Origin of the sequence: Streptomyces glaucus (assembly GCF_039533365.1) — a bacterium.
Lineage (GTDB): Bacteria > Actinomycetota > Actinomycetes > Streptomycetales > Streptomycetaceae > Streptomyces > Streptomyces glaucus.
The window spans coordinates 114,209-171,495 of sequence record NZ_BAAATK010000006.1 but is presented as its reverse complement, the minus strand read 5'-3'; the positions used below and the strand labels follow the sequence as shown (position 1 = coordinate 171,495).

General features: G+C 69.5%; 52 protein-coding genes (1 of these 52 cut by a window edge). 25 read left to right on the top strand and 27 right to left on the bottom strand.

Translation table 11 applies throughout. From position 1 onward, the window contains the following. Positions 1–956: the 5' portion of a cytochrome ubiquinol oxidase subunit I gene (locus ABD363_RS07045; RefSeq protein WP_344600722.1), read on the bottom strand. Its footprint begins 550 nt before the window's first position; 956 of the gene's 1,506 nt are visible here — the first part of the coding sequence; the start codon lies at positions 954–956; the stop codon falls past the left edge of the window. A 715-nt stretch (positions 957–1,671) separates the two neighbouring features. Continuing rightward, positions 1,672–2,751, bottom strand: a complete 1,080-nt coding sequence (gene hisC, locus ABD363_RS07040; protein WP_344600721.1) for a histidinol-phosphate transaminase — start codon at positions 2,749–2,751, stop codon at positions 1,672–1,674. Positions 2,752–3,151: 400 nt separating this feature from the next. Between hisC and ABD363_RS07035 the strand changes: the two genes are divergently transcribed. Beyond that, positions 3,152–4,264, top strand: a complete 1,113-nt coding sequence (locus tag ABD363_RS07035) for a LacI family DNA-binding transcriptional regulator (RefSeq protein ID WP_344600719.1) — start codon at positions 3,152–3,154, stop codon at positions 4,262–4,264. Positions 4,265–4,515: 251 nt separating this feature from the next. Beyond that, a complete protein-coding gene (locus tag ABD363_RS07030; RefSeq protein WP_344600717.1) occupies positions 4,516–5,649 on the top strand; it encodes a metallophosphoesterase in 1,134 nt (377 codons plus the stop codon). A gap of 325 nt (positions 5,650–5,974) precedes the next feature. On the opposite strand, the gene thiC is transcribed toward ABD363_RS07030, so the two are convergent. Continuing rightward, complete coding sequence (gene thiC / locus ABD363_RS07025) at positions 5,975–7,783, bottom strand: phosphomethylpyrimidine synthase ThiC (protein ID WP_344600715.1); 1,809 nt, start codon at positions 7,781–7,783, stop codon at positions 5,975–5,977. Between the two features lie 253 nt (positions 7,784–8,036). Here thiC and ABD363_RS07020 point away from each other — a divergent pair, with 253 nt between their 5' ends. After that, on the top strand, positions 8,037–9,626 hold the full coding sequence (locus ABD363_RS07020) for a YibE/F family protein (protein WP_344600713.1): 1,590 nt from the start codon (positions 8,037–8,039) through the stop codon (positions 9,624–9,626). A gap of 173 nt (positions 9,627–9,799) precedes the next feature. Here ABD363_RS07020 and ABD363_RS07015 read toward each other — a convergent pair whose 3' ends face one another. The 4 genes from ABD363_RS07015 to ABD363_RS07000 all read right to left on the bottom strand — a co-directional run bounded on the left by ABD363_RS07015 (position 9,800) and on the right by ABD363_RS07000 (position 12,101). Further along, on the bottom strand, positions 9,800–10,237 hold the full coding sequence (locus tag ABD363_RS07015; protein ID WP_344600711.1) for an SsgA family sporulation/cell division regulator: 438 nt from the start codon (positions 10,235–10,237) through the stop codon (positions 9,800–9,802). A gap of 97 nt (positions 10,238–10,334) precedes the next feature. Then, positions 10,335–11,048, bottom strand: coding sequence for an IclR family transcriptional regulator (locus ABD363_RS07010; protein ID WP_425577946.1), 714 nt, complete (start codon positions 11,046–11,048; stop codon positions 10,335–10,337). A gap of 349 nt (positions 11,049–11,397) precedes the next feature. Further along, entirely contained in the window at positions 11,398–11,610 is a 213-nt protein-coding gene (locus ABD363_RS07005) for a DUF5326 family protein (RefSeq protein ID WP_344600709.1), read from the bottom strand. A gap of 173 nt (positions 11,611–11,783) precedes the next feature. Then, positions 11,784–12,101 carry a cupin domain-containing protein gene (locus ABD363_RS07000; RefSeq protein WP_344600707.1) on the bottom strand — a complete coding sequence of 106 codons (318 nt, stop codon included), beginning with the start codon at positions 12,099–12,101 and terminating at the stop codon, positions 11,784–11,786. 59 nt (positions 12,102–12,160) lie between these two features. On the opposite strand from ABD363_RS07000, the gene ABD363_RS06995 reads away from it, so the two are divergent. The 6 genes from ABD363_RS06995 (at position 12,161) to ABD363_RS06970 (ending at position 17,312) form a co-directional block, all read left to right on the top strand. Further along, positions 12,161–12,538, top strand: a complete 378-nt coding sequence (locus ABD363_RS06995) for a phage holin family protein (RefSeq protein ID WP_344600705.1) — start codon at positions 12,161–12,163, stop codon at positions 12,536–12,538. Positions 12,539–12,543: 5 nt separating this feature from the next. Beyond that, positions 12,544–13,038 carry a low molecular weight protein-tyrosine-phosphatase gene (locus tag ABD363_RS06990; protein ID WP_344600703.1) on the top strand — a complete coding sequence of 165 codons (495 nt, stop codon included), beginning with the start codon at positions 12,544–12,546 and terminating at the stop codon, positions 13,036–13,038. Further along, entirely contained in the window at positions 13,035–14,198 is a 1,164-nt protein-coding gene (locus tag ABD363_RS06985; RefSeq protein WP_344600701.1) for a cystathionine gamma-lyase, read from the top strand. The genes ABD363_RS06990 and ABD363_RS06985 overlap by 4 nt, the downstream gene beginning before the upstream one ends. A gap of 217 nt (positions 14,199–14,415) precedes the next feature. Beyond that, entirely contained in the window at positions 14,416–15,321 is a 906-nt protein-coding gene (locus tag ABD363_RS06980; RefSeq protein WP_344600699.1) for a LysR family transcriptional regulator, read from the top strand. Between the two features lie 87 nt (positions 15,322–15,408). Further along, positions 15,409–15,891, top strand: coding sequence for an NUDIX domain-containing protein (locus tag ABD363_RS06975; protein WP_344600697.1), 483 nt, complete (start codon positions 15,409–15,411; stop codon positions 15,889–15,891). A 554-nt stretch (positions 15,892–16,445) separates the two neighbouring features. Continuing rightward, a complete protein-coding gene (locus ABD363_RS06970) occupies positions 16,446–17,312 on the top strand; it encodes a GNAT family N-acetyltransferase (protein WP_344600695.1) in 867 nt (288 codons plus the stop codon). An 87-nt stretch (positions 17,313–17,399) separates the two neighbouring features. On the opposite strand, the gene ABD363_RS06965 is transcribed toward ABD363_RS06970, so the two are convergent. Both ABD363_RS06965 and ABD363_RS06960 read right to left on the bottom strand, forming a co-directional pair. Next, entirely contained in the window at positions 17,400–17,822 is a 423-nt protein-coding gene (locus ABD363_RS06965; RefSeq protein WP_344600693.1) for a GlcG/HbpS family heme-binding protein, read from the bottom strand. Positions 17,823–18,047: 225 nt separating this feature from the next. After that, on the bottom strand, positions 18,048–19,256 hold the full coding sequence (locus tag ABD363_RS06960; protein ID WP_344600691.1) for an MFS transporter: 1,209 nt from the start codon (positions 19,254–19,256) through the stop codon (positions 18,048–18,050). A gap of 140 nt (positions 19,257–19,396) precedes the next feature. On the opposite strand from ABD363_RS06960, the gene ABD363_RS06955 reads away from it, so the two are divergent. Continuing rightward, positions 19,397–19,861 (top strand): MarR family winged helix-turn-helix transcriptional regulator, encoded by a 465-nt coding sequence (locus ABD363_RS06955; RefSeq protein WP_344600689.1) that lies wholly within the window; start codon positions 19,397–19,399, stop codon positions 19,859–19,861. A gap of 9 nt (positions 19,862–19,870) precedes the next feature. Further along, positions 19,871–20,323: a GNAT family N-acetyltransferase gene (locus ABD363_RS06950; RefSeq protein ID WP_344600687.1), complete on the top strand. Its 453-nt coding sequence runs from the start codon at positions 19,871–19,873 to the stop codon at positions 20,321–20,323. Positions 20,324–20,379: 56 nt separating this feature from the next. On the opposite strand, the gene ABD363_RS06945 is transcribed toward ABD363_RS06950, so the two are convergent. Together ABD363_RS06945 and dnaB are read right to left on the bottom strand one after the other, a co-directional pair. Further along, complete coding sequence (locus tag ABD363_RS06945; RefSeq protein ID WP_344600685.1) at positions 20,380–21,765, bottom strand: serine hydrolase domain-containing protein; 1,386 nt, start codon at positions 21,763–21,765, stop codon at positions 20,380–20,382. 66 nt (positions 21,766–21,831) lie between these two features. Next, positions 21,832–23,310 (bottom strand): replicative DNA helicase, encoded by a 1,479-nt coding sequence (gene dnaB, locus ABD363_RS06940; protein ID WP_344600683.1) that lies wholly within the window; start codon positions 23,308–23,310, stop codon positions 21,832–21,834. Positions 23,311–23,768: 458 nt separating this feature from the next. Here dnaB and ABD363_RS06935 point away from each other — a divergent pair, with 458 nt between their 5' ends. Next, positions 23,769–25,106, top strand: a complete 1,338-nt coding sequence (locus ABD363_RS06935; protein ID WP_344600681.1) for an MATE family efflux transporter — start codon at positions 23,769–23,771, stop codon at positions 25,104–25,106. Positions 25,107–25,324: 218 nt separating this feature from the next. On the opposite strand, the gene rplI is transcribed toward ABD363_RS06935, so the two are convergent. From rplI to rpsF, 4 genes are all read right to left on the bottom strand, one after another. Beyond that, a complete protein-coding gene (rplI, locus tag ABD363_RS06930) occupies positions 25,325–25,771 on the bottom strand; it encodes a 50S ribosomal protein L9 (RefSeq protein ID WP_344600679.1) in 447 nt (148 codons plus the stop codon). An 18-nt stretch (positions 25,772–25,789) separates the two neighbouring features. After that, positions 25,790–26,026, bottom strand: a complete 237-nt coding sequence (gene rpsR / locus ABD363_RS06925; RefSeq protein WP_003949403.1) for a 30S ribosomal protein S18 — start codon at positions 26,024–26,026, stop codon at positions 25,790–25,792. A gap of 80 nt (positions 26,027–26,106) precedes the next feature. Beyond that, positions 26,107–26,670 carry a single-stranded DNA-binding protein gene (locus ABD363_RS06920; RefSeq protein ID WP_344600677.1) on the bottom strand — a complete coding sequence of 188 codons (564 nt, stop codon included), beginning with the start codon at positions 26,668–26,670 and terminating at the stop codon, positions 26,107–26,109. 77 nt (positions 26,671–26,747) lie between these two features. Beyond that, entirely contained in the window at positions 26,748–27,038 is a 291-nt protein-coding gene (gene rpsF / locus ABD363_RS06915; protein WP_014673750.1) for a 30S ribosomal protein S6, read from the bottom strand. A 294-nt stretch (positions 27,039–27,332) separates the two neighbouring features. Between rpsF and ABD363_RS06910 the strand changes: the two genes are divergently transcribed. From ABD363_RS06910 to ABD363_RS06900, 3 genes are all read left to right on the top strand, one after another. Beyond that, positions 27,333–27,650: a hypothetical protein gene (locus tag ABD363_RS06910; RefSeq protein WP_344600675.1), complete on the top strand. Its 318-nt coding sequence runs from the start codon at positions 27,333–27,335 to the stop codon at positions 27,648–27,650. Positions 27,651–27,830: 180 nt separating this feature from the next. Continuing rightward, positions 27,831–28,952 carry a peptidoglycan bridge formation glycyltransferase FemX gene (gene femX, locus ABD363_RS06905; protein ID WP_344600673.1) on the top strand — a complete coding sequence of 374 codons (1,122 nt, stop codon included), beginning with the start codon at positions 27,831–27,833 and terminating at the stop codon, positions 28,950–28,952. Positions 28,953–29,047: 95 nt separating this feature from the next. Continuing rightward, a complete protein-coding gene (locus ABD363_RS06900; protein ID WP_344600671.1) occupies positions 29,048–30,079 on the top strand; it encodes an alanine racemase in 1,032 nt (343 codons plus the stop codon). 197 nt (positions 30,080–30,276) lie between these two features. Here the strand turns inward: ABD363_RS06900 and ABD363_RS06895 are convergent, their stop codons facing one another. Continuing rightward, entirely contained in the window at positions 30,277–31,779 is a 1,503-nt protein-coding gene (locus tag ABD363_RS06895; protein ID WP_344600669.1) for a glycosyltransferase family 87 protein, read from the bottom strand. A 130-nt stretch (positions 31,780–31,909) separates the two neighbouring features. Then, the gene (locus tag ABD363_RS06890; protein WP_344600667.1) at positions 31,910–34,597 is read right to left on the bottom strand and encodes a transglycosylase domain-containing protein; all 2,688 of its coding nucleotides are present in this window, start codon (positions 34,595–34,597) and stop codon (positions 31,910–31,912) included. A 386-nt stretch (positions 34,598–34,983) separates the two neighbouring features. Between ABD363_RS06890 and ABD363_RS06885 the strand changes: the two genes are divergently transcribed. From ABD363_RS06885 to ABD363_RS06875, 3 genes are all read left to right on the top strand, one after another. Further along, complete coding sequence (locus ABD363_RS06885; protein WP_344600665.1) at positions 34,984–35,661, top strand: PadR family transcriptional regulator; 678 nt, start codon at positions 34,984–34,986, stop codon at positions 35,659–35,661. A 45-nt stretch (positions 35,662–35,706) separates the two neighbouring features. Beyond that, the gene (locus ABD363_RS06880; RefSeq protein WP_344600663.1) at positions 35,707–36,789 is read left to right on the top strand and encodes an inositol-3-phosphate synthase; all 1,083 of its coding nucleotides are present in this window, start codon (positions 35,707–35,709) and stop codon (positions 36,787–36,789) included. A gap of 102 nt (positions 36,790–36,891) precedes the next feature. Next, the gene (locus ABD363_RS06875) at positions 36,892–38,154 is read left to right on the top strand and encodes an MFS transporter (RefSeq protein WP_344600661.1); all 1,263 of its coding nucleotides are present in this window, start codon (positions 36,892–36,894) and stop codon (positions 38,152–38,154) included. Positions 38,155–38,653: 499 nt separating this feature from the next. Here ABD363_RS06875 and ABD363_RS06870 read toward each other — a convergent pair whose 3' ends face one another. Further along, on the bottom strand, positions 38,654–40,099 hold the full coding sequence (locus ABD363_RS06870; protein WP_344600659.1) for a CCA tRNA nucleotidyltransferase: 1,446 nt from the start codon (positions 40,097–40,099) through the stop codon (positions 38,654–38,656). A gap of 265 nt (positions 40,100–40,364) precedes the next feature. On the opposite strand from ABD363_RS06870, the gene ABD363_RS06865 reads away from it, so the two are divergent. From ABD363_RS06865 to trxA, 7 genes are all read left to right on the top strand, one after another. Continuing rightward, complete coding sequence (locus tag ABD363_RS06865) at positions 40,365–42,755, top strand: DUF6049 family protein (protein ID WP_344600657.1); 2,391 nt, start codon at positions 40,365–40,367, stop codon at positions 42,753–42,755. A gap of 44 nt (positions 42,756–42,799) precedes the next feature. Next, positions 42,800–45,019 (top strand): murein biosynthesis integral membrane protein MurJ, encoded by a 2,220-nt coding sequence (gene murJ, locus ABD363_RS06860; RefSeq protein ID WP_344600655.1) that lies wholly within the window; start codon positions 42,800–42,802, stop codon positions 45,017–45,019. Positions 45,020–45,160: 141 nt separating this feature from the next. Continuing rightward, a complete protein-coding gene (locus ABD363_RS06855) occupies positions 45,161–46,879 on the top strand; it encodes a protein kinase family protein (RefSeq protein WP_344600653.1) in 1,719 nt (572 codons plus the stop codon). A gap of 24 nt (positions 46,880–46,903) precedes the next feature. Next, positions 46,904–47,629: an RNA polymerase sigma factor SigM gene (sigM, locus tag ABD363_RS06850; RefSeq protein WP_344600651.1), complete on the top strand. Its 726-nt coding sequence runs from the start codon at positions 46,904–46,906 to the stop codon at positions 47,627–47,629. Further along, positions 47,626–48,546, top strand: a complete 921-nt coding sequence (locus tag ABD363_RS06845) for an anti-sigma factor family protein (RefSeq protein ID WP_344600649.1) — start codon at positions 47,626–47,628, stop codon at positions 48,544–48,546. The genes sigM and ABD363_RS06845 overlap by 4 nt, the downstream gene beginning before the upstream one ends. 161 nt (positions 48,547–48,707) lie before the next feature. Beyond that, on the top strand, positions 48,708–49,676 hold the full coding sequence (gene trxB / locus ABD363_RS06840; protein WP_344600647.1) for a thioredoxin-disulfide reductase: 969 nt from the start codon (positions 48,708–48,710) through the stop codon (positions 49,674–49,676). Between the two features lie 41 nt (positions 49,677–49,717). Next, positions 49,718–50,050, top strand: coding sequence for a thioredoxin (gene trxA, locus ABD363_RS06835; protein ID WP_344600645.1), 333 nt, complete (start codon positions 49,718–49,720; stop codon positions 50,048–50,050). Positions 50,051–50,152: 102 nt separating this feature from the next. On the opposite strand, the gene ABD363_RS06830 is transcribed toward trxA, so the two are convergent. From ABD363_RS06830 to rpmH, 9 genes are all read right to left on the bottom strand, one after another. After that, positions 50,153–50,770: a GNAT family N-acetyltransferase gene (locus ABD363_RS06830; RefSeq protein ID WP_344600643.1), complete on the bottom strand. Its 618-nt coding sequence runs from the start codon at positions 50,768–50,770 to the stop codon at positions 50,153–50,155. A gap of 324 nt (positions 50,771–51,094) precedes the next feature. Then, positions 51,095–52,195 carry a ParB/RepB/Spo0J family partition protein gene (locus ABD363_RS06825; RefSeq protein ID WP_344600641.1) on the bottom strand — a complete coding sequence of 367 codons (1,101 nt, stop codon included), beginning with the start codon at positions 52,193–52,195 and terminating at the stop codon, positions 51,095–51,097. Beyond that, positions 52,192–53,265 carry a ParA family protein gene (locus ABD363_RS06820; RefSeq protein ID WP_344600805.1) on the bottom strand — a complete coding sequence of 358 codons (1,074 nt, stop codon included), beginning with the start codon at positions 53,263–53,265 and terminating at the stop codon, positions 52,192–52,194. Before ABD363_RS06820 ends, ABD363_RS06825 begins: the two co-directional genes overlap by 4 nt. A gap of 372 nt (positions 53,266–53,637) precedes the next feature. Then, entirely contained in the window at positions 53,638–54,354 is a 717-nt protein-coding gene (gene rsmG, locus ABD363_RS06815; RefSeq protein WP_344600639.1) for a 16S rRNA (guanine(527)-N(7))-methyltransferase RsmG, read from the bottom strand. Between the two features lie 126 nt (positions 54,355–54,480). Beyond that, positions 54,481–54,993 (bottom strand): Jag family protein, encoded by a 513-nt coding sequence (locus tag ABD363_RS06810; protein ID WP_344600637.1) that lies wholly within the window; start codon positions 54,991–54,993, stop codon positions 54,481–54,483. A gap of 15 nt (positions 54,994–55,008) precedes the next feature. Further along, positions 55,009–56,271: a membrane protein insertase YidC gene (gene yidC / locus ABD363_RS06805; RefSeq protein ID WP_344600635.1), complete on the bottom strand. Its 1,263-nt coding sequence runs from the start codon at positions 56,269–56,271 to the stop codon at positions 55,009–55,011. Between the two features lie 3 nt (positions 56,272–56,274). Beyond that, positions 56,275–56,628: a membrane protein insertion efficiency factor YidD gene (gene yidD / locus ABD363_RS06800; protein WP_344600633.1), complete on the bottom strand. Its 354-nt coding sequence runs from the start codon at positions 56,626–56,628 to the stop codon at positions 56,275–56,277. Then, positions 56,625–56,996, bottom strand: coding sequence for a ribonuclease P protein component (gene rnpA / locus ABD363_RS06795; RefSeq protein WP_344600631.1), 372 nt, complete (start codon positions 56,994–56,996; stop codon positions 56,625–56,627). Before rnpA ends, yidD begins: the two co-directional genes overlap by 4 nt. A 21-nt stretch (positions 56,997–57,017) precedes the next feature. Continuing rightward, a complete protein-coding gene (gene rpmH / locus ABD363_RS06790) occupies positions 57,018–57,155 on the bottom strand; it encodes a 50S ribosomal protein L34 (RefSeq protein ID WP_003956500.1) in 138 nt (45 codons plus the stop codon). Positions 57,156–57,287: the final 132 nt, after the last annotated feature.

The following is a 57,287-nucleotide window of genomic DNA, read 5'->3' as shown; positions in this document are numbered from 1 at the left end:
TTCTCCCGCAGGGTCTCATTGGTGTCGTTGATGCCGGGCACGTACGACTCGAAGTCGCTGTGGGCGAGGAAGGACAGCAGTCCGGGGATCTCCAGGGCGACCGTGTTGTGCCCCTCGTCGACGTCCCCGTACGCGAAGACGGAGAAGGGCGCCGGGCTCTCGCCGTCCCACAGGGCCTCCGCGGCGGCCATCTTCATCGGCTGCTGCTCGTACATGACCTTGCCGAGGGTGTCGCCGCTGACCGCGGTGAGCAGGCCGCCGACCGCCAGGGTGACCAGGCCGAGCCGCAGCGAGGTCCGCATCACGGGGATGTGCTTCTTGCGCATCAGGTGGAAGGCGGCGATGCCCACCATGAAGGCGCCGCCCGTCAGGAAGGCCGCGGAGAAGCTGTGGAAGACCTGGTTGAGCGTGGTGTTCTGGGTGAGGACCAGCCAGAAGTCGGTCAGCTCGGCACGGCCCTTCTCCTCGTTGATCCGGTAGCCGACCGGGTGCTGCATCCACGAGTTGGCCGCGAGGATGAAGTACGCCGACAGCAGCGTCCCGATGGAGACCATCCAGATGCAGGCCAGGTGGATCTTCTTCGGCAGCTTGTCCCAGCCGAAGATCCACAGGCCGATGAAGGTCGACTCGAAGAAGAAGGCGATCAGTGCCTCGAAGGCGAGCGGCGCGCCGAAGACGTCACCGACGAAGCGGGAGTAGTCGGACCAGTTCATGCCGAACTGGAACTCCTGCACGATGCCGGTGACCACGCCCATCGCGATGTTGATCAGGAAGAGCTTGCCCCAGAACTTCGTCGCCCTGAGGTACTTCTCCTTCCCCGTGCGCACCCAGGCGGTCTCCAGTCCGGCCGTGAGGGCGGCCAGGGAGATCGTCAGGGGGACGAACAGGAAGTGGTAGACGGTCGTGATGCCGAACTGCCAGCGCGCCAGAGTCTCCGGCGCCAAAGCCATGTCCACGTCGTCGTTCTCCTTACATCGCCGTGGTCCGCGGCAGTTTGTGCGTGTATGACACACCCATCTCAGGAGTAACCAGACACGCTTGTGAAAGCGTTCACATTCACAAGCAATTATGACCTACTGGTTTTCGCACCCGGAAGGGGGGTCCCCTGTGATGTCAACCCCTTTGCGAGGACTTCGCCGGCTCGCCGGATCCCCGGCTCGGCGCACCGGATCGTCACCGGCCGGATCCGGGTCCCACGCCCGTGGGCGTGCTCGCGCTCGCGGGAGACCTCGCCGACCCCTTCGGCGCTTCGGCCCCGCAGGCCCCGGCCGAGGCGCTGCCTCCCCCCTGCCGCTCACCACGGGCGAGGAGGGCACTTCGACACAGGCGTGTCCGTTTCACGTGAAACGGGCACCCCGGGGGATCGTCGAGCCGGACACGGCCGCCTCCCGGACCGACGGCACCCCCGATGCCCCCGATGCCCCCGCCGGCCCACGCCGGTCCCGCGCCGGTCCCGCGCCGGTCCCGCGCCGGTCCCGCGCCGGTCCCGCGCGAAGACGCGTACCGCCTCGCATGCCCGTGCAGTCCCCCGGTCCGGGCCGTCCCGGCAGCGGCCACCGCCTGCCGGCGACGTCCGCGACGGCGACCCGGTACATGAGGAATCGGCCGGCGATCAAGTCGCCGGCCGACACACAAGGTTCCCCCGGAACCGCTGGAACTCTTCCCGAGCCGCTAGAGCTCCTTGCGGAACTCCTCCGCCGCCTTCAGGAAGATGTCGTTCCCCTCGGTCTCCGCGATCGTCACCCGCACTCCCTCACCCGGGAACGGACGGACGACCACGCCGGCCTGCTCGCACGCCTCCGCGAACGCGGTCGTACGCTCCCCCAGCCGCAGCCACACGAAGTTGGCCTGGGTCTCCGGCACCGTCCAGCCCTGGGCGCGCAGCGCGTCGACCACGCGCGTGCGCTCGCACACCAGCGAACCGACCCGGCCGAGCAGCTCGTCCTCGGCACGCAGGGAGGCGATCGCCGCCTCCTGCGCGAGCTGGCTGACTCCGAACGGCACCGCCGTCTTGCGCAGCGCCTCCGCCACCGGCTCATGGGCGACCGCGAAGCCGACCCGCAGCCCGGCGAGGCCGTACGCCTTGGAGAAGGTCCGCAGCACGCAGACGTTCGGCCGGTCGCGGTACAGCTCGATGCCGTCCGGCACCTCGGGGTCGCGGATGAACTCGCGGTAGGCCTCGTCGATCACCACGAGCACGTCGCCGGGCACCCGGTCGAGGAACCGCTCCAGCTCGGCCCGCCGCACCACCGTGCCCGTCGGGTTGTTGGGGTTGCAGACGAAGATCAGCCGGGTCCGGTCGGTGACGGCGTCCGCCATCGCCTCCAGGTCGTGCACATCGCCCGGGGTCAGCGGCACCTGCACCGGGGTCGCACCGCTGATCTGCGTGATGATCGGATACGCCTCGAAGGACCGCCAGGCGTAGACGACCTCGTCGCCCGGGCCGGAGGTCGCCTGGACCAGCTGCTGGGCCACGCCGACCGAGCCGGTTCCGGTGGCCAGGTGGGAGACGGGGACGCCGAACCGGTCGGACAGCTCGTCGACCAGGGAGGCGCAGAACAGGTCCGGGTACCGGTTGAAGGACGAGGCCGCGGCCGTCACGGTCTCCATCACGCCCGGCAGCGGCGGATAGGGGTTCTCGTTGGAGGACAGCTTGTAGGCCACGGCCCCGCCGGCCGCGGCGGACCGGCCCGGCTTGTAGGTGGGAATCCCCTCCAGCTCGGCGCGCAGCCTGGGCCTCGTCTCGCTCACCGCAGTCCTCCTCGTCACCGCCACCGGCATCGAATACTCCTCACCCTATGAGGATTCCGCGGCCCTGCGTAGTGCGAGAAACGACCTCGTACGCCCCAGAGACATCAGAGGCATCATCACAGGAAGACGTACGCATCGGGGGGCGCGTCACACATATATCTGTGCGCCGGTGGTTCACGCCGTGGCGCGCATCCCCCGTCAAGGTGAGTTGAGACCTCTTCGCAACATCGGACACTCGGCAGGTCCATACGCGCCGACACGTCACGTCCCGGCATCAAGTCCCCCAACTACCTTTGTTTCATAGGCACTTGGCAAGTAATGATCATGCAGAAACGTGCCTGTCAACGAGCGCATATGCGTCCGCCCTACCCCACCGCATGAGCCCTACTATCGGCACGCCATGACAGCAGCAGGGAAGCACCAGGTGAGCCGCGCGGAAACCTCACGTCGAGGCAACCGGCCGGGCCGGGCGGGTATCAGGGACGTGGCCGCCGCCGCCGGAGTCTCCATCACGACCGTCTCCGACGCCCTCAACGGCAAGGGCCGGCTCCCGGATGCCACCCGACGCCATGTCCGCGAGGTCGCCGACCGGCTGGGTTACCGCCCGTCGGCCGCCGCCCGCACGCTCCGCACCGGCAAGTCGGGCCTCATCGGCCTGACCGTGACGACGTACGGGGATGAACCTTTCACCTTCACCGAGTTCGCGTACTTCGCCGAAATGGCCCGGGCCGCGACCTCCGCCGCGCTCGCCCGCGGCTACGCCCTCGTCATCCTGCCGGCGACCTCCCGCCACGACGTGTGGTCGAACGTCGCCCTGGACGGCACCGTCGTCATCGACCCCTCCGACCAGGACCCGGTCGTCAGCGAACTGGTCCGGCAGGGGTTACCGGTCGTCTCCGACGGCCGCCCGGCCGGCTCCCTCCCGGTCACCGCCTGGGTCGACAACGACCACGAGGCCGCCGTGCTCGGCATCCTCGACCACCTGGCCGACGCCGGCGCCCGCCGCATCGGCCTGCTCACCGGCACGACCACGGACACGTACACCCATCTGTCGACGACCGCGTACCTGCGCTGGTGCGAGCGCGCCGGCCAGGACCCGGTGTACGAGGCGTACCCGGCGCACGATCCGTGCGCGGGCGCCGTCGCCGCCGACCGGCTGCTCGCCCGCCCCGACCGGCCCGACGCCGTCTACGGCCTGTTCGACCCCAACGGCACCGATCTGCTCGCCGCCGCCCGTCGCTACGGCCTGCGTGTACCGGACGACCTGCTTCTGGTCTGCTGCAGCGAGTCCACCGTCTACGCCAACACCGAGCCGCCCGTCACCACCCTCTCCCTGAAGCCGCGCCGCATCGGCACGGCGGTGGTGCAGCTCCTGATCGACGCCATCGAGGGCGTCGAGTCGGAACAGCCGGTCGAGCGGGTGATACCGACCGAGCTGATCGTGCGCACCTCCTCCCAGCGCCGTCCGTCGCGTACGACCGTCAGCCCGCCCCGGTCGCCCGACGAGCGGTAGGCCCACGCGGTCACCGTACGAGTCGGTAGGCCCCGGAAGCGGGGCGGAGGAGAGCCGGGAAAGGCGGGCGAGCACGGTCGCCGGCTGGTCGAAGCCTGGTCCAATCGGGGCGAAAGCCGCGGTGAACCGGACTCCTGCTCCGATTCACCACCCCTGGGTCATCACATGGCGCGATCCGCATTCCTATGATGGGCCCACGACACCGCGGGCCGCTGCGACCAGGCAGTCCGATGCGGTGCAGATGCGGCGCGATGGTGGAGGGGTCGATGACTCAGGGGGCCGGTCAGGGACCCGAGGTGGAGCGGACGGCGACGTTGCGCGACTTCCGGGTGCCCGCGTACGTCCACGAGACCGGTCCGTACGTCCACAGCACCCACCCGGGCGAGATCGCCCCGCCACCCGTCGCCCCCCCGCCGCCGCCCGTCGCCCCCCCGCCGCCGCCCGAGGAGGCCTACCCGGAGGGGTACACGCCCACCCAGCGCGACCTGCCCGTCATCAACCGGGGTGACACGCTTCAGGTGACCGTCGATCCGGCGCCGTCGCCGGTCCCGCAGCCGGCCACCGGCCCGGGCCCGCTGTACGTCGTCGGCGACGTGCACGGCTACCTCGACCAGCTGGTCGCCGCCCTTCAGGAGAAGGGCCTGATCGACGCGGCGGGACACTGGTGCGCGGGCACCGCCCGGCTGTGGTTCCTCGGCGACTTCACCGACCGCGGCCCGGACGGCATCGGCGTCATCGACCTGGTGATGCGGCTGTCCGCCGAGGCCGCCGCGGCCGGCGGCTACTGCAAGGCGCTGATGGGCAACCACGAACTGCTGCTGCTCGGCGCCAAGCGGTTCGGCGACACCCCCGTCAACTCCGGCGCGGGCACCGCCACCTTCCAGGCGGCCTGGCTGCTCAACGGCGGCCAGAAGACCGACATGGACCGTCTCCAGGACCACCACCTGCAGTGGATGGCCCGGCTCGACGCCCTGGAGGAGGTCGACGGCCACCTGCTGGTCCACTCCGACACCACCGCCTACCTGGACTACGGCCGCTCGATCGAGGAGGTCAACGACACCGTCCACGAGACGCTCACCCGCAACGACGCGGACGAGGTCTGGGACCTGTTCCGCAAGTTCACCAAGCGGTTCTCCTTCCGTGACGAGGGCGGCGCCGACGCCGTGCGCTCCCTGCTGGACACGTACGGCGGCACCCGCATCGTCCACGGCCACAGCCCCATCCCGTACCTGCTGGGCGAGGTCGGCTCGGAAGACGGTGAGGACGGCGCCGGCCCCGTCGTCCAGGGACCGCACGTCTACGCCGACGGGCTCGCCATCGCCATGGACGGCGGAGTGACGATGGCCGGAAAGCTGCTGGTCCAGCAACTGCCGCTGGACGTCTGAGCGTTCATCGGGCGCAATCCCTCCCCCCGGCGGACCGTCGAGCGACCGCGCCGGGCACGGCAGTCGCGCCGCGGAAAGGCCGGGGCCCGCGGAGACGGTCCGGGGCCTGCGGGGACGGTCCGGGGCCGGGTAACGGGAGCGCGGGTGGCGCCGTCGCTCCACGGCCGTCACCGCGGCCGGCCCCGGCGGCCTCCGGCCGCGCCCCGCCCGTCCGGCCCGCGCCTGGTGGGCACGGGCCGAACGGCGCCGGATCATTCCGGTGCCGGATCATTCCGGCGCCGGATCGCGGAACGGGATCCGGGAGCGGATCACCCGCCCGGCCGGGTCAGTCCGCGATCGGCAGGTAGACCCGGTTGCCCGCGGCCGCGAACTCCTTCGACTTCTGGGCCATGCCCTCCTCGATCTCGGCCCGTGTGCCGCCGTGTTCGCGGCGGATGTCCTGCGAGATCTTCATGCTGCAGAACTTCGGTCCGCACATCGAGCAGAAGTGGGCCGTCTTGGCGGGCTCGGCCGGCAAGGTCTCGTCGTGGAACTCCCGCGCGGTGTCCGGGTCCAGGGCGAGGTTGAACTGGTCCTCCCACCGGAACCCGAAACGGGCGTCGGACAGCGCGTCGTCCCACTCCTGCGCACCGGGGTGCCCCTTGGCCAGATCGGCCGCGTGAGCGGCGATCTTGTAGGTGATGACGCCGGTCTTGACGTCGTCGCGGTTGGGCAGGCCCAGGTGCTCCTTGGGCGTCACGTAGCAGAGCATCGCCGTGCCCCACCAGGCGATCATCGCGGCACCGATGCCGGAGGTGATGTGGTCGTACGCCGGTGCGACGTCCGTCGTCAGCGGGCCGAGCGTGTAGAACGGGGCTTCGTCGCAGATCTCCTGCTGAAGGTCGATGTTCTCCTTGATCTTGTGCATCGGGACGTGGCCCGGGCCTTCGATCATGGTCTGTACGTGAAAGCGCCTGGCGATCCGGTTGAGTTCCCCGAGCGTCCTCAACTCCGCGAACTGGGCCTCGTCGTTGGCGTCCGCGATCGAGCCGGGGCGCAGGCCGTCGCCGAGGGAGTACGTGACGTCGTAGGCGGCGAGGATCTCGCAGAGCTCCTCGAAGTGCTCGTACAGGAACGACTCCTTGTGGTGCGCCAGGCACCACGCGGCCATGATCGAGCCGCCGCGCGAGACGATGCCGGTCTTGCGGTTCGCCGTCAGCGGCACGTACGCCAGGCGCACGCCCGCGTGCACCGTCATGTAGTCCACGCCCTGCTCGGCCTGCTCGATGACCGTGTCCTTGTAGATCTCCCAGGTCAGCTCCTCGGCCTTGCCGTCGACCTTCTCCAGGGCCTGGTAGAGCGGCACCGTGCCGATGGGGACGGGGGAGTTGCGCAGCACCCACTCGCGGGTGGTGTGGATGTTGCGGCCGGTGGACAGGTCCATGACCGTGTCGGCCCCCCAGCGGGTCGCCCAGGTCATCTTCTCGACCTCCTCCTCGATGGAGGAGGTCACCGCCGAGTTGCCGATGTTGGCGTTGACCTTCACCAGGAACCGCTTGCCGATGATCATCGGCTCGATCTCCGGGTGGTTGACGTTGGCCGGCAACACCGCCCGGCCCGCCGCGATCTCCTCGCGGACCACCTCGGGGGAAACGTTCTCCCTGAGGGCCACGAACTCCATCTCCGGTGTGATCTCACCCCGGCGCGCGTACGCGAGCTGCGTGACCGCCCGGCCGTCACGGCTGCGGCGCGGCTGCCGCGGCCGTCCGGGGAAGACCGCGTCCAGGTTGCGCAGACCGCCGCGCGGCGAGGTGTGCTTGATCCCGTCGTCCTCGGGACGGACGGGACGGCCCGCGTACTCCTCGGTGTCGCCGCGGGCGATGATCCACTTCTCCCGCAGCGGGGGCAGTCCCCTGCGGACATCGGTGTCGACGAGTGGATCGGTGTACGGGCCCGAGGTGTCGTACAGCGTGACCGACTGCCCGTTGGTGAGGTGCACCTGTCGGACCGGCACCCGCAGATCGGGGCGTGAGCCCTCGATGTACGCCTTGTGCCAGCCGATGGACTTCCCGGCCTCCCCGTTGCTCGGTCCGTCGGCCGGTCCCCCGGCCTGGGTCCGCATGGAGGCAGGCGTGCGTGCGTCCTTGTTGGTCATGAGACCTACTCCCTACGCCGGCATTACCCGGTAACAGGTTCGGCGGTCGACGCAGCGATTTCCGTCCGGCGATGTCCCGTGTGAAACATCACTCGACTCCGGTGACGTTTCATGTGAAACATCGCTGGGACGGAGGTCAGCGCCCTCTCAGCCCGGTGCTCCGAGCTCCCGCGTGTACAAAGGTGCCTCCACGCTAGCGTCACTTCGGGCGCGGTGAACAGAGGGCCCCTCTCGTTCTTGCGATGATCGGTCGGTGACCACGACGCAGCATCCCCCCTACCCGCCGCCCGAACCCCCCCGCGGCAACGGCGCCGGAAGCGGCACCGGCCGTGGCGGCAGCCCTGCTTCCGGCGGGACCGGACGCGACGGCCCGAACCGCGGCCCGGGTCCCGGTGGCGGGCATGGATACGCCCCGGGGTTCGGTGCCGGGCCCGCGCCCGGTCCGGCCCCCGGGCCCGCCGTCGGCGGGCCCGGCCATGACGGCGGCCACGGGCACGGTCCCGGGGACGGTGGCGGGCACGGCCCCGGTGGTGACGGATACGGCCACTCGCACGGGCACGGTCACAGCCACGGCCCGGCGGCGCCCGTGTCCAAGCATCTGCGCAAGGTCATCGCTGCGGTTCTCATCCCGTTCGCCGCGGCGGTGCTGGTCGGGCTCGCGGTGCTGTGGCCGGGCGGCGCGCCGCCGCACGAGCGCACCGGGGTCGGGTTCGACCGGCAGACGCAGCAGGCCACGGTCACGACCGTCGAGGAGGTGAGCTGCGCGTCCGTCAACGCCTCCGGCCCCACGCCGACCGGCGACACGTCCACCGCCGAGGGCTCCTCCGCCCAGCAGCAGGCGACCGGTACCTGCAAGAGGGCGACGATCCGGGTCGACACCGGCAAGGACAAGGGTCGTACGTTCACCGAGATCGTGCAGCCCGACCAGTCGCGGCAGCTGCACGAGGGACAGGAGGTCGTGGTCGCCTACGAGCCCTCCGCGCCGAAGGACCTGCAGTACTCGGTGGCGGACGTGAACCGCCGGATGCCGATGACGCTGCTCGCCGGCGTCTTCGCGCTCGCCGTCGTGGTCGTCGGGCGGCTGCGGGGCGTCATGGCGCTGGTCGCGCTGGCCATCAGCTTCCTGGTGCTGAGCCTGTTCATGCTGCCGGCCATCCTGCAGGGCTCGAACCCGCTGGTCGTGGCGGTGATCGGGTCGAGCGCCATCATGCTGATCGCCCTGTACCTGTGCCATGGCCTGTCGGCCCGGACCTCCGTGGCGGTGCTCGGCACGCTGATCTCGCTGCTGCTGATCGGCGTCCTGGGCTCGCTCTTCATCGGCTGGGCCGCGCTGACCGGCAACACGGACGACAACACCGGTCTGATCCACGGCCTCTATCCGACGATCGACATGAGCGGTCTGCTGCTGGCCGGCGTCATCATCGGTTCGCTCGGCGTCCTGGACGACGTGACGGTCACGCAGACGTCGGCGGTGTGGGAGCTGCACGCGGCCAACCCGTCGATGGGCTGGCGCGGGCTGTACCGGGCGGGCATCCGCATCGGCCGCGACCACATCGCGTCCGTGGTCAACACGCTCGTCCTCGCGTACGCCGGTGCCGCGCTGCCGCTGCTGCTGCTGTTCTCCATCGCGCAGAGCAGCGTGGGCACGGTCGCCAACAGCGAGCTGGTCGCGGAGGAGATCGTCCGGACGCTGGTCGGCTCGATCGGGCTGGTGGCGTCGGTGCCGGTCACCACCGCCCTCGCCGCCCTGGTGGTCTCGGCCGACCGGCCCGGGCCGGAGACGGCGGGGACCGTACCGGCTCCGGCCCGGGGCGGAGGCAGGGGGCGGCGCCGCAAGCGGTGACGTATGCGGCGGGGGACCGGCGCTCTCCACCGGGGTCCGGGGAGTCTCGCAGGGGCCGGGGAACCTCGCCAAGGTCCGGGGAATCGATCCTGCCCGCCCTCGTCCGGCGGCTCCCGCCCCGGCCGCCGGCTGGCGAAGCGTTACGCCAACGCCGTATCGCCCGACGCGACGCTTCAGCCCGCGCTCTGCTCCTCCGCCAGGATGCGGTCCAGCGCCTCGTCGAGGTGGGCGTCGAAGTCGGCGAGGGAACCTTCCTGTCCCAGGGGCACCAGCTTGTCGGTGCGGTCGAGGAAGGCGACCAGAGGCGCCGCGGAGGAGCGGAACAGCGCCTGGTCGCTGCCGACCTGGAGCCGGATCAGGACCTCGCTCAGCGGCTCGGGTTCGACGGGTGAAATGCGCACATCGCCGTCCCCGCACGGCCGGCCCACTCCGTCGATCAGCAGTTCTCGCCCGAAAGCCCAGGTCACCGGGGCGTCGCCGGGCAGGTGAAAGGTCAGCCGCACGGCGTAGGGATCACAGGTCTCGTACCGCAACTCCACCGGAATGCGGAAAGAGAGCTCCTCGGAGACGAGAAAGCTCATCATGACCTCTGCCTGCACGGACTCTTGCATTGCCTACCCCGTCATTCGCCGTCGACTGGCCGGGAATCAACCTCTGATACTTGTGCATCTTGCTGAACGTGCACGCCAGATCACAAGGAGTGAGTTTTCAGATACTGATAGAGAGGGTGAGCGACCCCAGCAGCCGCCCCATCTCCTCCTGCAACTGCCGCACCGCCGGCATCAGACGTTCCGCCTGGTGAACGGGGAGGGAGAGGGCGAGGGTGGCGGCCGTGGCGCCGACCGTGACCGGGATCGCGGCGCACACCGTTCCCAGGGCGTACTCCTGTCGTTCGATCACTGGTTCCATACGCCTCAATTGCTCCAGGCGCTTCAGCAGAGTGCTTTCGTCACGCACCGTGTACGGCGTGAGGGGACGCACCGGATGGCGGTCGAGGTGGTCGCGGCGCGCCTCCTCGTCCAGCTGCGCCAGCAGGCACTGTCCGACGGCGTGCGCGTGCCCGGTCTCGCGGAAGTCCGCCCACTCCTCGACGGCCGGGTTGCCCGGAGTGTCGGAGACGCACACGACCTCGATCTCGCCGTCCCGGTACATCGCGTAGTACAGGGGCGCGCCGATCACATCCCGCCAGCCGGCGAGCGTGTCCGCGACCGTGCTGCGACGTTTCTGCCAAGCCGCGCTGCCGCCCAGCCGTACGGCCGCCTCGCCGAGGAAGAACAGTCCCTTCTCGCGGCGCAGACAGCCCTCGTGCACGAGGGTGCGCAGCAAGTGGTAGGCGGTGGGCAGCGCCAGCCCGGTCTCGCGGGCCAGCTGCTTGGCGGGGGCCCCGTGCGGGTGCTCGGCGACGCGCTCCAGGAGACGCATCGCGCGCTGGACGGATCCGATGAGGGTTCCCGGGGGCGGCGCGGGGGGCGCGGGCCGCTCGGAGTGCCGGGCCCGGTCTCCCCGGGAGGAGGCCGGGGTCCGGGGGGCCGTGTGGGGGGTGCGGGGGTCTGCGGGTGCGAGGTGAGCGGTGGCCAAGGGGCACTCCCGAGCGCGAGGAGCCGGCCCGTGCGAAGAACACGGGTAGGGGTGTACGCCGCCCGCGAGGGGTGGGGGACCCCCGCGTGGATTTCCGGACTCTAACCGTCCGTCACCACTCGTATACGGCTCGCTCGGGAAACTTCCCCCGGCCGGGGGAACCGGCGACGCCCGTCACCGGCTCCCCCGCGGCTCACCAGTCGCCGCGCGACGAGGAACTCGACGTGAACTTGCGTACGACGTAGATCAGACCGCCGACCAGGGCCACGAAGAGCAGCAGCTTGAACAGCAGCTTGACCACGAAGCCGACCACGCTGGCGATCAGCCCGCCGAACACGAGCAGGGCGATGAGCGGCACCGCGATCCACTTCACCCACCACGGCAGTCCCGCGAAGATCTCTCGCATCGCCCTCGTCCTTACCTCTCCGCCCGCGCTGTGCCGGGTTGTGTCGGTGCTTCCGAAGCTCGGCGGTTCCGCTGCTTCCTGCACTCGATGCTAGGGCCGGCAGGGCGTCGGCCGGGGACCTCGCGTCCCTTGTCCTCCCCTGACCGGTCCCCTAGGGAACCCCGAGGGGCGGCTCAGCCCTCGGGCGGGGAGAACACGACGAGCACCCGCAGGTCCTCGCTGATGTGGTGGAACTTGTGGGCGACCCCGGCCGGCACGTACACCACGCTGCCACGCGCCACCTGGGTGGTCTCCAGGCCGACGGTGAGCGAGGCCCGGCCGCTCACGACGAAGTACACCTCGTCCTGCTCATGCGGCTTCTGCGGATCGTGCTCGCCCGCGTCGAGGGCGTACAGGCCGACCGACATGTTCCGCTCCCGCAGGAACTGGAGATACGCCCCGTCGTTGGCGGCGCGCTCCGCCTCCAGTTCGTCCAGCCGGAATGCCTTCATCGCCTCGTCCGCCCTCGCCTCACTGCTCGTACCGATCCTGGTCTGCCACGATCAGACACATGATGAATTTCGTAGTCAAGACGATCGCCAACGCCGGTGCGCTGGCGGTCGCCGTCTGGCTGCTCGACAAGATCACCCTGACCGGGGACGGCACGGGCAGGAAGGCCGGTACGCTGATCCTCGTCGCGCTGCTCTTCGGCCTGGTGAACTTCCTGGTCAAGCCGGTCGTGCGGCTGCTGAGCCTGCCGCTGCTCGTCCTGACGCTGGGCCTGTTCACCCTGGTGGTGAACGCGCTCATGCTGCTGCTGACCTCGTGGCTGGCCGACAAGCTCGACCTGAGCTTCCACGTCGAGGGGTTCTGGACCGCCGTCGTGGGCGGCCTGATCATCTCGATCGTCTCCTGGGCCCTCCACGTCGTCCTGCCCGACAAGGACTGATACCGATGACCTACCGCGTCTGCTTCGTCTGCACCGGCAACATCTGCCGTTCCCCGATGGCCGAGGCCGTCTTCCGCGCGCGGGTGGCGGAGGCCGGGCTCGACGCCCTGGTCGAGGTCGACAGCGCCGGTACGGGCGGCTGGCACGAGGGTGAGGGCGCCGATCCGCGTACCGTGGCCGTCCTGGAGGAGAACGGCTACACCATCGACCACACGGCCCGGCAGTTCCAGCCGTCCTGGTTCTCCCGTCTCGACCTCGTCGTCGCCCTCGACTCCGGTCACCTCAGGGCCCTGCGCCGTCTCGCGCCCACGGAGCAGGACGCGGAGAAGGTGCGGCTGCTGCGGTCCTACGCCCACCCGTCGCCCGGCCACGACCTCGATGTGCCGGACCCTTACTACGGGGGCCGTGAAGGCTTCGACGAGTGTCTTGAGATGGTGGAGGAGGCGAGCATCGGACTGCTCGCCGCGATACGCGAGCAAGTGGAAGGACGGGCGGCATGAGCGATTCCGCTACGGACGGCGGAGGCAGCGGGTTCCTGGGCGCCGGTGACGGCACCCGCGCGGTACGGGCGGGGCTGCCCGAGCCGGTGAAACACGAGCCGACCCTGCCCGGCCCCGTGTTCGCCGCCCACTTCCACCTGCCGGGCGACCCCACCGGCCCGTACACCTACGGCCGCGACGAGAATCCGACCTGGACCCTGCTCGAGCGTGCCATCGGCGAGCTGGAGGCGCCCGGGCAGGACGGCGTCGAGACGCTCGTGTTCGCCTCCGGCATGGCGGCGATCTCCTCGGTGCTCTTCTCGCAGCTGCGCGCCGGGGACACGGTCGTACTGCCCGCCGACGGCTACCAGGTGCTGCCGCTGGTGCGCGCCCAGCTGGAGGCGTACGGCGTCGAGGTGCGCACGGCGCCGACCGGCGGTGATGCCCAGCTCGACGTCCTCGACGGCGCGAAGCTGCTGTGGATCGAGACGCCGTCGAACCCCGGGCTGGACGTGTGCGACGTACGCCGACTCGCCGAGGCGGCGCACGCGCGGGGTGCCCTGGTCGCCGTCGACAACACTCTCGCCACGCCGCTCGGGCAACGTCCGCTGGAGCTCGGCGCGGACTTCTCCGTGGCCAGCGGCACCAAGCAGCTCACCGGCCACGGCGACATCCTGCTGGGTTACGTCACCGGCCGCGACGCCGAGGCCATGGCGGCCGTACGACGCTGGCGCAAGATCGTCGGTGCGATTCCGGGACCCATGGAGGCCTGGCTCGCGCACCGCTCGATCGCCACCCTCCAGCTGCGCGCCGAACGGCAGAACGCCAACGCCCTGGTCGTCGCCCGGGCCCTGCGCGCACGGCCCGAGGTGACCGGGCTGCGCTATCCGGGGCTGCCCGAGGACCCCTCGCACAAGGTGGCCTCGCAGCAGATGCGGCGCTACGGGTGTGTGGTGTCCTTCACCCTGCCCACGCGCGCGCGTGCCGACCGCTTCCTCGACGCGCTGCGCCTCGTGGACGACGCGACCAGCTTCGGCGGGGTGCGGTCCACGGCCGAACGGCGCGGACGCTGGGGCGGCGACGCGGTGCCGGAGGGCTTCATCCGGCTCTCGGTGGGTGCCGAGGACCCCGAGGACCTGGTGGCGGACCTGCTGCGCGCACTGGACGAGTCGGCGGACTGACCGCCGGATCGCTCCCGTCCCCATGGCGGACGGTCCGAGCCTCCCCCCTCGTGGCTCGGACCGTCCCCGGTTCTGCGCGCGAAGAACCGCTTCACCAAGGCTAATTGACTCTGTGTCAGTGTCCAATCACCGTAGGGACAGAGGCCTATCGACATATTTATAGTTGGGCGCGAGCCGGGGAGCTGAGGCAGAAGCACCGAAGGGGGAGGTCGTTTTCGTGGATCTGGCCTTGCTGCGCACCTTCGTGACCGTGCACCGGGCCGGTTCCTTCACTCGCGCCGCCGCCCTGCTCGGCCTCTCCCAGCCGGCCGTCACCTCACAGATCCGCACGCTGGAACGGCAACTGGGCCGGCCCCTGTTCCTGCGGCAGGCCCGCGGTGTGACGCCGACGACCATCGGCGACGAACTCGCCCACAAGGCCGCCCCCCACCTCGACGCCCTGGCGGAGATCGCCCAGAGCGGGCTCGACGACGACTCCTCCTTACGGACGCTGCATCTCGCCGGGCCTCCCGAGTTCACCGCCGAGCGCGCGCTGCCCGCGCTCACCGAGCTCACCGGTGAGGACGGACAGGGCTTCGCCCTGCGCGTCTCCTTCGGCAACGCCGAGGAGACTCTGGAGGGGCTGGCCGCCGGGCATCACGATCTGGTCATCAGTACGGCCCGGCCACGCGGCGCGCTGCTCTCGGCGACTCCGCTCTGTGACGAGGAGCATGTGCTGGTCGCCGCCCCGCGCTGGGCCAAGCAGAACGACTCCGGGAAGCCGCACCTCGACGAAGCGCCCTCTCTGGAACACATTCCGGTGATCGAGGTGCACGAGTCGCTGCCCCTCGTCTCCCGCTACTGGGCGTCCGTCTTCGATTCCTGCCCCGCCGCTCCGGGCACCGTCATCGTCCCCGACCTGCGCGCGGTGCTCGCCTGCGCGATCGCCGGCGCCGGGCTCGCGGTGCTGCCCCGCTACCTGTGTGCGACCGCTCTGGAGCGCGGGGACGTCGTCGCCCTGCACGAACCGGCGGTACCGCCGCTGCGAACGTACTTCCTGGTGGTGCGCACCGGCACGCTGGCGATGCCGCACATCGCGCGTGCCCATGAGTGGCTGCGGCGCACGGCCGCCGACTGGTGCTGAGCCAGACGGGAGCGGCCTCACCCTGAGGGCCCGGGCGGTGACGTTTCGCGATGTTTCACGTGGAACCAGCCGGGCCACATTTCACCCATGACCGTCCGACCCGTGGTCAAGCGCACCGCCCGCGCCGTTCTTCTGGACGGCGACGACCTGATCCTGATCAAGCGCACCAAGCCTGGCCTGGATCCCTACTGGGTCACCCCCGGGGGCGGGGTCGAGCCGGAGGATCCGTCCGTCGTCCACGCCCTGCACCGCGAGGTGTACGAGGAACTCGGCGCCAAGATCACCGACGTGGTCCCCTGCTTCGTGGACACCGTGGAGCACATCGGCGAGGACGGCGGCGCGACCGGAGTCAAGGTGCAGCACTTCTTCGTCTGCCGCCTGGAGTCCATGGACCCCTCCCTGCGGCACGGCCCCGAGGTCGACCAGCCCGTCGGCGAGTACGAGATCGTACGGGTGCCCTTCACCCGGGTCGGCATCGCCTCCGTCCACCTCGTGCCGCTGTCGCTGCGGCACTACCTGGACGGCAACATCGAGGGTGTGCGGGCCATGCACGCCCCTGATCTGGGCTGACCGCAGACCGGGAGGCAGCGCTCGGCTTCGCGGCCGGTTTCCCGCGCGGCGTGGACCCGCCGCCCCTGCCGCCGGAGGCACTGTCGCCGGCCGGAGTGTCCACGGTCGGCCCCGCCCCGGGCATTCCCCGGCCGGTCCGTGCACGTCCTCGGCCGCAGGGCGTGTCCCCGGCGAACGGATCGCTCCGCCTGTCCGTACCGTGCGCATCCCACCCCAGCCCCATACCGGGATCGGCCCTACCGTCCGTTGCCTCGCGCACAAGCCCTCGCCCGGGCCACCTGTACGGGCACGACACGAATCATCAGGTCCGTCGGCTGCCAGGCGCTCCACGCTCCGTCAGGGGCATACGGCTGATCCTCCCGGCGCCCCGGGGCTGCCTCCGGCCCGAGCCACCGGAAGGAGGCCGCCGGGCGCCGGCCGCTCCCCGATGTTTCACGTGAAACACCCGGCAGCTGTCCGCACGCTGTACGCCCGGCCACGGCATGGCCAAAAGGCCGTATGTCTCCTGTGAAACAGGTGGACGCCAAGGGCTCTCTTCGGACAGCCTGACCTGCGTGCCGACTCCTTCCCTCGCCTCTCTGCCCATCCGCCGTCTGACACTTCGCGATCTCACCGCCTGCGCCGACTTGTCCGAGAACCGGGGGTGGCCGCGCGAGGAGCACAAATGGAGCCTCCTCCTCACGGCCGGGAAGGGCTACGGCATCGACGACCCCGACGGGGGCCTCGTCGGCGCCTGCGTGGTCACCGAGTACGGGCCGCAGGAGCACCCCGACCTCGCGGCCGTCGGGATGGTGCTGGTCGCCGAACGGCATGCCCGTCAGGGTGTGGGACGCCGGCTGATGCGCCAGATCGTCGCGGCCATGGGCACCACACCGCTGACCCTGCACTCGACACCGTACGGGCGGCCGCTCTACGAGGAACTCGGCTTCAAGGTCACCGGCCGGGCGGAAATGCTGCGCGGACGCTTCACGCCCGAGGAGCCGACGCCCCGGACCGCCACACGGGCGGCCACCGCGGAGGACCTTCCCGCGATCCTCCGGCTCGACGAGGAAGTGTTCGGCGTCGACCGCACGCACATCATCACGCGACTGCCCGCCTTCGCCGATCAGCTGCGCGTCGCCGAGGACCGAGGCCGGATCACCGGATACACGGCCGCCTGGCCCAACATGGACACACATGTCGTGGGGCCGCTGATCGCCCGCGACACGGAGACGGCGAAGGCGCTGCTCGCCTCGCTCGCCGCCCATACCGACCGTCCGTTGCGCACCGACATCGACGTACGGCACGAGGAACTGCTGAGCTGGGCGAAGGAGCGCGGTCTGAGGTCCGTCGCCTTCAACGCGGTCATGACCTACGGCATCACGGAGCTGCCCGGGGACTGGACCCGGCGGTTCGCTCCCCTGACGGTGGCCGCGGGCTGACACCCCGGAGCCTGCCGCTCGCCGCGTACGACGACGCCGGTTCCCGAGGGCGGTCGGGAACCGGCGTGCGCGAGAACGCGAGTGGCGTCAGGCCAGGGTCTCCACGGAGGCCACGGCGAAGGCGTGGTCCTGCTCCGGAGCGCCACCGCCGACACCGATCGCGCCGATCAGCCGGCCGTCACGGCGGACCGGCACGCCACCCGCGATGAAGAGCAGCGGCCGGTCGAGCGCGGTGGGCAGGGTGTGGAAGAGACCGCCCGGCTGCACCGTGTCGACGAGGTCGGCGGTGGGCGCGTTCAGCTGGAGTGCCGTGTAGGCCTTGCGGGTGCTGGTCTCCCCGGAGATCAGCACCGCCCGGTCGTCCCGCCGGAAGGCCAGCAGGTGGCCCCCGGCGTCCAGGACGGTGACACTGACCGGGACTCCGGCGGTCTCGGCGGCACGGCGGGCCGCGGTGACGAGGATCTCGGCGTCCTGGATCGTCAGCGGGGCGACGGCGGTGGTGGTGCTCATGGGAGGTTCTCTCCTTGATCGATACGTGATGGTGCTGTGCCTCGCCGGATGTCGAGGCGGTGCCCGGCTGCCGGACGCGGGGACGGCCCTGGCCTCGCGCCCGTCAGCCCGGTGTCCGGTGGGACCGGTGCTGTGGCCCGGTACCGGAGCCGGTTCCGCGGCCCGGTACCGGATGCGGTCCTGCTCCAGCGGTGGCTGGGGTCCGGGTGGAAGACGGTCCCGGGCTCAGTGGTGGACCACGGTCCGCTGGTCGGCGGGCACGGAACCCGCGACGACCGCGCTGGGCGCGTTGTCGCGCCGTTCGAGAGCGGCCGAGAGGACGGCCAGGACCAGCGCGGCCGCGGCGAGGATGGCACCGACCCAGTTCGGGGCGGTGTAGCCGAGACCGGCGGCGATGACGAGGCCGCCGAGCCAGGCGGACAGCGCGTTGCCGAGGTTGAAGGCGCCGATGTTCACGGCCGAGGCCAGCGTCGGGGCACCGTGCGCCTGGTCGAGGACGCGCTTCTGCAGCGGCGGGACGGTGGCGAAGCCGAGGGCGCCGATCAGCGCGATGGACACGGCTGACGCGATCTTGTCGTGCGCGGTGACGGTGAAGAGCGCGAGCACGAGGGCGAGGGCGCCGAGGGAGATGTACAGCATGGGCATCAGGGCACGGTCGGCGAACCGGCCGCCGACGAGATTGCCGCCGACCATGCCGAGCCCGAAGAGGACCAGCAGCCAGGTGACCGAGCCGTCGGCGAAGCCGGCGACGTGGGTCATCATCGGCGCGATGTAGGTGATGGCCGCGAAGACACCACCGAAGCCGAGCACGGTCATCGCCATGGCCAGCAGGACCTGGACGTTCTTGAAGGCGGCCAGTTCGTGCCGCAGTCGCACGCCCTCCGGCTTGGGCATGTCGGGAACCAGTTTGGCGATGCCCGCCAGGCCGATGACGCCGAGGGCCGCGACGATACCGAAGGTGACGCGCCAGCCGACGGACTGTCCGACGAGCGTGCCCAGCGGCACACCGATGACATTGGCGACGGTCAGGCCGGTGAACATCATGGCGATCGCGCCGGCCTTCTTGTCCGGGGCGACCAGGTCGGCCGCGACGACCGAGCCGATGCCGAAGAACGCGCCGTGGGCGAGGGAGGCGACCACGCGGCCGATCAGCATGACGGCGAAGGCCGGAGCGAAGGCGGACAGCAGATTGCCCGCGATGAACAGGCCCATCAGCAGCATCAGCATCCGCTTGCGGGAGATCTTGGTGCCGAGCACGGTCATCAGCGGGGCACCGAACATGACGCCGAGGGCATAGCCGGTCACCAGGAAGCCGGCAGTGGGAATGGAGACCCCGAAGTCGCCCGCGACCTCGGGCAGCAAGCCCATGATCACGAACTCGGTCGTTCCGATCCCGAAGGCCCCGATCGCGAGGGCCAGAAGCGCGAGAGGCATAGGGGTACACCTTCCCAAACGGTTGCAGTAGCTCTTTTGCTGCGCCAACAATAGTTGCAGACGCGGGATACATGCAACCAGAGACTATTGCGCCCCTGCTCTATCCTGGTATCAGCTGCCCCGGGACGGAGGAAACGCCAATGACAGCGACGGACCCCGCGCTCACCGCCCTCGCCCAGGGCTGGTGCGCCCTCTCCCTGCTGCACGGGAGGATCGAGGCCCACATCGAGCGCGCCCTGCAGGCGAAGCACGACCTGAGCGTGCGCGAGTACTCCCTGCTGGACGTGCTCAGCCGCCAGCACGACGGCGACGGGGGCCATCTGCAGATGAAGCAGGTCGCCGACGCGGTCGTTCTCAGCCAGAGCGCCACGACACGCCTGGTCACCCGGCTCGAGGACCGGGGCCTGCTGGAGCGCTACCTGTGCCCCACCGACCGCCGCGGCATCTACACCAACGTCACCGAGACGGGCCTGAAGCTCCTGGCGGAGGCACGGCCCACCAACGACACCGCCCTGCGGGAAGCCCTCGACGAGGCCGCCAAGAATCCCGACCTGGCCCCGCTGGTCCGAGCCGTGGAGACGTTGAAGGCGCCGATGCCCGCGTAGGGTGCGGACATGGCCGATCTTGAGATACGCGCAGCCGTCGCCGACGATCTTCCCGCGATCGTCGGCATGCTCGCTGACGACCCCTTGGGCGCACAGCGCGAGTCACCGGACGACCTCACCCCGTACCTGGCCGCACTGGAGCGGATCAGCGCCGACCCGAACCAGCATCTGGTCGTCGCGGTCCGTGCCGGCCGCGTCGTCGGCACCCTCCAGCTCACGATCGTTCCCGGGCTGTCCCGGCGCGGCGCCACCAGATCGATCATCGAAGGGGTGCGGATTCACGCCGATGAGCGTGGCAGCGGCCTGGGAACACAGCTCATCCGGTGGGCGATCGACGAGTCCCGGCGTCACGAGTGCCAACTGGTCCAGCTGACCTCGGACAACACCCGCACCGACGCCCACCGCTTCTACGAACGGCTCGGTTTCACACCGTCGCACGTCGGCTTCAAACTCCCGCTGTGAGTATGCGTACGGGCCTTCGTTTCACGTGAAACGAAGGCCCGTACGCATACCGCTGCCTAACCGATACCGCGCCACCCCTCGGGATCGACCCCACCCGGTACAGGCGCTCCCTCGTCGTACGGCTGACGTGTGAACACGAACGACCCGAGGTCGAGATGGCTCACGGTCCCGTCCGGGTGCCGTACGGCCTGCAGCAGCTCTCCGGCGTAGTAGCCCTCCAGACCGGTCCAGGTGCCGTCGCCGTTCGCCCGGAAGCGCGAACGCCGGCCGTTCCCGGACAAGGGCTCCAGCGACAGGCCTCCGTCGGACGTCAGCCGCAGCCCGAACGCGTACGTCCCCCAGTACCACTGCCCGGCCAACTCCAGAACGGATGGATCGACTGCGGGCAGCGGTCGCCACGGCTCCGGAATCCGCGGCTCGGCCTCGGCGACGATGCGGACCAGATCGGCGCTCACCGCCGACACCGGAGGCCCCGAGGTGCAGTTGGCCAGCACCACCGCAGCCACATCGTCCGCCACGCTGATGGTGAGGCCGGCCAGAAAGCCCGGCAACGACCCGGAGTGCCCCACGAGCAGCCGCCCGTCCCGGTGCTGGATCTGCAGCCCGAGGCCGTAGGACACCCCGTCCGCGACATCCGTCGCCTCGACCGGCGCCGCGGGCGCCCTCATCTCCCGTACCGTCTCCACGCCGAGCACCCGGTCGTCGCCGTGCGTCAGGAAGACGGCGAACCGCGCCAGGTCGCCGGTCGTGGACCAGAGCTGGCCGGCGGAAGCCATCCGCCCCAGGTCCTCCGCCGGCTCGGGCAGCAGCACATCGGCCCACGGATGCACCGCCCAGCCGCCGGCGTGCGGCGCCTGCGGCCGCGGACTCGTACGGTCCAGGCCCAGGGGTTCCAGTACTTCCCGGCGCAGGACGTCCTCCCAGGGCGCGCCGCGCAGCCGCTCGACCAACGCCCCCAGCAGCGCATAGCCGGGATTCGAGTAATGGAAGCGGCGGCCCACCGGGTGCAGCCGAGGCTGCTTGCCCAGGACGTCGGCGAGTTCCGGGCGCAGGGCCCCCGGGGTCCGTTCCCACCACGGCGCGGGCGACTCGGCCGCCAGCCCTCCGGTGTGTGCGAGCAGTTCCGCGATGGTCGCCTCACCCACACCGGTGCCCGGCAGATGCTTCTCCAACGGGTCACCGAGGTCGAGCACCCCCTCGTCCCGGAGCCTCAGCACGAGAACGGCCGTGAAGGTCTTGGTGATCGAGCCGATCCGGTACTGCACGTTCTCGTCCGGTCCGTGTCCGTCCACCGAGGTACGGGCTCCCTGCCACACGGTCCGTCCGTCCCGTACGACCGCGGCGACCAGCGACGGCGCACGCCCCTCGGCCTGGGCGACGGCGATCCGGTGCAGCAGTGCGCGGCGGGTGCTCGGCAGCAGCTCTTCCTGAGGTGTCGTCATGATTCCAGTCCACCCGGCCGTGCGTCCCTCGTCGAGCCGTTTTCCCGCAGGCGGCGGTCCAGTCGCTCAGGTCTGCGCCATGTCCACGAACCGCGAGTAGTGCCCCTGGAAGGCGACCGTGATCGTCGCCGTCGGGCCGTTCCGGTGCTTGGCGACGATCAGGTCGGCCTCACCCGCGCGCGGCGACTCCTTCTCGTAGGCGTCCTCGCGGTGCAACAGGATGACCATGTCGGCGTCCTGTTCGATGGAGCCGGACTCACGCAGGTCGGAGACCATCGGCTTCTTGTCGGTGCGCTGCTCGGGGCCGCGGTTCAGCTGCGAGAGCGCGATGACCGGGATCTCCAGCTCCTTGGCGAGCAGCTTGAGGTTACGGGACATGTCCGAGACCTCTTGCTGGCGGCTCTCGGCGCGCTTGGAGCCGCCGGACTGCATCAGCTGGAGGTAGTCGATGACCACCAGTTTCAGGTCGTTGCGCTGCTTGAGCCGGCGGCACTTGGCGCGGATCTCCATCATCGACAGGTTCGGGGAGTCGTCGATGTAGAGCGGCGCGGCCGAGACGTCCGGCATCCGGCGGGCCAGGCGCGTCCAGTCCTCGTCGGTCATCGTGCCGGACCGCATGTGGTGCAGGGCGACCCGCGCCTCGGCGGACAGCAGACGCATCGCGATCTCGTTGCGCCCCATTTCGAGCGAGAAGATGACGCTCGGCAGATTGTGCTTGATCGCCGCCGCTCGCGCGAAGTCCAGCGCGAGCGTCGACTTGCCCATGGCGGGACGCGCGGCAATGACGATCATCTGGCCCGGGTGCAGACCGTTGGTGAGCGAGTCGAAGTCCGTGAAACCGGTGGGCACACCGGTCATCTCGCCGCTGCGCGAGCCGATCGCCTCGATCTCGTCGAGAGCGCCCTCCATGATGTCGCCGAGCGGCAGGTAGTCCTCGCTGGTGCGCTGCTCGGTGACCGCGTAGATCTCGGCCTGGGCGCGGTTGACGATCTCGTCGACGTCGTCGTCCGCCGCGTATCCCATCTGTGTGATGCGCGTGCCCGCCTCGACCAGGCGGCGCAGGATGGCACGCTCATGGACGATCTCGGCGTAGTACGCCGCGTTCGCCGCCGTCGGAACGGTCTGGACGAGCGTGTGCAGATACGCCGCGCCGCCGACTTTGTTGATCTCGCCGCGCTTGGTCAGCTCGGCGGCGATGGTGATGGGGTCGGCCGGCTCGCCCCTGGCGTACACGTCGAGGATCGCCTGGTAGATCGTCTCGTGGGCCGGCTTGTAGAAGTCGTGGCCCTTGAGGATCTCCACGACGTCGGCGATCGCGTCCTTGGACAGGAGCATGCCGCCGAGGACGGACTGTTCGGCCTCGATGTCCTGCGGCGGTACCCGCTCGAACGACGGGCCGGCGCCGTCCCACGCGCCGCTGTCCGGGCCCCGGTCGTGCTGTTCGTCACGGCTTCGGGTTCCGTTGCCGCGCCACCGGGAGGCGGGCAGACGATCACTGGGCCCGCTGTCGGCCCACGGCTCGTCCAAGGGCTCGGAAATGCTCACCGAGCCACCTCCTCCCGTCCGCCGAGCGGACCTCGCCGTGCCCTCTTTTCTACGGCACGGCACTGACAACCAAGAGGCCCAACTCCGCTTGCAGCACGTCGGTTTTGCGGTGGCTTCAGAGCCTGTGCAGGGAGCGGGCGCCGGACCACGGTAGGCCCGTCGGCACCGTCAGCCAATCTGGTTATCCACAGGCCGTGTGGACAACGGCCCAGATGCTGTGGAGAACCCCGTGAAACCTGTGCACAAGCCAGTGGACAGCCCTGTGAACAAGACCTCGATCTTTCCTGGACAACCACTCTGAGCTGCTGGTTTACCATCCACCGGCTGTGCAGAAGAAAAACTTTCCCAGTCGGCTCAAGATCACTGTGGACAACATGCGGAAGCATCCACAGCACGACAGACAGTAAGAGTCAAAAAGGCTTTGCACTTCTTACCTGTGGACGACTAGATTGGCGGCCATGAGACAGGCTCCCGCGCGCTCCCGGTCCGTACGTCGACAGCATGACCGAGAGATCGTCGCGCTGGCCGTCCCGGCCTTCGGCGCACTCGTCGCCGAGCCCCTCTTCGTTCTGGCCGACAGCGCGATCGTCGGCCATCTCGGCACCGCGCAGCTCGCCGGACTCGGCGTCGCCTCGGCCCTGCTGACAACAGCCGTCAGCATCTTCGTCTTCCTCGCCTACGCCACCACGGCGGCCGTCGCCCGGCGCGTCGGCGCGGGCGAGCTGCAAGCCGCCATCCGTCAAGGAATGGACGGCATCTGGCTCGCCCTCCTGCTCGGCGCCGCCGTCATCGCCGTCGTCCTCCCCACGGCGCCGGCCCTGGTGAGCCTCTTCGGCACCTCGGACACCGCGGCCCCCTACGCCACGACCTATCTGCGGATCTCCGCGCTCGGCATTCCGGCCATGCTCGTCGTGCTCGCCGCCACAGGCGTCCTGCGCGGGCTCCAGGACACGAAGACGCCGCTCTACGTCGCGGTGGCGGGCTTCATCGCCAACGCCGCCCTCAACGCCGGGCTCGTCTACGGCGCCGGTCTCGGCATCGCCGGTTCCGCCTGGGGCACGGTCATCGCCCAGTGCGGCATGGCCGCCGTCTATCTCGTGGTGGTGGTCCGCGGAGCACGCCGGCACGGTGCCTCTCTGCGGCCCGACGCCGCCGGGATCAGGGCCTCCGCCCAGGCCGGTGTGCCGCTGCTGGTCCGTACCCTCTCGCTCCGGGCGATCCTGATGATCGCAACGGCTGTCGCGGCCCGCCTCGGCGACGCCGACGTCGCCGCACACCAGATCATTCTGTCGCTGTGGAGTCTGCTCGCCTTCGCCCTCGATGCCATCGCCATCGCGGGGCAGGCCATCATCGGCCGCTGTCTGGGGGCGGGCGACGCACAAGGCGCGCGGGACGCCTGCCGCCGCATGGTGGAATGGGGCACAGCGGTCGGAGTCGTGCTCGGCGTCCTGGTCGTGGTGGCCCGTCCGGTCTTCCTGCCGCTCTTCACGAGCGACTCCCTGGTGAAGAACGCAGCCCTCCCCGCACTGATCGTGGTGGCACTCTCCCAGCCGATCTCCGGCGTCGTCTTCGTTCTGGACGGCGTCCTGATGGGCGCGGGCGACGGACCGTACCTCGCCTGGGCGATGCTGGTCACCCTGGCCGTCTTCACCCCCGTGGCGCTGCTCGTCCCGACGCTCGGCGGCGGACTCACCGCACTCTGGGCGGCCATGGCGCTGATGATGGCGGTGCGCCTGCTGACCCTGTGGCTGCGTACACGATCGGGCCGCTGGATCGTCACGGGTGCGACGCGCTGACCGTTCCACGTGAAACATGCATCCCTCCCCGACAGGAGGAGAAGCATCCGCGCGGAACAGGCGGCCCTCACGGGCCGTGCGGACCGGTACCCGGCACCCGCCCCACCGGCATCGCCCGTCCGGCGAGCACGCGAAAAGGGGCCGCACACCAGTGGGTGCGGCCCCTTCTCACAGCGGTTCCAGCCGGGTTCCCCCGGCTGTTCCAGCCGAGCGCTGCGTCAGGCGGCGACGACCTCGATGTTGACCTTGGCGGCAACCTCGGGGTGCAGACGCACGGACGTCTCGTGGGCGCCCAGGGTCTTGATCGGCGTGGCGACCTCGATGCGGCGCTTGTCGACCTCGGGGCCACCGGCGTCCTTGATCGCCGAGGCGATGTCGGCCGGGGTGACGGAACCGAAGAGACGACCGGCGTCGCCGGCGCGGACGGCCAGGCGGACCTTGACGCCCTCGAGCTGGGCCTTGATCTGGTTGGCCTGCTCGATGGTCTGGATCTCGTGGATCTTGCGAGCACGGCGGATCTGCTCGACGTCCTTCTCGCCGCCCTTGGTCCAGCGGATCGCGAACTTCCGCGGGATCAGGTAGTTGCGAGCGTAGCCGTCCTTGACCTCGACGACGTCGCCCGCAGCGCCGAGGCCGGAGACCTCGTGGGTGAGGATGATCTTCATGAGTCGGTCACCCTTCCCTTAGCGCGCGGTGGAGGTGTAGGGCAGCAGCGCCATCTCACGGCTGTTCTTCACGGCCGTGGCGACGTCACGCTGGTGCTGGGTGCAGTTGCCGGTCACGCGGCGGGCACGGATCTTGCCGCGGTCGGAAATGAACTTCCGCAGCATGTTCGTGTCCTTGTAGTCCACGTACGTGACCTTGTCCTTGCAGAACGCGCAGACCTTCTTCTTCGGCTTGCGCACAGGCGGCTTCGCCATGGTGTTTCTCCTGTGTGATCAAGAAGTTGGGGTGCGCCCCACTCCCGACCCGGCCGGACCCGAGGGCCCGGCTCGAGGGCCTAGAAGGGGGGCTCGTCCGAGTAGCCGCCACCGCCGCCGGAGCCGCCGCCCCAGCCGCCGCCCTGGTTGCCACCGGCGGGAGCGCCGGTCGCCCACGGGTCGTCGGCGGGGGCACCGCCCTGCTGGCCGCCGCCGGAGCCGCCGCCCCAGCCGCCGCCCTGGTTGCCGCCACCGCCGTAACCGCCCTGGCCACCGCGACCGGTGGTCTTGGTGACCTTGGCCGTGGCGTTGCGCAGGCTGGGGCCGACTTCCTCGACGTCCAGCTCGTAGACCGTGCGCTTGACGCCCTCACGGTCCTCGTAGGACCGCTGCTTCAGCCGGCCCTGCACGATGACGCGCATGCCTCGCTGGAGCGACTCGGCGACGTTCTCCGCCGCCTGGCGCCAGACCGAGCAGGTCAGGAAGAGGCTCTCGCCGTCCTTCCACTCATTGGTCTGGCGGTCGAAGGTGCGGGGGGTGGACGCGACACGGAACTTCGCGACGGCCGCACCGGACGGGGTGAAGCGCAGCTCGGGGTCGTCGACAAGATTGCCGATGACCGTGATGACGGTCTCGCCTGCCATGGGGGAACCTCTCGGCGGGTTTGCTGCTGGCTGCTGGTGGTGCTACTCGAGTCCCGGGATCAGCTGAGCGGGAGGGCTCAGTGGGTCTCGGGGCGGAGGACCTTGGTCCGGAGAACCGACTCGTTCAGGTTCATCTGGCGGTCGAGCTCCTTGACGACCGCAGGCTCGGCCTGCAGGTCGATGACCGAGTAGATGCCCTCGGGCTTCTTCTTGATCTCGTACGCGAGACGACGACGGCCCCAGGTGTCGACCTTCTCGACCTTTCCGCCACCGTCACGGACGACGGAAAGGAAGTTCTCGATCAGCGGGGAGACAGCGCGCTCCTCGAGATCGGGGTCGAGGATGACCATCACCTCGTAGTGACGCATGTGGAACCCACCTCCTCTGGACTCAACGGCCACGGTCGTTCCGTGGCAGGAGGGTTGTGATGCGTACGCAACGGTATCGGCCGCCACTGACAATCGGGGTCGGTCGGCGGTTTCCCCAGGTGGCCCGGAAGGGTTCCGGCCCTCTCCCGGCCACGCCCGGGCAGACACCGGTGCAGACGGTACAGAGTACCCGCACGGCGGCTTCCGGTTGAAATCCGGTCGCGAAGGCCGTCAATCTGTACGCATCGGGTGTGTACGGCGCTACGATGCGCCGCCTCTCGCAGGAGGTGCCCTATGGCACAGGCAATGCGGCCCAATGCCGCCGGCGGCCTTTTCGCCACGGACGGCAAACCCCACCCCCTCCAGGACACCCTGCTCGCGGTGACCCTGGTCCTGGGCATCACGGCGTTCGTCACGGCGCTGGTCGACGACGGCCTGCACCTGCTGAGCTCCTGGACCGGCCTGGTGGGCATCGTCACCGGCGCGTACGGCCAGTGGATCTCGGAGACGACCCGCGAACGCTTCGGCCTGATCCTGGGTCTGGGCGCCGCGGGGGTCGGCTTCTTCCTGGGCATGGCGCACGGCGGCCTCTTCGGTGGGCTCGTCGACTGACGCCACGGACACCGTCCCTCCCGCACCGTCCACAGCACCGCGCAACGCCCCGGCCACCGGCAGGCCGGGGCGTAAGGTGCCGTACGCCCAGTCGGGGCGCCCGCGAGGCGCAGTAGGCTTCGGCGCGAGAGCCGGAGCCCCTGTATCCATGGGGACACACCAGCCCGAGGAGCGCCCCGAATGAGCCTGACCCTGAGGACCATCAGTCGCGAGCAGCATCTGGCCTACATCCAGAGCCTGCCGTCGGCGAGCCACATGCAGGTCCCGGCCTGGGCGGACGTCAAGGCGGAATGGCGCTCGGAGAACCTCGGCTGGTTCGACGACCGGACCGGCGAGCTGGTCGGCGTGGGTCTGGTCCTCTACCGTCAGCTGCCCAAGATCAAGCGCTATCTCGCGTACCTGCCCGAGGGCCCGGTCATCAACTGGTTCGCGCCGAACCTCCAGGAGTGGATCGAGCCGATGCTGGCGCACCTCAAGCAGCAGGGCGCCTTCTCGGTCAAGATGGGCCCGCCGGTGATCATCCGGCGCTGGGAGGCCAACACCATCAAGAAGGGCATCCAGGACCCGGACGTGAAGCGTCTGCGCGACCTGGAGGCCGACTTCATCGAGCCCCGCGCCTTCGAGGTGGCCGACAAGCTGCGCCGCATGGGCTGGCAGCAGGGCGAGGACGGCGGCGCCGGCTTCGGCGACGTCCAGCCCCGCTACGTCTACCAGGTGCCGCTGGCCAACCGCTCCCTGGAAGAGGTCCACAAGAACTTCAACCAGCTGTGGCGCCGCAACATCAAGAAGGCCGAGAAGGCCGGCGTCGAGGTCGTCCAGGGCGGCTACCAGGACCTGGCGGAATGGCAGCGGCTGTACGAGATCACGGCGGTGCGCGACAAGTTCCGGCCCCGCCCGCTGTCGTACTTCCAGCGCATGTGGACGGCCCTCAACAGCGAGGACCCCAACCGCATGCGGCTGTACTTCGCCCGCCACAACGGCGTGAACCTGTCGGCGGCGACGATGCTGATCGTCGGCGGGCACGTCTGGTACTCCTACGGCGCCTCCGACAACATCGGCCGGGAGGTCCGCCCCTCGAACGCGATGCAGTGGCGGATGCTGCGCGACGCCTACGCGCTCGGCGCCACCGTCTACGACCTGCGCGGCATCTCCGACTCGCTGGACGAGACCGATCACCTCTTCGGCCTGATCCAGTTCAAGGTGGGCACGGGCGGCCAGGCCGCCGAGTACCTCGGCGAGTGGGACTTCCCGCTGAACAAGCTGCTCCACAAGGCGCTCGACATCTACATGTCGCGCCGCTGACGACGCCGTTCGTTCTCCCGCAGCGCCGTCCATCACCCCGACAGCTCCCACCCCTTTGACACACCGCAGCCACGAGAAAGGTTCCAGGTCCGGCCATGGCGCTCACGCTCTACGTCGACACCGCGCGCTGGCGGGCGCACCACAAGCACGTGCAGGAGCAGTTCCCGGGGCTCGTCCCGGTCTGCAAGGGCAACGGCTACGGCTTCGGGCACGAGCGGCTGGCGGAGGAGGCCACGCGACTGGGCGCGGACATCCTCGCCGTGGGCACCACGTACGAGGCCGCACGCATCAAGGACTTCTTCAGCGGTGACCTGCTGGTGCTGACGCCGTACCGGCGCGGCGAGGAGCCCGTGCCGCTGCCCGACCGGGTCGTCCGCTCGGTGTCGTCGGTCGACGGCGTGTACGGCCTCGTGGGCGCCCGCGTGGTCATCGAGGTGATGTCCTCGATGAAGCGGCACGGGATCAGCGAGCAGGACCTGCCGCAGTTGCACGCCGCCATAGAGAACGTCCGGCTGGAGGGCTTCGCCATCCATCTGCCGCTGGACCGCACCGACGGCTCCGACGCCGTCGAGGAGGTCATCGGCTGGATGGACCGGCTGCGCGCCGCCCGGCTGCCGCTGCACACGATGTTCGTCAGCCACCTCAAGGCCGAGGACCTGGCCCGGCTGCAGCAGCAGTTCCCGCAGACCCGCTTCCGCGCCCGCATCGGCACCCGGCTGTGGCTGGGCGACCACGAGGCCACCGAGTACCGCGGCTCGGTCCTGGACGTCACGCGCGTGGCCAAGGGCGAGCGCTTCGGCTACCGGCAGCAGAAGGCGGCCTCCGACGGTTTCCTGGTGGTCGTCGCGGGCGGCACCTCGCACGGGGTGGGCCTGGAGGCCCCCAAGGCCCTGCACGGCGTCATGCCGCGCGCCAAGGGCGTCGCCCGCGCGGGCCTCGCCACGGTCAACCGGAACCTCTCCCCGTTCGTCTGGGGCGGCAAGCAGCGCTGGTTCGCGGAGCCGCCGCACATGCAGGTCTCGATCCTGTTCGTGCCCGCGGACGCGCCGGAGCCGAAGGTCGGCGAGGAGCTGGTGGCCCACCTGCGGCACACCACCACGCAGTACGACCGGCTCGTCGACCGCTGACCGGGGGCGACACGACAAGGCCCGTACACGGTTCTCCCGTGTACGGGCCTTCCTCGTGCTCCCCCGGCCGGCGCCGTGCGCGGGATCCGACCGGCGGGGCGCCCCGGATCTGGCCGACGTGACACGCGCGATCCGGTCGTCGCGGCTCCCGTGCCCCGGTCGCCGCCACGGCCTTGGTCCGCCGGCCCGTCGTTCGCTCAGGGCGAACCGTCGTTCGCCCTCCGCGCACCCCGCTCGACCTTGGGCCCGTCGAAGTGGACCGCGTCCCGCTCGGAACGGGTGGCGGCCGCGCCCAGCACGAAGACGTCCTCCGCGCCGTCGAGCACACCCCCCGAGGGGTCGTCGTCGCCGGACCGGCGCACCACGTCCTGCTCCGGCATGAGGATGTCGCGGACCACCACGACGCACAGGTACAGCGTCCCCAGCAGGTGCACGCCGATCGCCCAGTGGTAGCCGTCGGTGGGCAGGCCCTTGTGGGCGTCACCGCTGGTCGTGTACGCCAGGTACATCCAGATGCCCAGGAAGTACGCCACCTCGCACGCCTGCCAGATCAGGAAGTCCCGCCACTTCGGGCGGGCCAGCGCGGCCAGCGGCACGAGCCACAGCACGTACTGCGGCGAGTACACCTTGTTGGTGAGGATGAACGCCGCGACGATCAGGAAGGCCAGTTGCGCGAAGCGCGGACGCCGGGGGGCGGTCAGCGTGAGTGCCGCGACGCCCGCGCAGCACAGCAGCATCAGCAGGGTGGCGAGCGTGTTGACGGTGTCGGTGCTGAGCGGGTCGGTGGAGTTCTGGGCCAGGATCAGCCAGAAGGAACCGAAGTCGACGCCCCGTTCCTGGCTGAAGGTGTAGAACTTCGACCAGCCCTCGAAGGCGAAGAGCATGACCGGCGCGTTCACCACGAGCCAGGCGACGACCGCGCCTCCGAGAGCCGTCCCGTACTCCCGCCACTTCCCGGCCCGCCAGCACAGCACCAGCAGGGGACCGAGCAGCAGGAAGGGATAGAGCTTGGCGGCCGTGGCGAGCCCCAGCAGCACGCCGAAGGCGAGGGAACGCCCCCGCGACCACATCAGCATCGCCGCAGCCGTCAGAGCGACCGCCAGCAGATCCCAGTTGATCGTCGCGGTCAGGGCGAAGGCGGGCGCCAGGGCGACCAGCAGACCGTCCCAGGGGCGCCGGGCGTGCGTGCGGGTCACACAGACGGCGATGACGGCCGTGCACACCATGAGCATCCCGGCGTTGACCATCCAGTACCACTGCTCCTGGTCCTGGATGCTTCCGCTGCCGGGTGTCAGCCAGGCGGCCACCTCCATGAACACGCCGGTCAGCACCGGGTACTCGAGGTACTGCATGTCACCGGGAAGCCGGTCGAAATAGGGCACCAGCCCGTCGGCGAAACCGCGTCCCTGGTAGAGGTGGGGGATGTCCGAGTAGCAGGCGTGCGTGTACTGCGAGCTGGCGCCGAAGAACCAGGCGCCGTTGTAGCAGGGCGCCTTCTGGACCAGGCCGAGGGCGAACACGCCGATCGCCACGAGCGCGACCACCCGCACGGGCGTCCACCAGGACGTTCCGAGCAGGGCGTGCCGACCGAGAGGGCCGCCGATCAGCTCACTGCCGCGTGCGGCGACCTCGTCCTCCTGGGTCGGCCGCACCGGCTCCGGCTCATGTGCGCTCGCTTGCGTCGATTCTGCGCTGGGCATGCCGCCATCCTGCCGTACGAGCCTGGCAATACGCCGAGGGCCGCCGCACCTGCGTGGGTGCGGCGGCCCTCGTTTCACGTGAAACATGCGCATGTTTCACGTGAAACGCCCGTACTGGGCAATGCGGCGGTTAATCGGCCGGGCCTCCGAAGAGGCCGCCTCCGTTCTCGTTTCCTCTGTTGTTGCCTTCCTCTTCCGTCGATGTGGCCGTCGGTGTCGAGGTCTCCTCGTCGCCCGTGCCGCCGTTCTCCTGCCCGTCGTCCTCGTCGTCGCACCGGAAACCGAGGCAGGGGGACTCGCTCACCGACGGCGACGGGGTGGCCTCCTCCGTCTCGCTGACCGTCGGGCTCGGCGTCGGAGTGGGCTTCTCCTCGGTCTCGGTCGGCATGGGCGTGGGCGTCGGGCTCGGGACGTCGTTGACGATCTCACCGATGGGCTCGGGGGTCGGGAACTTCTTCGCCGGCTCGCCCTTCAGCGCCTGCTCCATGTAGTCGTGCCAGATCTCGGCCGGGAACGAGGCGCCGTGGATCGACTCCTGGCCGCCCGTTCCGTACATCTCCAGGAACGTGCGGTTCTTCATGGTCTCGTCGTCGGGGTACCGGAACATGCTGATCGCCGTCGACAGCTGCGGCGTGTACCCGACGAACCAGGCGGACTTGTTGCCGTCGGTGGTACCGGTCTTGCCGGCCACCTCACGACCGGGCAGCTGGGCGTTGGTACCCGTGCCGTCCTCGACCACGGTCTTCAGGACGTCGGTGACGTTGTCGGCGACCTTCGCCTCGAATGCCTGCTCGGTCTGCGTCTTGTGCGTGTAGACCGTCCCGTCCTGGCTGGTGACCTTCTGGACGGAGTACGGATCGCGCTGCTTGCCGCTGGCCGCGAAGGTGGCGTAGGAACCGGCCATCCGGATCGCGCTGGGGTCGGAGATGCCGATCGAGAAGGACGGGTAGTTGGTGCCGGTCAGGCTGCTCTCCAGCAGACCCGCGTCGACCGCGGCTTCCTTCACCTTGTCCAGTCCGACGTCCATGCCCAGCTGCACGAAGGCGGAGTTCACCGAGAACTGCATGGCCTCACGGAGGTCGATCTTGTAGTCCGGCGGAGTGCCGCGCGATTCGTCACCGTCGTTGGTCTGCAGCCACTCCTTGCCCTCCTCGTTGTGCCAGACCGTCCCGTCGTACTCCTTGATCTTGAGCTTGTTCTTGCCGCTGTACAGGCTCTTCGGGGAGACGACGGTGCGCTCGTCCAGCCCCTGGGTCGGTCCCAGATCCGGGTTGCGCACGCCCCACTTCATGGCCGCCGCGAGCACGAACGGCTTGAAGGTCGAACCCACCTGGGCGCCGGTGACGTCGGCGTTGTTGGTGAAGTGCTTCGTCGCGTCCTCACCGCCGTAGATGGCCTTGATGGCGCCGGTCGCCGGATCCACCGAGGCACCGCCGAACTGGACGTGGGTGTCCTCCTGCGGGCGTTCCTCGGGTTTGATGTTCGCCTTCTGGACCTTCTGGACCGCCTTTTCCAGCTCCGCGACCTTCTTCTTGTCGAAGGTCGTGTAGATCGAGTAGCCGCCCTGCTGCAGCTTCTCCTGGGTGATCCCGGTCTTCTCGCTGTTGTTGACCAGGTAGGCGTTGGCGAGGTCGACGAGGTAACCGATCTGACCGCTCAGCTGGGTGTTCGACCGCGGGTTCTGCCACTTGGGCAGCGTGGTGTACTTGGCCCGCTCCGCGGCGCTCAGGTGGCCGTACTCGACCATCTTGTCGAGTGTGTCCTGCATCTGCCTCAGGGCCCGCTTCGCGTTGTCCTCCGGACTGGCCGCCGGGTCGATGGACTGCGCGCCCGCCGGGTCGTAGTACGTGGCGCCCTTGAGCATCGCCGACAGGAAGGCGCACTCACCGGGGTTCAGGTCGATCGCGTCCTTGTTGAAGTACGCGCGTGCGGCCGCCTGGATGCCGTAGGCCCCGCGGCCGTAGTACGCGGAATTCAGATAGCCGGAGAGGATGTCCTTCTTGTCGACGGTGGTGCCCACCTTGATCGCGACGAAGATCTCCTTGAACTTCCGCGAGATCGTCTGCGACTGGTCCTCCAGCATCGCGTTCTTCACGTACTGCTGGGTGATCGTGGAACCGCCCTGCGTCTGACCGCCCCTGGCCATGTTGAACAGGGCGCGGGCGATGCCCCTCGGGTCGATGCCGTTGTCGCTGTAGAAGCTCTTGTTCTCCTGCGAGATGACCGCCCACTGCATCGCTTCGGGGATCTGCGAGAGGTTGATGTTCTGCCGGTTCCGCTCGCCGCCCGTGGCGACCATCTGGGTGTTGTCGGACCAGTAGTAGACGTTGTTCTGCGCCGTCGCCGTCTTGGCGACGTCCGGAACGCCCACCATGGCGTACCCGATGCCCGCCACGGCCACCAGGCTCCCGAAGAACCCGATGCACAGTCCGGAGACCAGCTTCCAGGACGGCACCCAGCGCTGCCACCCGTACTTGCCGGCTCGTGGGTAGTCGATGAACCGCTTCCGGTCGGAAACGGCGGCGCGCCCCCTGCCGCGCCCGGGCCCGGTCGGACCGCCCGGAGCGGCGCGCCGCCCCCCGCGGCCCGCATCGGCCGCTCTGCGACGCCCGCCCCCGCTTCTCTGGGCCGCGCGCCGGGCTTCGGCACGCCCGCCGTACGGGCGCTCCTCACCTCCCGGCCCGTAGGAACCGGATGCAGACTCGGTGGCGCCTCGCGGTGCCGCACGGCGGCCGGAGGACGAGCCGGTCTGGCCGCGTCGGGCCGCGGCACGTCCGCCTCCCTGCGGCTGCGGCGGTTTGCGACGGTGCTCGCTCATCGAACGACTACTCCTCGGGCAGGCGCACCCTTGCGCGCCTGGAAACGGCGGCTGGTTTCCGGTCCCCCCGAAGTACGGATGTGGCCGTTTTCGCATTCACCCGTACTGCACCAGGGACGGAGACGTCCCCGGGCGTCACTCGGTTCCCGGTGGTGTGCATGGCGCACAGACTACGCACCGTCAAAACCTGTTGAGTCCCGGAGTTCACCCCATTTCAGGCAACTTGCCTCCCATGAATCGCTGATGTGATCCCGTTCACGTTCCCCCCTCTTGTCGCACCCGGAGCGCCGTTCTATCGTCGTGATGTATCGAGTCGATACATCAGCGCGGCATAAAGACCCCGCCAGAGCCCGTCACGGCATGTCCGCGGCAGAGAGGAGGCGACGATGAGCCGGCGTTCCGGGATCCTCGAGTTCGCCGTACTCGGTCTGCTCCGCGAATCTCCGATGCACGGCTATGAGCTGCGCAAACGACTCAACACGTCACTGGGTGTGTTCCGCGCCTTCAGCTACGGGACGCTGTATCCCTGCCTGAAGACGCTGGTCGCCAACGGCTGGTTGATCGAGGAGCCGGGGAACACCGCCGAGGCCACCGCCCCCCTCACCGGACGTCGCGCCAAGATCGTCTACCGGCTGACGGCGGAAGGTAAGGAGCACTTCGAGCAGCTGCTGTCGCAGACGGGGCCCGACGCGTACGAGGACGAGCACTTCGCCGCCCGGTTCGCCTTCTTCGGGCAGACGTCGCGCGACGTCCGCATGCGCGTGCTCGAAGGCCGCCGCAGCCGGCTGGAGGAGCGCCTGGAGAAGATGCGCGCCTCCCTGGCCCGCACCCGGGAGCGTCTCGACGACTACACGCTTGAGCTCCAGCGCCACGGAATGGAGTCCGTGGAGCGCGAAGTGCGCTGGCTGAACGAGCTCATCGAGAGCGAGCGGGCCGGGCGGGACCTTCGGGGCTCCGCCACCGAGGGGCCCGCTCAGCAGGACACCACATCTGGAGCGCCGGGCGGCCTGCCCCGGTCCGGGGACGAGCCCCGGCCGGATACGCCCGACGACACCGCCACGTGAGGGCCGCCGAAGGACCTCACTCGTACACACAGGGAGCAACCGCCAATGGGTTCGGTTCGCGTAGCCATCGTCGGTGTGGGCAACTGCGCCGCATCGCTGGTGCAGGGCGTCGAGTACTACAAGGACGCCGACCCGGCGTCCAAGGTTCCGGGCCTGATGCACGTCCAGTTCGGCGACTATCACATCCGTGACATCGAGTTCGTCGCCGCCTTCGACGTGGACGCCAAGAAGGTCGGCCTCGACCTCGCGGACGCCATCGGCGCCTCGGAGAACAACACCATCAAGATCTGCGACGTCCCCCGCACCGGTGTGACGGTGCAGCGCGGCCACACCCTCGACGGTCTCGGCAAGTACTACCGCGAGACCATCGAGGAGTCCGCCGAGGAGCCGGCCGACGTCGTCCAGGTCCTCAAGGACAAGCAGGTCGACGTCCTCGTCTGCTACCTGCCGGTCGGCTCCGAGGACGCGGCGAAGTTCTACGCCCAGTGCGCCATCGACGCGCGTGTCGCCTTCGTCAACGCCCTCCCGGTCTTCATCGCCGGCACCAAGGAGTGGGCGGACAAGTTCACCGAGGCGGGCGTCCCGATCGTCGGCGACGACATCAAGTCCCAGGTCGGCGCGACCATCACGCACCGCGTCATGGCGAAGCTGTTCGAGGACCGCGGCGTCATTCTGGACCGCACGATGCAGCTGAACGTCGGCGGCAACATGGACTTCAAGAACATGCTCGAGCGGGACCGCCTCGAGTCGAAGAAGATCTCCAAGACGCAGGCCGTCACCTCCCAGATCCCCGACCGGGACCTCGGCGAGAAGAACGTCCACATCGGCCCGTCCGACTACGTCGCCTGGCTCGACGACCGCAAGTGGGCGTACGTCCGCCTGGAGGGCCGCGCGTTCGGCGACGTGCCGCTGAACCTGGAGTACAAGCTGGAGGTCTGGGACTCCCCGAACTCCGCCGGCGTCATCATCGACGCCCTGCGCGCCGCGAAGATCGCCAAGGACCGCGGCATCGGCGGCCCGGTCCTGTCCGCTTCCTCGTACTTCATGAAGTCCCCGCCGGTCCAGTACTTCGACGACGAGGCCCGCGAGAACGTCGAGAAGTTCATCCGCGGCGAGGTCGAGCGCTAGCAGGACAAGGCGCCACACGCTAACCAGACGCCTTTTGCGGGCAGTTGAGGGTCTCCGGGTCGCACGGCCCGGAGACCCTCCCCGTATGTGAGGCTGTGCCCCATGGCCGTCGTCCGTGACCTGCGCGTCCTGCTGCGCCTGAAGGGCTTCCGTCGCCTGCTCGCCGTGCGCCTGCTCTCCCAGGGCGCCGACGGCGTGTACCAGGTCGCGCTCGCCGCCTACGTCGTCTTCTCGCCGGAGAAACAGGCCTCGGCCGCCGCGATCGCCTCCGCGATGGCGGTGCTGCTGCTCCCGTACTCCCTGGTGGGTCCTTTCGCCGGTGTCCTGCTGGACCGCTGGCGCCGTCGCCAGGTGTTCCTCTACGGCAATCTGCTGCGCGCCCTGATGGCGTCGGCGACAGCCGTCCTGATCGTCGCCCAGGTCCCGGACTGGCTCTTCTACGTCTCCGCCCTGTGTGTCACCGCCGTCAACCGCTTCGTGCTCGCGGGCCTGTCCGCAGCGCTGCCGCGCGTGGTCGACGCCGAGCGCCTCGTGATCGCCAACTCCCTCTCCCCGACCGCCGGAACGCTCGCCGCGACCGCGGGCGGAGGCCTCGCCTTCGTCGTACGCCTGGTGGTCGTGGACTCGGACGCCGCCGTGGTGCTGCTGGGGGCGTGCCTGTACCTGTGCGGGGCGTTGGCCTCCCTGAGCATGGCGGTGGACCTGCTCGGGCCCGACCGGGCGCTGGTGCGGCCGCGGCTGACGACGGCGCTCACCGGCACCGCCCGCGATCTGGTGGCCGGTGTCCGGCACCTCGTCGCACCGCCGCGCCGGGAGGCGGCCTGGGCACTGACCGCGATGTCGCTGATGCGGTTCTGCTACGGCGCCCTGCTCGTCATGCTGCTGATGCTGTGCCGGTACGCCCTGACCTCCTCCACCGACGAGGGGCTCGCCCTGCTGGGGCTGGCCCTGGGAGTGTCCGGCGCCGGCTTCTTCGTGGCGGCGGTGGTGACGCCCTGGGCGGCGGGGCGGCTGGGGCCCGGCCGCTGGATCGTCGTGTGCGCAGCGGCCGCCGCCGCACTGGAGCCGGCGTTCGGGCTGTCGTTCGCCACCGTGCCACTGCTGGCCGCGGCGTTCGTCCTGGGACTGACGACCCAGGGCGCGAAGATCGCCACGGACACGGTCGTGCAGTCCTCGGTGGACGACGCCTTCCGCGGCCGGATCTTCTCCGTCTACGACGTGCTGTTCAACGTCGCCTTCGTCGGTGCCGCCGCGGTCGCCGCCCTGATACTGCCGCCGGACGGTCGTTCGGTGTCTTTGGTGGTCATGATCGCCGTCATCTACGGGGCAGTGGCTGCCGCCATGTTCCGTTTCGAACGCCGATGAGCGTCACACCGGTGCCGCGGAAGTCATCCTTCGGCTGCACACCTGTCAGTGGGATCCGACAGCTCACGGGCGCCTCACTCGCGCCGTGATCGCGCGTCGGGGCCGTGTCACGCGCCCGCTGTTTCCCGCCTCCGCCGGGGCCGGCTCCGCCCCAGGCCCGGACAGGACCTGTTCCCTCGGCCGGCGGCCTCACGCCAGACCTCGTACCCGCCCCAGAGGGCTTCCCCAGCGGCCCGGCGTTCCCCGCAAGGCGCCTCTCGCTTCGGTCTCTCCGCAGCGAAACGGCCGCAAGCTCAGTCTCAGGACGATCGAGAACACCGTCGCCCAAAAACTTCTCCCCGCCTCTCTGCCGGGAGTGGTGACGGCAAGGCTGTCCCGACCTGTCCGAAGGGCAAGGAAGGCAGAAGCTTCGAGGGGCGGTGTTTCACGTGAAACACCGCCCCTCGGCACGCCCGGCGGGGTGATGTTTCACGTGAAACACCGGCCCCGCCCCACGGCCTCAGTCCTGCTGCTCGGCCCACCATTCCTTGAGGGCCGCCACCGCCGCGTCATGCTCCATGGGCCCGTTCTCCAGGCGGAGCTCCAGCATGTGCTTGTACGCGCGTCCCACGATCGGACCGGGACGGACACCGAGAATCCCCATGATCTGGTTGCCGTCGAGGTCGGGACGGATCGCGTCCAGCTCCTCCTGCTCCTGCAGCTGCGCGATCCGCTCCTCCAGACCGTCGTACGCGCGGGAGAGCGCGGCCGCCTTGCGCTTGTTGCGGGTCGTGCAGTCGGAGCGGGTCAGCTTGTGCAGGCGGTCGAGCAGCGGTCCCGCGTCCCGCACATAACGACGGACGGCCGAGTCCGTCCACTCACCGGTTCCGTACCCGTGGAAACGCAGATGGAGCTCGACCAGACGCGAGACGTCCTTCACCAGCTCGTTGGAGTACTTGAGCGCCGTCATGCGCTTCTTGGTCATCTTCGCCCCGACCACCTCGTGGTGGTGGAACGAGACCCGGCCGTCCTTCTCGAAGCGCCGCGTGCGCGGCTTGCCGATGTCGTGCAGCAGCGCGGCAAGGCGAAGGGTCAGGTCGGGACCGTTCTCCTCCAGCGCCATCGCCTGCTCCAGGACGATCAGCGTGTGCTCGTAGACGTCCTTGTGCCGGTGGTGCTCGTCGCTCTCCAGGCGCAGCGCCGGCAGCTCGGGCAGCACATGGCCGGCGAGGCCGGTGTCGACCAGCAGTGTCAGCCCCTTGCGCGGGTGGGCGGAGAGGATCAGCTTGTTCAGCTCGTCCCGCACCCGCTCGGCCGAGACGATCTCGATCCGTCCGGCCATCTCCTTCATGGCCGTGACGACCTCGGAAGCCACCTCGAAGTCGAGCTGCGCCGCGAACCGCGCGGCCCGCATCATGCGCAACGGATCGTCCGAGAAGGACTCCTCGGGGGTGCCCGGGGTGCGCAGCACACGTGCCGCGAGGTCGTCGAGTCCGCCGTGCGGGTCGATGAACTCCTTCTCCGGAAGTGCGACGGCCATCGCGTTCACGGTGAAGTCACGCCGAACGAGATCCTCCTCGATGGAGTCGCCGTACGACACCTCGGGCTTGCGCGAAGTGCGGTCGTAGGCCTCCGACCGGTAGGTGGTGATCTCGATCTGATAACCGTGCTTCTGCGCCCCGACCGTGCCGAAGGCGATCCCGACCTCCCAGACGGCGTCCGCCCACGGTCGCACGATCTTGAGAACGTCCTGCGGACGGGCATCGGTCGTGAAGTCCAGGTCATTGCCGAGCCGGCCGAGCAGCGCGTCCCGGACCGAGCCACCGACCAGGGCGAGTGAGAACCCGGCCTCCTGGAAACGGCGGGCGAGGTCGTCGGCGACCGGGGCGACCCGTAGCAGCTCGCTCACCGCGCGGTGCTGCGCCTGGCTCAGGGCACTGTGGTTGTCTTCGTTGGCGTTCGGCACAACAGAAGAGGGTACGTGGCCCGGGCAGCGGCAGGCGTCTCCATCGAGCAGGCACCGACGTCTCCGCCGATACGTGCACAAGGGATGCCTTCGAGGCGTACGGAGACGCTCCTCTTCATAGGGGCACATAGAGGACGAGCCGGTGGGTCCGTCCGATCCCGTGGAGCGGTCCGCGGCACTTCCCCTCAGCGCACATCGTTACCATGCCTGGACGCACATTCCGACGACCACTGACGACCACTGACGACGAGGGACGGGCGAGCGCGTGGCCGAGGCGGCAGACTTCCAGGGGACCAGTCCCTCACCTGCCCGTCGGTGGCTACGGCGCACCGCGGCGCTGCTCGCCGGCGTACCGCTGCTGACCGGCTTGGTCCAGCTGCCCGCGGCCGGCTCCGCGCACGCCGACGTCCGGGACTCCGCCGAGGCCGCCTCCGGCTCGGGCACGGTGTCCGTGGCCCTCGACTCGCTCAGCCCCAGCGCGCCCACCGACGGAGACACGCTGACCGTGTCGGGCACGGTGACGAACAACGGCAAGCGGAAGGTCACCGACGCCCAGGTGGACCTGCGCGTGGGGCCCCGGCTCTCCACCCGCTCGGCCATCGACACCGTCGTCAGGGACGGCGACGAGGTCCGGGGTTCCCTCGGCTCCGAGGTCGGTGGCAAGTACGTCGAGAAGTTTCCCGAGCTCAGTCCGGGCGTCGCCGAGCACTTCGACATCTCCGTACCGGTCGACGAGCTGGATCTCGGGCGGAGCGGGGTCTACCAGCTCGCCGTCTCCCTCTCCGGGCAGACGTCCGCGCAGCCGTGGGAACAGGTCCTCGGCGTCCAGCGGACGTTCCTGCCCTGGCAGCCCGACGAGGCCGGCACCCGGACGAAGACGACGTATCTGTGGCCGCTCGTCTCCACCGTCCACATGACGGCCGAGACGGAGTCGAACGAACAGCAGACGCCGGTCTTCCTCGACGACGACCTGGCCAAGGAGATCTCCCCGGGCGGCCGCCTCGACCAGATGGTGCAGCTGGGCAAGGACCTCGACGTCACCTGGGTGATCGACCCGGGCCTGCTCGCCTCGGTCGACGAGATGACGCGCGGCTACCGGATCCAGGGCGAGGGCGACACCACCACCGCCGGCACGCACCAGACGGTCGCCAAGCAGTGGCTCGCCGACCTGCAGGAGGCGGTCGCGGGCAAGGAGGTGGTCGCGCTGCCCTTCGCCGATCCGGACCTGGCCTCGCTCGCTCACAACGGCACGGGCGTCACCGGCTCGCTCAGCCAGCTCAAGACCGCCACCGACGTCGTCGCCAACACCGTGGAGCCGATCCTCCATGTGAAACCGACCACCGACTTCGCCTGGCCCGTGGACGGCGCGATCGATCCGTCGATCGTGAAGGTCGCCACCTCCGCGGGTGCCGACAAGATCATCGCCCGTAGCGACAGCCTGCGGGAGACCGGTGACCTGCCCTACACGCCGTCCGCGGCGCGTCCCATCGGCGGTGGCACGACGGCGGTCGTCGCGGACGCCCGGTTGTCGACGGCGTTCCAGGGCGACCTGACGAAGGCCTCCGCGTCCACGCTCGCCGTGCAGCACTTCCTCGCCCAGAGCCTGATGCTCGGCGGCCAGACCGACAAGCAGCGCAGTGTCGTCGTCGCCCCGCAGCGCATGCCGTCCGCGAGCCAGGCCCTGACGATGGCCGAGGCCGTGGCGGCCCTCGAGGACGGAACCTGGTCCGAGTCCCAGAATCTGACGGAAGCCGCCGCGGCCGAACCCGACCCGGGTGCCACCACGAAGGTGCCGCCGTCCTCCTCGTACCCCCCCGCGCTGCGCAAGCAGGAACTGCTGCGGAAGGCGTTCGACCAGATCGCCAGGACGCAGGCCAAACTCGACAAGTTCAAGGTGATCCTGAGCGACGAGTCCCGGGTGGTGACTCCGTTCGGACGGGCCATGAACCGCGAGATGTCCACGTCGTGGCGCGGCCGGACCACCGCGGCGGCGAGCTTCCGCAACGACGTGGAGTGGTACCTCAACGACCTGATCGAGCAGGTCAGGCTGATCGACAAGTCGGAGACGAAGCTCTCCGGCCGCAGCGCCACGATCCCCGTGACCGTGCAGAACAACCTGGTGCAGGGCGTCGACCGTCTGGTGCTGCGGCTCTCCTCGAGGAACCCGACCCGTCTCACGATCGGCGGCGAGGACTACCAGGAGCAGCCCGTCACGGTCTCCGGCGGCCACAGCCAGTCGGTGAAGTTCACCACGTCGGCCAATGCCAACGGCCGGGCGACCGTGGTCGCCCAGCTGTACACGCAGGACGGCCAGAGGTACGGCGAGCCCGTCGTCTTCGACGTGAAGGTCACCGAGATCACGGCCACGGTCATGCTGGTCATCGGCGGCGGTGTGCTGCTGCTCGTCCTCGCCGGCTTCCGGATGTACACCCAGCGCAAGCGGGCGGCTGCCCGTGAGACCGCGGCGGACGGCTCCGGCCGGACCGGCGACGGACCGCAGAACCCGGAGGGCACCGCGGCCCGTCCTGCCGGGGAGTCCGGCGCCGGCTCCCGGGGAGGCGACCGGGACGACCGGGAGCAGCCGAGTGACCCGGCACCGGACACCGCAGCGGAAAGCGCCGACCCGTCCGGCGCGGGTGAGAGAGTGGACCGTTGAGGATGTCGTGGCCGGTGGGCCCGGGACGATGAGGTGGGGTAACCATGAACGCGCCGTACGACGGTGACCGCGGCCAGGGCGCGGGCGACTCGGGCCATCCCGAGGTCCCGCCCGAGCACGGCCAGGTACCGCCGCAGCCCCCGGCGGACATGTACCTCCAGGACGCCTACACCCAGGACCCCTACCGGGAGCAGGACCTGTCCGCGCAGGACCCGGTCGCCGAGGCGCTCTACGACCGCGCCGCGCACCCCCCGCCGCCTCCGGGCTCGTACCAGCCGCAGCAGCCGCTGTACGCCCAGCCGCAGCAGTCGCCGTACGCCCCCGACCCGCGCGTGTGGGCGCGGCCCCCGGCGCCCGAGCCGGAGGGCCCGACGCGATACCTGCCGTACGGTGACGACCCCCGGACGACGCAGTACGTGGGTGTGGACGACCTCGTGACCCGGGCGGGCGAGGAGCGCCACGAGCCGGACGCCTTCGCGCACCTGTTCAAGGACCAGCAGCAGGGCGGCGGGCATCCGTCGTACGAGTCCGCCCCTGCGGTCCCCGGCCCCGCACCGGCGCCGAACCCGTACGCGGCGACACCGCCCGCGGACGTGCCTCCCGCCCCGGCGCCCGCCCCCGCCGCGAAGAAGGGCGGCAAGGCGGCCGGGCTGCTGAAGTCGAGCGCCGTGATGGCGGCGGGCACGATGGTCTCCCGCCTCACCGGCTTCATCCGGTCCGCGATGATCGTGTCGGCGCTGGGTCTCGGCCTGCTGGGCGAGTCGTTCCAGGTGGCGTACCAGCTGCCGACGATGATCTACATTCTGACGGTCGGCGGTGGCCTCAACTCGGTGTTCGTCCCCCAGCTCGTCCGCGCCATGAAGGAGGACGAGGACGGCGGCGAGGCGTACGCCAACCGCCTGCTGACCCTCGTGATGGTGGCCCTGGCCGCCCTGACCGCGCTCGGGATGTTCGCCGCGCCGTTCCTGGTCCGTGCGCTGTCGACCTCGGTGGCCAACGACCCGGCGGCCAACGAGACCGCGGTCACCTTCACCCGGTACTTCCTGCCCTCCATCTTCTTCATGGGCATCCATGTGGTGATGGGGCAGATCCTCAACGCCCGCGGCCGGTTCGGCGCGATGATGTGGACGCCGGTCCTGAACAACATCGTCATCATCGTCACGCTCGGCATGTTCCTGTGGGTCTACGGCACCGCGGCCGAGTCCGGGATGACCGTCGAGACCATTCCGCCGGAGGGCGAGCGGCTGCTCGGCGTCGGCATCCTCCTCGGCCTCGTCGTCCAGGCCCTGGCGATGATCCCGTACCTGCGCGAGACCGGGTTCCGGCTGCGGCTGCGGTTCGACTGGAAGGGCCACGGCCTGGGCAAGGCCGCGATGCTCGCCAAGTGGACGATCCTCTTCGTCCTCGCCAACCAGGCGGGCGCACTCGTGGTGACCCAGCTGGCCACCGCGTCGGTCGCGGACACCGACATCTCCGGCACCGGTTACAGCGCCTACGCCAACGCCCAGCTGATCTGGGGCCTGCCGCAGGCCATCATCACCGTCTCCCTGATGGCCGCCCTGCTGCCCCGCATCTCGCGCTCGGCCGCCGAGGGCGACGGCGGTGCCGTCCGTGACGACATCTCCCAGGGGCTGCGCACGACGGCCGTCGCGATCGTGCCGATCGCCTTCGGCTTCGTCTCGCTCGGCATCCCGATGTGCACGCTGATCTTCGGCTCCTCGGGCATCGGGGCCGCCACCAACATGGGCTACATGCTGATGGCGTTCGGCCTCGGCCTGATCCCGTACTCCGTGCAGTACGTCGTCCTGCGTGCCTTCTACGCCTACGAGGACACGCGCACCCCCTTCTACAACACGGTCATCGTGGCCGCGGTCAACGCGGGCGCCTCCGCCCTCTGCTACTTCCTGATCCCGGCCCGCTGGGCCGTCGTCGGCATGGCCGCCTCCTACGGCCTGGCCTACGCGATCGGCGTCGGCGTCGCCTGGCGCCGGCTGCGCAGGCGGCTGGGCGGTGACCTGGACGGCGCGCGTGTCATGCGGACGTACACCCGCCTGGCCATCGCGTCCGTCCCGGCGGCGCTGCTCGGCGGCGCGGCCTGCTACGGCATCGGCCACACGCTCGGCCAGGGCGTCGTGGGCTCGTTCGCGTCGCTGCTGGGCGGTGGGGCCGTACTGCTCGGCATCTTCTACGTCGCCGCCCGCCGCATGCGCATCGAGGAACTCAACTCGCTGGTCGGCATGGTCCGCGGGCGTCTGGGACGCTGAGACGGGGAGGTACGCGCACAACCATCGTCCGCCACCGCGTGTCGTGCATAGCGGCGGACTGTGGGCACAATTGGTGTCGGCGTCGGACGGCGCGCAACCGGTGTCGGACGGCGCGCAACGGATGGGGAGGCAGGAACGACGGTGGCGGAACGGAGCACAGCTGCCGTCGACGTGGCAGACAGCAGCGGCGAGCAGTCGCTGACCGCGCAGGCGGACCAGTCCACGGCCGACGGGGTGGCCAAGAACCGGGAGCGGGACACGGAACACGACGACGCACAGGAGAGCGCCGAAGCGGACGATCCCGGGAAGGCCTCGCCTCCCGAACTGCACAGCGGCCACAAGCTCGCCAGACGCTACCGCCTGGAGGAGTGCGTCACCCGTCTGGACGGGTTCAGCAGTTGGCGAGCCGTCGACGAGAAGCTCCGTCGCGCCGTCGGCATCCATGTCCTGCCCGCGGACCACGCCCGCGCCCGCTCCGTGCTGGCCGCGGCCCGCTCCTCCGCGCTGCTCGGTGACCCCCGTTTCGTCCAGGTCCTGGACGCGGTCGAGGAGAACGACCTCGTCTACGTCGTCCACGAATGGCTCCCCGACGCCACCGAACTGACCGCCCTCCTCGCCTCCGGGCCGCTGGAGGCGTACGACGCCTACCAGATGGTCAGCCAGGTCTCGTCCGCCATGGCCTCCGCCCACCGCGAGGGGCTCGCCCATCTGCGGCTGAACCCCAACGCCGTCCTGCGCACCTCGACGGGCCAGTGGCGCATCCGCGGCCTCGCCGTCAACGCGGCCCTGCGCGGCATCAAGTCCGACACCCCTCAGCGCACCGACACCGAGGCCATCGGCGCCCTGCTGTACGCGGCGCTCACCCAGCGCTGGCCGTACGAGACCGACGCCTACGGCCTGTCCGGCCTGCCCAAGGACATCGGGCTGATCCCGCCCGACCAGGTGCGCGCCGGCGTCCACCGCGGCCTGTCGGAACTCGCCATGCGGGCCCTCGCCAACGACGGCGCCACCGCCTCCCGCCACGAGTCCCCCTGCACCACGCCGGAGGAACTGGTGAAGGCGATCGGCGAGATGCCCCGCATCCGCCCGCCGGAGCCGGCCTTCACCGCCCCGCCCGAGTACCAGCGCACGACGTACCAGCAGGGCAGCTACGGCCGCCCGGCCCCGCACCCGGGCGTCACCCAGCCGGTGGCGCCCCCGCCGCCTCCGCTGCAGAGCCGCACGGGCAAGGCGCTCAAGTGGGCGGTCTCGGCGCTGCTGATCGCCGCGCTCGGTCTGGGCAGCTGGCAGCTGGCGGACGCGCTGCTGGAACAGGGCGGCAAGGCCGACGACCAGAACCAGACGCAGACCACGGACGGCAACGACAAGAGCAAGAGGCCGCAGGCCCCGAAGCCGATCGCCATCCAAGGCGCGCAGGAGTACGTGGCCGAGGGCGATGCCCAGCACCCCGCCGATGTCGGCAAGACCTACGACGGCGACACATCCACCGGCTGGCGCACCAACAGCTACCTGGACGGTCCGAAGATCGTGATAAAGCCGGGCGTGGGCATCGTCTACGACCTCGGCTCCGCCAAGGAGGTGTCGGCGGCGCAGTTGTCGCTGCGGTACGGCGGCGACCACACGACGATCGAGCTGTACGCGACCGACTCGCTCAGCTCCACCACGCCGCTGAGTTCGATGAAGAACCTCGGCACGGCGACGACGAGCAGCACCTCCGCCAAGGTGACCGTCGACAAGCCCGTGAAGAGCCGGTACGTCCTGGTCTGGCTGACAGCGCTGCCGTATTCCGGTGACGACCCCGCCAACTACAGCAACCCGGGCTACAAGCAGGCCATCACCGAAGTGAAATTCACGGGTTGAGAGCCGGCCGAGGGGAGGGGCCCGATGGCGGACCGCGCTGAGCACAGCAGTGCAAGTGATCAGGAACTTCTCACCCGCCATGTCGACGGCGACCCCGACGCCTTCGGCGAGCTCGTACGCCGCCACCGCGACCGCCTCTGGGCCGTGGCCCTGCGGACGCTCGGCGACCGCGAGGAGGCCGCTGACGCCGTTCAGGACGCCTTGGTCTCCGCCTACCGGGCCGCCCACACCTTCCGCGGTCAGTCGGCCGTCACGACATGGCTGCACCGCATCACGGTGAACGCCTGCCTGGACCGTGCTCGCAAGGCCGCTTCCCGGAAGACCGCTCCCGTCGACGACACCGAACGCCTGGAGCAGCTGCTGGAGCCGCACGAGTCGGCGTCGGCTCCCGCGGAACGCAACGATCTGCACCGCCAGCTGCTGGCGGCCCTGAGCACTCTGCCGCCCGACCAGCGGGCGGCGCTCGTCCTGGTCGACATGCAGGGCTACCCGGTCGCCGAAGCAGCCCGCATCCTCGACGTGCCGACCGGCACGGTGAAAAGCCGGTGCGCCCGGGGCAGGGCCAGACTCCTGCCACTGCTGACCCATCTGCGACCGGGCAGCGGCGATGACGGCAAGGAGCCGGACGAGAAACGGAACCGGACGCAGGAGGCATCCGTCCCACCCGCAGCGGAACCGCCGCGGGCGGAACCACCGTATGCAGGACCGAGCGATTCAGCCGCAGCGAAGGGCGGAGGTGGGCGAGCGTGACGTCACAGACGGACATGGCCGGACACCCGGACGTCGCGGAGATCTCCGACCTCACCGAGGGCCTTCTCCCCCCGGCGCGGACCGCGGAGGTACGACGGCACCTGGACGAGTGCGCGCTGTGCGCGGACGTCCACGCCTCGCTGGAGGAGATCCGGGGACTGCTCGGCACCCTCCCCGGCCCGCCGCGCATGCCCGCTGATGTCGCCGGCCGTATCGACGCGGCTCTCGCCGCCGAGGCCCTGCTCGACGCCACGGCGCTCGGGTCCACGGACACCGCGGCGGTCGGCGTGTCCCGTGTCGCTCCGGACGGGGACGACAGTGGTCATGTTTCACGTGAAACATCGGTCACGGCAGACCGCCCGGCCGGACGGGCACGCGTTTCCACCACCGGCCCGGGGCGCAAGGACCGCAAGCGGGACGGACGTCGCCGGATCGCCGCCTTGGGCGCTGTGTTCACGGCTGCTGCTCTGGGACTCGGCTCCGTGCTCGTGTCGTCCCTCCAGGACGGCGAGCCGTCCGACAGCACGGCGCACGGGCGGCAGTCCGCCTCCGCGGACACCTTCTCCGAGGGAGAGCTGGAGCAACAGGTCACCGATCTCCTCGCCGCGAACCGGAGTGAAGGAAACCGCTCCGGTACACCGCACGGTCTCGGTATCGAGTCCGGTCCGGACCGGCCCAGCCTCCTCGCGGAGACCGTCCCGGACTGTGTCCGGGCGGGCATCGGCCGCAGCGACGCGGCACTCGCCACCGAGAAGGGAACCTACAAGGGGACCGAGGCGCTGCTCGTGGTACTTCCCGACGCCTCCGACGTCAACCGGGTCACCGCCTACATCGTCGAGGCGACCTGTGCGGATCAGCCGTCGTCCCCCAAGGCCAAGGTGCTGCTGCAGCACTCCTATCCGCTCCCCGGACGCTGAGGCTTCTTCTTTCCTCTGCGTGGTATCCCGTAGGTGTCCGCTCTCCGTGTGCCCGGGCACAGCGGGAATGCGCGCCCCTTAGGATCCGTTGGGTGGGGTGAGAGTTCTGAGAAAGGCTCCACCGATCCTGACGACGCAGTCCAGAGACGAGGAATCAAGCCGTGAGCGACGTCCGTAACGTGATCATCATCGGCTCCGGGCCCGCCGGCTACACGGCGGCGCTCTACACCGCGCGCGCGTCGCTGAAGCCACTGGTGTTCGAGGGCGCCGTCACCGCCGGCGGCGCGCTGATGAACACCACCGAGGTGGAGAACTTCCCCGGCTTCCAGGACGGCATCATGGGCCCCGAGCTCATGGACAACATGCGCGCCCAGGCGGAGCGCTTCGGTGCCGAGCTCGTTCCGGACGATGTCGTCGCGGTCGACCTGACCGGAGAGATCAAGACCGTCACGGACACCGCGGGCACGGTCCACAAGGCGAAGGCCGTGATCGTCGCCACCGGCTCGCAGCACCGCAAGCTCGGCCTGCCGAACGAGGACGCCCTCTCCGGGCGTGGTGTCTCCTGGTGCGCCACCTGTGACGGCTTCTTCTTCAAGGACCAGGACATCGCCGTGATCGGTGGCGGTGACACCGCGATGGAGGAAGCCACCTTCCTCTCGCGGTTCGCCAAGTCCGTGACGATCGTCCACCGCCGCGACACCCTGCGCGCCTCCAAGGCGATGCAGGAGCGTGCCTTCGCCGACCCGAAGATCACCTTCGTCTGGGACAGCGAGGTCGCCGAGATCCAGGGTGATCAGAAGCTGTCGGGTCTGAAGCTGCGCAACGTCAAGACGGGTGAGCTCTCGGATCTGCCGGTGACCGGCCTGTTCATCGCGATCGGCCACGACCCGCGCACCGAGCTCTTCAAGGGCCAGCTCGAGCTGGACGAGGAGGGTTACCTGAAGGTCGACGCGCCCTCGACCCGCACGAACCTGCGCGGTGTCTTCGGCGCCGGAGACGTGGTCGACCACACCTACCGTCAGGCGATCACCGCGGCCGGCACCGGCTGCTCCGCCGCGCTGGACGCCGAGCGCTACCTCGCCGCGCTGGCCGACCTGGAGCAGGCCGAGCCCGAGAAGACCTCCGTCTGATTCCCATCCGCCCCACGCACCAACCAGTTAAGGAGCCCGTAGTGGCCGGCACCCTGAAGAACGTGACCGACGACTCCTTCGAGCAGGACGTCCTCAAGAGCGACAAGCCCGTCCTGGTGGACTTCTGGGCCGCTTGGTGCGGTCCGTGCCGCCAGATCGCTCCGTCCCTTGAGGCCATCGCCGCCGAGTACGGTGACAAGATCGAGGTCGTCAAGCTGAACATCGACGAGAACCCGGGTACGGCCGCCAAGTACGGCGTCATGTCCATCCCGACCCTGAACGTCTACCAGGGTGGCGAGGTCGCCAAGACCATCGTCGGTGCGAAGCCGAAGGCCGCGATCGTGCGCGACCTGGAGGAGTTCATCGCCGAGTGAATCGGCTGAGCCGTCCCGTCGGCGGCTTATGTTTCACGTGAAACACGAATGGGCCAGCCCATCAGGGCTGGCCCATTCGCTTAGCCCGGGGGTCCGCTGTGGTCAGAGAGGCCGCAACGCGGGTTCCTTCTGCACGGCCCCGAGCAGCCGGTCGAGTGCCATTTCCACGTCTTCCTTCCAGGAGAGTGTCGATCGCAGTTCCAGCCTCAGTCGTGGGTACATGGGGTGGGGCCGTACTGTCTTGAACCCCACGGCCAGCAGATGATCGGCGGGCAGGACACAGCCCGGTTCTTTCCAGTGGGCGTCACCGAAAGCCTCGATCGCCTTGAAGCCCCGCCGCAGCAGATCCTTGGCGACCGTCTGGACCATCACGCGGCCAAGCCCTTGCCCCTGGTAGCCGGGCACGATGAAGCCGGTCATCAGCTGCACGGCATCCGGTGAGACAGGGCTGGTGGAGAAGGCCGTGGAGCGAGGCACATAGGCAGGAGGGGCATAGAGCACGAAGCCCACCGGTACGTCGTCGACATAGACGACCCGCCCGCAGGACCCCCAGTCCAGCAGGACGGCGGAGATCCAGGCTTCCTTCTCCAGTGCGGACGTGCCGGCCTTTACCGCGGCCTCACCACTGACCGGGTCGAGTTCCCAGAAGACGCACGAGCGACAGCGCTTGGGAAGGTCCTGAAGGTTGTCCAGCGTGAGCGGTACGAGCCGACGCCCCATGAAGGCTGTTCCTCGCTTCCTTCGCCCGCCGCATCGCGAGCTGCTGTCAGAGCGCTCCGTTCCCTGAGCAGGCTGCCGATGAAGCCACCGACCGCGCCCAGTCCCAGACCTGCGGTCAGCAGTCCGGCGCGGCTCATCGTTCGCATGGCACCGGCCTCCCGAGGGGTGCTTTCAGGTGGATCGCCATACTCGAACGCATCGTATCCATGATGCGTTTCCATCGATACCGGCTCAAAGCAAAGAGCGGGCCGTGTTCCGGTACACACCGGACACGTCCCGCTCTTTTCGCGGACGAAGCGGTCCGAGCGCCCTGCTGCCCGAGGCTCAGGATTCCGTCTCCTCGGGATCCCCCTCCAGAAGACTCTTCTGCAGGACGGGTCCCTCGCCGGGAGCGAGGGTGCTGAGGATCCGCTCCAGGTCTTCCATGGAAGCGAACTCGACGGTGATCTTGCCCTTCTTCTGCCCCAGGTCAACCTTCACCCGTGTCTCGAAGCGGTCCGACAGCCGGGTGGCGAGATCCGACAACGCCGGGGAGACACGAGCGCCGGCACGTGGTCCCTTGGGACGCTGAGCCTTCTGAGGCCGTGACCCCATGAGCGTCACGATCTCCTCGACGGCCCGTACGGAGAGTCCTTCGGCCACGATCCGATGCGCCAGCCGGTCCTGCTCCTCGGAGTCCTCGACGGAGAGCAGAGCTCGGGCGTGCCCGGCGGAGAGCACTCCTGCGGCCACCCGACGCTGGACCGCCGGCGAGAGCTTCAGCAGACGCAGGGTGTTGGAGACCTGCGGACGGGAGCGGCCGATCCGGTCCGCCAGCTGGTCGTGTGTGCAGTTGAAGTCCTTCAGCAGCTGGTCGTAGGCCGCCGCCTCCTCCAGCGGGTTCAGCTGTGCCCGGTGCAGGTTCTCCAGAAGTGCATCCAGGAGGAGCTTCTCGTCCTCCGTGGCCCGTACGATCGCCGGAATCTTCTCCAGGCCCGCCTCCCGGCAGGCACGCCAGCGACGCTCGCCCATGATGAGCTCATAGCGCGCGGGACCCGCCTGGCGTACGACGACCGGCTGGAGGAGGCCGACCTCTTTGATGGAGGTGACAAGTTCGGCCAGCGCATCTTCGTCGAAGACCTCACGCGGCTGGCGCGGGTTCGGCGTGATGGAGTCCAGAGGGATCTCGGCGAAGTGAGCACCCATGGGAGCCGGGGGCGTCTCCACGGCGCCGCCGGCCGGGGGCTCCTCTGTTTCACGTGAAACATGCGGCAGCCCGGCGACCTTCGCCGCAGCCACACCGCGATCGGTCGCCAGGGCCGACACCACGGGTGGTGAGGCGGGAGCGGTTCCCCCCACCACCGCCGGAGCCACCGTCTTCTCCGTCGGAGCTGCAGGGATCAGTGCGCCGAGACCGCGTCCCAACCCTCTCCGTCGCTCGCTCACTGAGTCCCCTCCACCATGCTCGGATCGTTTGGTGCGCTGATGTGGGCGTGCGCGGCGTCGTAGCTGACGCCTACGCCCTTCAGCGCGATTTCTCGTGCTGCCTCAAGATAAGAGAGAGCACCACTTGATCCTGGATCGTAGGTCAATACCGTCTGCCCGTAGCTCGGCGCCTCGGAGATACGGACCGAGCGGGGAATGCTCGTCCGCAGCACCTCGTCGCCGAAGTGGTTGCGCACCTCTTCCGCGACCTGGGACGCGAGTCGCGTCCGGCCGTCGTACATGGTGAGCAGGATGGTCGACACATGCAGGGTGGGGTTGAGGTGCCCCCGCACCAGGTCGACGTTACGCAACAGCTGTCCCAGGCCCTCCAGCGCGTAGTACTCGCATTGGATCGGGATCAGGACCTCCTGCCCGGCCACCAGCGCGTTGACCGTCAGCAGGCCGAGCGAGGGTGGGCAGTCGATGAGGATGTAGTCCAACGGCTGCTCATAGGCCTGGATGGCCCGCTGCAGCCGGCTTTCCCGCGCCACCAGGGAGACCAGCTCGATCTCCGCACCAGCGAGATCGATGGTGGCGGGTGCGCAGAAGAGGCCTTCGACATCAGGAACCGGCTGGACGACCTCCGAGAGCGGCTTGCTGTCGATCAGTACGTCATAGATGGACGGAACTTCGGCGTGATGGTCGATACCCAAGGCGGTGGACGCATTGCCCTGAGGGTCGAGGTCGATCACCAGGACACGGGCCCCGTGCAGGGCCAGCGAGGCGGCAAGGTTGACGGTTGTCGTCGTCTTGCCCACGCCGCCTTTCTGATTGGCGACCACGATGATTCGTGTCCGCTCGGGCCGGGGCAGGCCCTCGCCGGCGCGGCCGAGAGCCTCCACCGCCAGTTGGGCCGCGCGACCGATCGGAGTGTCGTCCATCGGGGGCGGTGTTTCACGTGAAACATCCGCTCCCGTCGACTCGGCACGGGGACCGGGGACCGGATCGGTCATCGGTCCCGCGATGTTGGCGTCGGACCGCAAGGATTCACTCTCCTCGACATCAGGCTCGCAATGAACAGAGCCTCCCATGTCTTCGGGGTCACGAACCAGTGAGGTCCGGTGTTCTGTGGAGAAATCCACCTCTGTGGACAACTCCGTGCCTCCCCGGAGGGATGGGAACAGAGCTCCGTCAGGAACGGACCGCTCTCCGAGTGAACCGAGAGGCACGGGGTCGCGGGGTTCGACCGCGGCGCGGCCGCGACTGATGATGCCGTGCAGCAGTGAGCGACGTTTCACGTGAAACACGATGCACAGCGACCCTGCCCGGACTGCCGCGACACTCCGGCTCGCACGGGTTCGGCAGCTTGTGTGGAGTATGTCTCACTCTCAGGACGGATCAGCGCCGTCGGTGCGGTCCCCGCGGGTGGCCACCGCACGACGACGCCGTGATCGTCCTTCTCGTCACCGGCGCCGACGGGTCCGTCCCGTCCTGGCTGCCTTCGCCCGCTTGGCCGCGAAGCGCACGCCTCCGGGGCTTTCCCCGACCTCGACCCGGACGACCGTGGACATGGGGTCCACGATGCCTTCACCGACGTGCAGGATGGAGGTCTCCACGGCGCCGAGCTTGCTCAGCGCCGTGGCCGCGCTCTTGAGTTCTTCCTCGGCTGTGTCGCCCTTGAGTGCGAGCATCTCCCCGTACGGGCGCAGCAGCGGGATACCCCAGGCGGCCAGGCGGTCCAGCGGAGCCACGGCACGGGCCGTCACCACATGGACCGGCGGCATCTTCCCCATGACCTCCTCGGCGCGCCCGCGGACGACCGTGACGTGGTCCAGGCCGAGCAGTTCCACGACCTCGGTGAGGAAGTTCGTGCGCCGCAGCAGTGGCTCCAGCAGGGTGATCCTCAGGTCGTCCCGTACGAGCGCCAGCGGGATGCCGGGCAGGCCCGCGCCGGAGCCGACGTCGCACACCGTCACCCCCTCGGGCACGACCTCCGAGAGCACCGCGCAGTTCAGCAGGTGCCGCTCCCACAGGCGGGGCACTTCGCGCGGGCCGATCAGGCCACGCTGCACGCCCGCCTCAGCGAGCAGCTCCGCGTATCGGACCGCATCAGCGAAGCGATCTCCGAACACCTTGTGCGCCTGCTCGGGAGCAGGAGGAAGCTCAGCTGCCTCCGTCACGGGGGACCGTCCTTCCGTACCACATCAGCGCACCGGGCGCCGACGCCAGAACCACCAGAACTATCAGGCTGACAAAGTTCGGCCCCGCCTGCGCAACAGACGGGGCCGGAGGAACGTGTGGACCGATCAGTCGGGGAGTACGACGACGAAGCGCTGCGGCTCCTCGCCCTCGGACTCGCTGCGCAGACCCGCGGCCTTGACCGCGTCGTGCACGACCTTGCGCTCGAACGGGGTCATCGGCTTCAGCCGTACGGGCGCACCGCTGCTCTTGGCCTCGGCGGCGGCCTTCGCGCCCAGCTCGGAGAGCTCGGCGCGCTTCCTGGCGCGGTAGCCCGCGATGTCGAGCATCAGCCGGCTGCGGTCGCCGGTCTCCCGGTGCACCGCCAGGCGGGTGAGTTCCTGCAGTGCCTCCAGCACTTCACCGTCCCGGCCGACCAGCTTCTGCAGGTCACGACTGCCCGTGTCGCTGATGATCGAGACGGAGGCACGGTCGGCCTCGACGTCCATGTCGATGTCGCCGTCGAGGTCGGCGATGTCGAGCAGACCCTCCAGGTAGTCCGCCGCGATCTCGCCCTCCTGCTCCAGGCGGGTCAGGGTGTCTGCACCCTCGGCAGCGGCGGAGGTGGTGCCTTCCGTCACGGGATGGACTCCTTCTTACTTCTTCGACGGGGACTTGGGCCGCTGCGGACCCTTGCGCTGGCCGGACTGGGCCTTGCTGCGGGTGCCGTTGCCGGGCTTCGGGGCGGCCTTCTTGGCGGCGGCGGGCTTGGCGTCCTCGGGCTCGTCGGACTTGCTCAGCGAGGGCGAGCCCCCGGCCGGCTTGGCGGCCTGGCGCTGGGCCTTGGTCTGCCGCCTGGGCTGCTGGCGCCTGGGGGCGGCGGCGGTCGTGGCCGGCGCGCCGTCCTCGGTCTGGGCGGCGACGGCGGCCTCGCTCTTGACCACAGTGCCGTCGGACTGGGCGGCCAGTCCCGCCTTGTTCAGCCCGTTGATGAACTTGCGCTCGTACTCGTTGCGGTCGCGGCCCTTGGCGACGATGGCCTTGATGATGACCTTGTCCCGGCGCCGGGAGACCTTGCCGCGGTGCGTGACGTGCTTGTACAGGCGCTCCAGGTAGGCGGCCTGGGCCTTGGAACCCGGGGTCGGGTTGTTGTGGATGACGTACATCTGCTGGCCCATGGTCCACACGTTGGTGGTCAGCCAGTAGACGAGGACGCCGACCGGGAAGTTGATGCCGAAGACCGCGAAGATGACCGGGAAGACGTACATCAGCATCTTCTGCTGCTGCATGAACGGCGTCTTCACCGTCGTGTCGACGTTCTTCGTCATCAGCTGGCGCTGCGTGTAGAACTGCGACAGCGACATCAGGACGATCATGATCGCGGTGACGATCCGCACGTCGGTCAGCGAGGCCTGGAGCGCCTCGACCTTGGACGAGCTGTCCGTGAACTTCGCGGCCAGCGGAGCGCCGAAGATGTGCGCCTTCTGCGCGCTCTCCAGCAGGCTCTTGTTGATCACGCCGATGGTGTCGTTCGACGCGATGCTGTTGAGGACGTGGTAGAGGGCGAAGAAGAACGGGGACTGCGCCAGGATGGGAAGGCACGAGGAGAGCGGGTTGGTGCCCGTCTCCTTGTACAGCTTCATCATCTCTTCCGACTGGCGCTGCCGGTCGTTCTTGTAGCGCTCCTGGATCTTCTTCATCTCCGGCTGGAGCGTCTGCATCGCGCGCGTCGCCTTGATCTGCTTCACGAAGAGCGGGATCAGGCAGATGCGGATCAGGATCACGAGGGACACGATGGACAGGCCCCAGGCCCATCCGGTGTCGGGGCCGAAGAGAGCGCCGTACACCTTGTGGAACTGGACGATGACCCAGGAGACGGGCGTTGTGATGAAGCTGAAGAGGCTGGCAATCGTGTCCACTAATCATGCTCCTTGGGCATGGGACGAGGTCTCTGCGGCCGGGCTCGAAGCAGAATTCTCTTCGGTGGCCGGTTCGGCGGCGGAGGGCCCGCTCTTGCGTGCGCGCCATGCGTCACGCAGCAGTTCGTGCCACCGCGGACGCTTGCGCGGGGGGACGTGGTCCACACCGCCCGGCGACCACGGATTGCACCGCAGGATGCGCCAGGCCGTGAGGGCCGTTCCCTTGACGGCCCCGTGCCGGTCGATGGCCGTGTAGCCGTAGTGGGAACACGACGGGTAGTACTTGCACACCGGCCCGAGCAGCGGACTGATCGTCCACTGGTACAGCTTGATCAGGGCCAGCAGTGGGTACTTCATCGCGCGCCCCCTCCCAGCAGCCGCTGGAGGGCGGCGTCCAGGTCTCGGGCCAGCTGTGCGTGGTCGGCGTCACCCGCTCCGGGCAGCGCTCGTACGACTACCAGGCTACCGGGGGGAAACAGGTCGACTCGGTCGCGCATCAGATGGCGAAGGCGACGCTTCACCTTGTTGCGCACGACCGCACCGCCCACGGCCTTGCTCACGACGAAACCCGCACGCGTCGGGGGAGCGCTCTCCCCAGGCGCGTGCGGGTCCGTGGCACCGCTACGAAGGTGGACGACGAGGGTCGGGCGGCCTGCCCGGCGACCTCGTCGAACCGCGGTCGCGAAGTCCTCGCGCCGCCTCAGCCGGTTCTCGGTGGGCAGCACGACGTCATGACCTGACCGGGATCAGGCGGACAGACGGGCGCGACCCTTGCTACGGCGGGACGCGAGAATCGCGCGGCCGGCACGGGTGCGCATACGCAGCCGGAAGCCGTGGGTCTTCGCGCGACGACGGTTGTTCGGCTGGAAGGTGCGCTTGCTCACTCGGGGGCTCCAGTAATGAATAGAGGGTGGCGGGGTGCCGTCCTGGCTGTCACCGTGCGCCCACGAGGAGTAGCTCGCGTTACGCCCGAGTGCACCGCTTACCGATCACCTGACGCGATCCGTGCCCATCGG

What these genes read in the sequence shown, in the direction of transcription:
- rplI (WP_344600679.1), bottom strand. Translation starts at nt 25,771, where the DNA reads ATGAAGATCATCCTCACCCACGAGGTCTCCGGCCTCGGCGCTGCGGGC.
- ABD363_RS06990 (WP_344600703.1), top strand. Translation starts at nt 12,544, where the DNA reads ATGACCTACCGCGTCTGCTTCGTCTGCACCGGCAACATCTGCCGTTCC.
- femX (WP_344600673.1), top strand. Translation starts at nt 27,831, where the DNA reads ATGAGCCTGACCCTGAGGACCATCAGTCGCGAGCAGCATCTGGCCTAC.
- ABD363_RS07005 (WP_344600709.1), bottom strand. Translation starts at nt 11,610, where the DNA reads ATGCGAGAGATCTTCGCGGGACTGCCGTGGTGGGTGAAGTGGATCGCG.
- rpsR (WP_003949403.1), bottom strand. Translation starts at nt 26,026, where the DNA reads ATGGCGAAGCCGCCTGTGCGCAAGCCGAAGAAGAAGGTCTGCGCGTTC.
- ABD363_RS06875 (WP_344600661.1), top strand. Translation starts at nt 36,892, where the DNA reads ATGGCCGTCGTCCGTGACCTGCGCGTCCTGCTGCGCCTGAAGGGCTTC.
- ABD363_RS07015 (WP_344600711.1), bottom strand. Translation starts at nt 10,237, where the DNA reads ATGCAAGAGTCCGTGCAGGCAGAGGTCATGATGAGCTTTCTCGTCTCC.
- yidD (WP_344600633.1), bottom strand. Translation starts at nt 56,628, where the DNA reads ATGAAGTACCCACTGCTGGCCCTGATCAAGCTGTACCAGTGGACGATC.
- ABD363_RS06885 (WP_344600665.1), top strand. Translation starts at nt 34,984, where the DNA reads ATGAGCCGGCGTTCCGGGATCCTCGAGTTCGCCGTACTCGGTCTGCTC.
- ABD363_RS06895 (WP_344600669.1), bottom strand. Translation starts at nt 31,779, where the DNA reads ATGCCCAGCGCAGAATCGACGCAAGCGAGCGCACATGAGCCGGAGCCG.
- ABD363_RS06975 (WP_344600697.1), top strand. Translation starts at nt 15,409, where the DNA reads ATGACCGTCCGACCCGTGGTCAAGCGCACCGCCCGCGCCGTTCTTCTG.
- sigM (WP_344600651.1), top strand. Translation starts at nt 46,904, where the DNA reads ATGGCGGACCGCGCTGAGCACAGCAGTGCAAGTGATCAGGAACTTCTC.
- ABD363_RS06935 (WP_344600681.1), top strand. Translation starts at nt 23,769, where the DNA reads ATGAGACAGGCTCCCGCGCGCTCCCGGTCCGTACGTCGACAGCATGAC.
- ABD363_RS06890 (WP_344600667.1), bottom strand. Translation starts at nt 34,597, where the DNA reads ATGAGCGAGCACCGTCGCAAACCGCCGCAGCCGCAGGGAGGCGGACGT.
- murJ (WP_344600655.1), top strand. Translation starts at nt 42,800, where the DNA reads ATGAACGCGCCGTACGACGGTGACCGCGGCCAGGGCGCGGGCGACTCG.
- ABD363_RS06900 (WP_344600671.1), top strand. Translation starts at nt 29,048, where the DNA reads ATGGCGCTCACGCTCTACGTCGACACCGCGCGCTGGCGGGCGCACCAC.
- thiC (WP_344600715.1), bottom strand. Translation starts at nt 7,783, where the DNA reads ATGACCAACAAGGACGCACGCACGCCTGCCTCCATGCGGACCCAGGCC.
- ABD363_RS06920 (WP_344600677.1), bottom strand. Translation starts at nt 26,670, where the DNA reads ATGGCAGGCGAGACCGTCATCACGGTCATCGGCAATCTTGTCGACGAC.
- ABD363_RS06820 (WP_344600805.1), bottom strand. Translation starts at nt 53,265, where the DNA reads ATGGGAGGCTCTGTTCATTGCGAGCCTGATGTCGAGGAGAGTGAATCC.
- rpsF (WP_014673750.1), bottom strand. Translation starts at nt 27,038, where the DNA reads ATGCGTCACTACGAGGTGATGGTCATCCTCGACCCCGATCTCGAGGAG.
- ABD363_RS06830 (WP_344600643.1), bottom strand. Translation starts at nt 50,770, where the DNA reads ATGGGGCGTCGGCTCGTACCGCTCACGCTGGACAACCTTCAGGACCTT.
- ABD363_RS06945 (WP_344600685.1), bottom strand. Translation starts at nt 21,765, where the DNA reads ATGACGACACCTCAGGAAGAGCTGCTGCCGAGCACCCGCCGCGCACTG.
- ABD363_RS06955 (WP_344600689.1), top strand. Translation starts at nt 19,397, where the DNA reads ATGACAGCGACGGACCCCGCGCTCACCGCCCTCGCCCAGGGCTGGTGC.
- ABD363_RS07010 (WP_425577946.1), bottom strand. Translation starts at nt 11,048, where the DNA reads ATGCGTCTCCTGGAGCGCGTCGCCGAGCACCCGCACGGGGCCCCCGCC.
- ABD363_RS06995 (WP_344600705.1), top strand. Translation starts at nt 12,161, where the DNA reads ATGATGAATTTCGTAGTCAAGACGATCGCCAACGCCGGTGCGCTGGCG.
- ABD363_RS06965 (WP_344600693.1), bottom strand. Translation starts at nt 17,822, where the DNA reads ATGAGCACCACCACCGCCGTCGCCCCGCTGACGATCCAGGACGCCGAG.
- ABD363_RS07030 (WP_344600717.1), top strand. Translation starts at nt 4,516, where the DNA reads ATGGTGGAGGGGTCGATGACTCAGGGGGCCGGTCAGGGACCCGAGGTG.
- ABD363_RS06985 (WP_344600701.1), top strand. Translation starts at nt 13,035, where the DNA reads ATGAGCGATTCCGCTACGGACGGCGGAGGCAGCGGGTTCCTGGGCGCC.
- ABD363_RS07000 (WP_344600707.1), bottom strand. Translation starts at nt 12,101, where the DNA reads ATGAAGGCATTCCGGCTGGACGAACTGGAGGCGGAGCGCGCCGCCAAC.
- ABD363_RS06880 (WP_344600663.1), top strand. Translation starts at nt 35,707, where the DNA reads ATGGGTTCGGTTCGCGTAGCCATCGTCGGTGTGGGCAACTGCGCCGCA.
- ABD363_RS06950 (WP_344600687.1), top strand. Translation starts at nt 19,871, where the DNA reads ATGGCCGATCTTGAGATACGCGCAGCCGTCGCCGACGATCTTCCCGCG.
- ABD363_RS06960 (WP_344600691.1), bottom strand. Translation starts at nt 19,256, where the DNA reads ATGCCTCTCGCGCTTCTGGCCCTCGCGATCGGGGCCTTCGGGATCGGA.
- ABD363_RS07035 (WP_344600719.1), top strand. Translation starts at nt 3,152, where the DNA reads ATGACAGCAGCAGGGAAGCACCAGGTGAGCCGCGCGGAAACCTCACGT.
- ABD363_RS06910 (WP_344600675.1), top strand. Translation starts at nt 27,333, where the DNA reads ATGGCACAGGCAATGCGGCCCAATGCCGCCGGCGGCCTTTTCGCCACG.